This window comes from Paenibacillus sp. FSL H8-0261 (genome assembly GCF_045040645.1).
Taxonomy (GTDB): Bacteria; Bacillota; Bacilli; order Paenibacillales; family Paenibacillaceae; genus Paenibacillus_AQ.
In genome coordinates this window covers 1,787,813-1,845,483 of the sequence record NZ_CP150297.1, presented here as the reverse complement: position 1 = coordinate 1,845,483, position 57,671 = coordinate 1,787,813, and the positions used below count along the sequence as shown (strand labels likewise).

The window sequence follows — 57,671 nt, the reverse complement described above, 5'->3', positions numbered from 1 at the left end:
ATTGCCAAGCCAAGGTATACATTTCGGGATACTCTCGTTTCATAAGACCATCCAGCGTAGAAGTCTCCCGCACTGATTCTCCACGGCGCAGTCTTTCTAGAACAAATCGTAGATGAGTCACCAATCGCGAATAATCAAGTGAATCACGTGGAATTCGATATTCGAGATTATTCTCTACGATTCCGATCAAATCACCAATCAAAAGAGAATGCTGTCTGACCTCGGAAATTTGTCTATTACTCAGCGCGCTAACGATATGAAGTGCAACAAAACCCACCTCATCTACAGGCAATTCCACGCCCATGCCTTCATTAATCCGCTCAATCGCATACTCTGCCATCTTATACTCTTCAGGATAAATTTCCTTAGTCTCATACAGAAACGGATTGTGAATTGGGATATCTTGTTCATAACGCCGTATAGCAAATGAGATATGATCAGTGAGTGCAATATGAACATGCTCATTAAGTGGTTGACTACTGCTATGCATAATATATAACAAAATTTCATGTACAATCTCAATCAACTTTTCATCCACTTGGGGAAGAAGCTGTTTATATTGTTCCTGTTCTTCTTGGCTGCGGAGAATAAACATCTTCTCCACAGACGATAGGTTGATCCGATCATGCAATTTTCGATTAAACCCTATCCCTTTGCCAATTACTACAACCTCGGAATATTGGGGATGGTCCGCAATGATAACGTTGTTATTTAACACCTTTGCTACAGTTATGCTACTCATTTTTGCCACCTCTTTTATCTCTAAACACCTGACTTCCAAGCAGCAAACGCAACATGAAACGGTACGATTAAAAAACTCTCGTTACCATCATATCATCAACATTCCGATATTAGAAGAACACTCGCGTTCTATTTTACCCGGAAGGTTCGGCTGGAGAACTTGTATACCAACGTCACGGCAATAACCATATAAGCAATCGTTCCCGCAAGAACAACTAGCGTAAATAGTGACGATGCTTTTGGAAATCCGATACAAGCGACGCTTAGTCCCAATACAATGCTGTTGACGATAAAAAAGAACGGATTTTTCATATTTAGCTCCGTGCTGTACGGTTGAAAGATATAATACATGAACAAATGGTGCACTGAGAAGAACAAGGAAAGACAAAGAATCGTTACCCAAAAGATCACCGCATCCATCAAACCCCAATCTGCACCAGAGAGCAGAAACAGCAGAGTACAAGCTAAACATATGGCGACAGCAGGAATAAGATTAAGGCCACTCAATTTAATAAGACGAATCTTAAAATTGTCCAGAATCGCAGCTTGCTCACGATAGAATCCATAGCGCAACAAGCTTAAATCACAATTGTAAAACATCGCTTTGCATACGCGCTCACCTATAGAGGTATAGTTCATTATAAATACAAAAAAGGGAAGTCCACCGAGCAGATATGCTGTAAACTTGGACGAAGTCTCCGGCGAAATAAGCATCATTAGGACAGCCACTATAAAGAGCACACCAATGATCGTTAAACGCCTCTGGATGGGTTGAATCAACAAGCGTTTATGCCTGGAGAAAAAAATAGCATTCAGGTAGGCGTAACCTGTCTTTCCTTGAAAAGCTTTCCCCTTAAGTTCTTCCGACGAAAAGTCCTTCTCCTTGGTCTGAACATCTGCCACCCTTGCTTCTTTCATCATCCGGTTCATATCCAGCAATGGATCATCTATCTTGGTAACGACATCTACAGCACTGCGATAGTTAGGATATTTCCCAATATACACAGCTGCAATTCCTCCAAGTACAACAATCACAAAACTCACTGGGACACTAAATCCTGTCGCATCATTTACAAAAGCATATCCTAGATAAAGAGGCACATAGGCAAGTAGGCCACCTAGGCCAATCACCGACCACACCCAGCTCATCTTTTTAACTAACACAATTTCTTTTTTGTCAAAAAACCAAAGATTTAGCGCCTCGGTGACTATTCTCCAGGCCGTTAACAGTAGTGCTAGCCATACGCCATGCCATAGCGGTGCCCCAAAAATCCCCGCAAACACGGTTAATGCCGGAATAAAATATATAAAGAACGTTAGCCCTTTAAGCAAAAGCGTAGCATGCATATACTGTTTCGCCGGAATTCTCATCAGCTTCACACAGATATATTTATCCCGTTTGGGCTCTAATATAAATACATTCGAAACCCCAGCCACTATAAAGCTCAGAACTATAAAAATATGTAAGAACAATGCATACTGTTCGGCGAGCGGCAATTCTTTGTGTGTAAGGACGATTGGCAAATAGATCACAATTCCCAAATAGGCGAACTTGCCTAAAAACCCCCACACTACCTTCAATGCAAGTACTATCCCAGCGAAGACTTGTTTTAGTGCAATGTTAGAGTAAATATCCCCTTTTAAAAGTTTGCCAAGAACAGGCAGCTTTTTGAAATAGTAAATCAGCCGATTGGCTCCGGACGAACCTCTAATCCTCTGAATGCTGCGAAGTGTACTAATCATTGTTGCCATCCTGAAGTAAAGCTATGATTTGCTCCTCAAATTCTGGACTTTGCAGAGTCTCACGCGGAATTTCTTGAAGGGTTCCATGATTTAGAATAACCAACTCGTCACATAAATCGGCGGCTAATTGCAAAATATGCGTAGAAAAAATAATAATGTGATCCTGCTTCATCTCACGCAGCAATTTCTTGATCTCAAGAGCCACAACCACGTCAAAAGAAGTTAAAGGCTCATCTAATAAAATCAAAGGCGGACGAGTAATGATAAAGCAGAGCATTTGAATTTTATTCTTCATCCCGTGGGAATAACCCTTTATCAGTCGGTGCCGATCTTCTTCCTCAAACTTAATAATTGAAAAATAATCTTCAATGCTTTTATTCGGATCGATCTTCTCACGGTTGATGTCCATATAAAACTTTACGAACTCATAACCTGTCAGAAACTCAGGCAAAATGGGTAGGGAAAATACATATCCGATGTCCTCGTCACGAAGCGGACGGGCACTATCCTTCTCACCAATAAAGGCAGCTCCGCTATCCATTTGGATCTCACCACTCAAACAATTGAAAAGTGTGGTTTTACCTGCTCCATTCCGTCCAAGCAGCCCGTAGATCTTCCCTCTTTCAAAGGTGAAGTCTGCATCTTTAATCACCTGTTTACCATCGAAGCTTTTATGGATATGATCTAAAGTTAGTTGCACGCTCGCGCACCTCTCCTATTCTATAGCTAAGACCCAAAACATAGAGTAAGCCCGGTAGCAATCACCGAGCTTACCTTAAGTTAAATCATTCTATAGTAGTTATTGCTTTAACTAGTCTTCAAGTTGCTCAGCCACAGAAGTTGAAGCTTTGCTCGCTCCCCCCGATGCTGCAGGAGGTTGTATGGAGGTCACGGGTGTGACCGGAACAGCCTTGCTTCCAGTTGACCCTGAGGATCTAGTCGTCAGCCCTTTGATCAGGGCCTCTACGTCAATTCCAGAGACGCTCTTCAGCATCTCAGGAGCCGTAGACATCAACTGGGTTACATAGTTGCTGACACGTGCCGCACCTTCACCATTACCGGTATCTACAACCGTAAGCTTATCAATGGATGCCAGCGGCTTCGCGATTTGGCCAGCCAAATCAGGCAGCATTTTGACGATAATATCGAGCACGGCTGCTTCGCCGAATTTCTGGAAAGCTTCCGCCAGCTTTTCTTTGGCTTCTGCTTCCGCTAGACCGCGCAACCGGATAACCTCAGCATCCGCTGTACCTTTAGCCAGCTCTGCATCCGCCATCGCTTGACCTTCAAGACGCTTCTGCTCAGCTGTCGCTTTAGCTTGCGTTTCAATACTATATTGCAAGGCATCTGCCTCACGCATTCTCTTCGCCTTATCAGCTTCCGCCGCTTGCTCTACTGCGTAACGATCCGCTTCCGCTTTTTTCTTCACTTCTGCGTCGTACTGCTTCTCACGAACTTGAATTTCTTTGGCTTGCAAATCGATTTCACGTTCCTTACGTACCAGCTCAACCTTCATCTGTTCTTCAACAACGGTCTGCTTTGCACGTGCCTCTTGAATATGATAAGCCTGGTCGGCTTCCGCTTTCGCTGTATCCTGATCCCGTTTAAACGCAGCCACTTTAAGCTGGTTTTCCTTGGAGGCTTCGGCGATATTCGTATCCCGCAGCAGTTCTGCTTTTTGCCCTTGCTCTTCAGCGTTTGCCTTTTGAATTCTCGCATCCCGCACCGCTTCTGCTTCAGCGATCTCTGCATCCCGCTTCACTGCAGCTATCCGCGGTTTACCTAATGCGTCAAGATATCCATGTTTGTCTCGGACATCCTTGATAGTAAAGGAAACAATTTGCAGACCCATTTTCTTAAGATCACGTGCCGCCACGCCTTGAACCTCTTGCGCAAAACGGTCACGGTTACGATATACTTCCTCAACGGTCATCGAACCGAGAATGGCCCGTAGATGACCCTCAAGAACTTCTTGTGCTTCGCTCTTCAGCGCTTCAATCGGTTTGCCCATAAATTGCTCAGCGGCTGTCGCCACATCTTCAGTCGAGCTACCCACTTTAATAATCGCTACACCGTCAGCAATAACCGGAACCCCTTGTTCGGTGTATACTTCCGGGGTCGTCACATCGAGTTTATGAGAAAGAAGCGACATAAATTCAGCCTTCTGAAAGATAGGGAGGATAAATGCCCCACCCCCACGTACTATCTTTATTTTACGACCAGATCCATCGTCTGAAATATGATTTTTCCCCAAGAACGACCCCGTTACGATCATCCCTTCATCTGGTCCAACAGTTTTGTAACGTGCCCAGAATGCGATACCTAGCACAAACAAAACAGCAACGACAACAGCAGGGACTAACAAATACTCAGGAATACCGAACATTAAAGATCCACTCCTCTTCTCTTTTCGAATTCTGACACCAATGCAACGCCTTCTCTAACCTCCACTACAACAACTTTAATCCCTGCCGGAAGCAGCTCATGATCAAAGCTTGCTGCCGTATGCAGGCTATTGCCGGCGCCAAACTTTACCATAATCTCACCATAACCCGTGGCGGGAACAGGAATTGTGATTTCCCCGATCTTGCCAGGCAGATCATTCATAGAGAAACCATTGGACATTTCGCTTTTTTCCATGGGCTTAACCACCCCTAGATACATAAGTACTCCCAAAAAAGCGGCGGCTAACAAAGATAAAGCAATGATCGCCCCAGCTTCCAGAGCGCTGTACCGGGTTAGAAGAATGCCCGCTCCGCCGAACACGGTTATTCCTCCTGCCAGTACGGTGGGATTCAGAAAATCTACGGATACGAAATCAAAGACTCCATGCAAAGCATCTCCGATCACATCACCCACCAGGACGCTGACTATGGCAAATATGACGCCTAGCGCCAAGCAGCCTAAATACAGCGTTTGCATATTTACTTCCTCCTGTCTTCATTCAGGACTGTCATATTACTTTAAACGAATAAAGTAGGTCATTGGTTTCACAAACTTTGGATATTTACCCATAAAAGTTCCATTCTGAGGATAAACGCACGAAAAATGCGGTCAGCAGCAGCGGAGATCAGGGACGATGTTGAGGAGAAATCCACAGTAGAGCATAAACGCAAAGAAGCGATTCATCCATTATGGAAGAATCACTTCTTTGACGTTCTATAACATCTTCTAGACTAAAGACGAAGGGTCTCTTTCGTAGAAGAATTTACTTACAAAGCCATTTTATAAATTTCAACTACATCCTCACGGTCAAGCTTGCGGAAATTACCAAACGGTCCGAAACGAACCGCCTTATCAGCCATACTGCCGATCTCGCTGTCATCAATATCATAATCAGCGAGTGTCTTCGGTGCGCCAATGGAATCCCAGAAGTTACGCAGCGCTTCAATTCCTTCCAGCCCTATTTCCTTATCGTTCTTGCCCGCAGGATCAACTCCAAACACGTTTACAGCAAGCTTGCGGAAACGGGCAGGATCAGTATCGATATTATATTTCATCCATTGTGGGAACAGAATGGCCAGGCCTCCACCGTGTGGAATGTCGTATACAGCTGATACTGCGTGCTCGATGTTGTGAGTCGCCCAATCTCCTGCAAAACCCATGCTAACCATACCGTTAAGCGCCATTGTGCCGCAGTACATGATCGTCTCACGCAGTTCGTAATTATTCAAATCTTCAATAAGCTTCGGTGCGGTTTCGATCACCGTACGTAGCAAAGTCTCACAGAAGCCGTCTTGTACCGGTGTGTTGCCATCAGTATGGAAATAGTGCTCCAGAACATGAGACATGATATCTACCATGCCGTAGACCGTCTGATCACGTGGCAGAGTGAAGGTATTCTCTGGGTCAAGAATCGAAAATGCCGGGAATGCATGAATACTGCCCCAGCCCATTTTTTCCTTGGTCACTTCGTTGGTGATTACAGAGCCGCTATTCATTTCTGATCCTGTAGCTGCCATCGTCAGTACTGTACCGAGTGGGAGAGCGTCTTGAGCAGCTGCCTTACGTTCAACAAAGTCCCACATGTCACCCTCATATTTCGCCCCAACAGCAACTGCTTTAGCGCAGTCCAACACGCTACCACCACCTACAGCGAGGATGAGGTCGATATTATGCTCGTGACACAGCTCTACACCTTTATTTACGGTGGAAAGGCGTGGATTCGGCTCTACACCTGAGAGTTCAGTAACCACAGCATCTATTGCACTCAGCTCAGCCATTACCTTATCGTACAGACCGCTACGCTTGATACTACCGCCACCGTACATCAACAATACATTCTTGCCATACTTAGGAACCTCAGTCTTCAACGCTTCCAGCGTACCCTGTCCAAAAATCAACTTGGTAGGATTATAAAAATCAAATTTACGCATATGTGTAAACCTCCATTAGTTATTTCAGAATGTTTTGCTCACTCGTATTATAAACCTCTGAATACCCGCATTCAAATGGATTAGCTTCAAGCCACATAAATATCCCCACAAAGTGGTGCTTTGCTTCGATGCAAACTCAGGTACTTTGCGGGGACCCCAAATATATAACCTAAAAAAAAGATGTCCTTAAGCCTACAGGCTTAAGGACATCCCCTTTCCAAACTTTAGATCGCGCCGAAGCTCTTCACGAAACGACGGAAAGCAGCTTGCCCTTCCGGAGTCCGTTTATAGACACCCGCGTGTTCAAGAATATGTGTAAATTTGATGCCGACTTCGTTCTGCACAATCTTGACGGCTTCTTCATGCTGTAATGCCGTTCCGAAACGCTCTACAAGCTCCTTAACCCAAGCAGCGTGCTGCGCAAGTGGATGACTAGGATCATTCTTCACCGCTTCTAATAGTGCTTGATCTCCTGTAAGGATGCTCGCAATAGAATCAAGCTCTTCCTTCAGACGACCTGGCAGAATTGCGAGTCCCATGACCTCGATCAAGCCGATATTTTCTTTCTTGATATGGTGCATCTCCCGATGGGGATGGAAAATCCCTTCAGGATATTGCTCGTTAGTCCGGTTGTTACGCAGCACGAGATCCATCTCGAAGCTGCCATCTTCTGCCCGACGAACGATTGGAGTAACGGTATTATGAGGCTGCACTTCACCATCAACTTCGCTGAATGCCAACACTTCTGCTTCAGGATCACTATACGCCTTCCAAGCTTCATAAAGTGCATTGCCACACTCCAGCAATACCGCTGGATCGTCACCATTCAAACGTAATACGGACATAGGCCATTTTACGATATTAATGCTGACACCCGGATAAGATGCATGCGTGAACGTATCTTCCTTAGGCGCTTTCTGAATAGGGAAGGTGTGACGTCCACCTTGAAAGTGGTCATGCGTCAGAATCGATCCGCCAACAATCGGCAAGTCTGCATTCGAGCCAATAAAATAGTGCGGGAAAGATTCCACGAAGCTAAGTAGCCTCTTCAAGGTATCCTTGGTAAGCTTCATTGGCACATGATCATGATGGAATACAATACAGTGCTCGTTATAGTAAACATATGGCGAATACTGAAAGAGCCATTTCTCATTATTCAGCTGAAGTGGAATGACACGCAGGTTCTGGCGCGGCGGATGATTAACCCGACCAGCATACCCAACATTCTCGCGGCACAGCAGACATTTTGGATAGACCGGCGGCGGGAGCAAGCGGGCCATAGCAATTTCCTTCGGACTCTTCTCAGGCTTGGACAAATTGATTGTCATCTCGATGTCACCGTAAGGCGAATCTTGCAGCCAGTAGACATTCTTGGAAATCCGGTCCATCCGGATATAGTTGGAATCTATGCTTAATTTATAAAAGCGATCTGTAGCCGCGGAGATACCTTTTTCAGCAGCTAAACGGTTGAACTCCGCATTTACGTCTGATGGACGGGCCATTAGGAGTCCCATAATCTTGGCATCCAGCAAGTCACGGTAAGTGTCGCTATTCTCTGGAATCAATCCGATTTCAAAACCATAATCAATCAGTGCATCCAGTGGAACCTGTGGACCTGTAAGTGGACTTTGATCGATCTCGCCAACGAACGGCTCACTAAATCCGAACTGATCTAGCAGCACATTACGGCTATAGTCTTCATCTGATGGAGCAATGAGCTGCTCACGTAGTGCAAACAGAACTAGCTGCTCAATCGCATGTAAGGCTTTCTGGCCAGCAGGCGTAACCTTATTCTCGTTGTGCATTTTCAATTCTCCTTAAGTAGGGTCTCATGCTCTAGTTAAGCTATGCTAAAGCCCCTTATTCTCCGTACCCCTGCGGATTGGCAGAATGCCAGTTCCAGGCGCTTTGAATGATATTCTCTAAGTCAGCATGCTGAGGGTTCCATCCAAGGATAGAGCGCGCTTTATCGGAGGAAGCTACCAGTACTGCCGGATCTCCAGCACGGCGTTCTTGAATAACTACAGGGATTTCTAGTCCTGTAACTTTCTTCGCAGTTTCAATAACCTGTTTTACCGAGAAGCCAAGTCCATTTCCCAAGTTAAAAATATTACTGCTGCTTCCGCTACGCAGATAAGTTACTGCGCGAACATGGGCGTCAGCCAGATCGCTAACATGAATGTAGTCGCGCACACAAGTACCGTCTTCTGTAGGATAGTCGTCTCCGAATACGGCGATGCTCTCCCGTTGCTTCAAAGCGGTTTGCAATACCAGCGGAACCAAATGACTTTCCGGACGATGGTCTTCACCGATTTTGCCACTAGCATGTGCACCTGCAGCATTAAAATAACGAAGCGCTACATATTTGATACCCAGTACTTTATCAAACCAAGCCATCATGCGTTCCATAGTCAGCTTAGTTTCGCCATATACGTTTGCTGGCTCGGTACGGTCTGTTTCTTCAATCGGCACCTTTTCCGGTTCGCCGTAGGTTGCAGCTGTAGACGAGAATACGATTTTGTTCACGCCAGCTTTTTGCATAGCTTCCAAAAGGCATTGTGTGCCGTATACGTTGTTGTCATAATATTTCACTGGGTCCTTCATGCTTTCACCAACCAAAGAGCTTGCTGCAAAATGGATAACCGCATCAATCTCATTCTCGGCGAACAGCTTACCCAGCAGCTCCTTATCACGCAGATCGCCTTCGTACAGCTTGCCACCCAGTAGCGCCTCACGATGCCCTGTTAGCAGATTGTCGATGACGACCACTTCTTCGCCGCGATCCAACAGCTCTGCTACAGTATGAGATCCAATATACCCTGCTCCGCCTGTTACTAAAATTGCCATTTGATTACACTCCCTTCAATTCTTGGACACCATTACCGATGCCGCAAACGTAGAACTCACCAACCAAACCAGATCTTGTGGTATATGCCTCGCCTACTTCACGAATGAAACGTTCTACATCATCTTCATGTACCAAGGATACAGTACAGCCACCGAAACCTGCACCAGTCATACGAGAACCCAGTGTACCGGGAATACGCTGTGCTTCTTCAACCATAATATCTAGCTCTTCACAGCTAACTTCATACAAATCACGCAAGGAAGTATGTGAGTCATTCATGAACTGTCCAAACTGCTTCAGATCATTGTTCTTTAAGACCTCAACGGATTCTAGTACACGTTGATTCTCTTCCACAACATGGCGAGCTCGGCGTCTAACAATTTCATCGGTGATTTTATCTTGATGTGCTTCGAATTGTTCACGATTGAGCTGTGCCAGATAAGCTAGTGAAGGAACTTCTTTTTGCAAAATAGACAAGGCCTCATCACACTGCTGACGACGCTCATTGTACTTGGAATCTACAAGTCCTCTGCGTTTGTTCGTGTTGCCGATAACCAGTTTGTAAGCACCAGTGATGAAAGGTACCAGATTATATTCAAGCGTATCGCACATTAACAGGATTGCATGATCTCGTTTGCCATTAGCAACTGCGAACTGATCCATAATTCCGGAGTTTACACCTACGTACTGGTTCTCAGCACGCTGAGACAAGAGTGCAATCTCAACGGTATCCGTGTCGCCGCCTTCGAGAGTTAGGAAAGCATAAGCAGTCACGACTTCAAGCGAAGCCGATGAGGACAAGCCTGCGCCATTCGGAATATCACCATGGAACAGCAGATCGTAACCTTTAGATACTGGAGTGTTTTTCTTCTCCAATTCAACCATTACTCCAACCGGATAGTCGATCCATTCTCCAGTTTTGGCCTTGCCAATTTCACTATAATCAATAGATGCTTCATAAGGAAAATTAGTAGATGCAAAATTCACTTTGCTGTCACTGCGTGGACGGACAATCAATGTTGTTCCGAATTCCAAAGCTGCCGGCAGCACGTATCCACCGTTATAATCCAAGTGCTCTCCAATGAGATTAACACGGCCTGGTGCATAAAATACTTGAGCTTCTTGCTCGCTTACCCCGTACTTTTCGATGAATTTCTTTTTAAGTTCCTGTGTGCTCATTAATGCCACTCCATCCTTTCGCTGCTTCAGCCAGTGGGAATAAGTAAAGCGTTCTTTATGTATTCATTATAATAGAATCAGTCATCCTCTGATAATGCAATCATGTGTGTAATGTATGGATAAATGTGACTTCCCATAATATAATAATTACACAAATAATTGATACACCCTAAACTATAAGCCATAAAATGACAATAACACAAGAAAGGCTGTCTCAAATGGAGCATACTTATTCCGTAGGATCTAATCCCGTATATTACGATAAACAAAATCTCCATGTACTGTTTGCTGGTCAAAGTCAGACGATTCCTATGCATCAAGCTGGCCCTAAGATTTACGATTATTATTTACTTCACTTTATAGAGTCTGGCTCAGGTGTTTTCCGTACTGAACATCATCAATATGCACTGGGAAAAGGTGACTGCTTCCTTATTCATCCAGGACAGCTGGTCAGTTATGTTTCGGATAAAGATCAGCCCTGGTGCTATCGCTGGGCAGCTTTTACTGGGATTGAGGCTGATAGCCTCGTGCTGCAGACAGGCTTTACACCTCAAAAACCTGTGGTGACTACAACGGGTGATAGCGTCATGCCAGGTGCCCTTTCCAGTATCATGCAAGCCTTCAAAGCAAACAAAGAAAGTGCACACCTAACTTCTCTAGGGTATCTTTATCTCATTGTAGGTGAAGCCGCAGATTTACTCTCTTCCTTCTCCCGTCTTCCCGGAGCTGAATCGCAGGTTAAGCGTACTGTGAAGCAAATGATCCACTACATGGCCTCCCAATATGCTCATCCAGTATCCATTGAACAAATGTGTGATACTCTTGGCTATAACCGGGCCTATCTATCCCGTGTATTTAAGCAAGAGACCGGATTATCTCCGGTGACCTACTTGCTGAAGCTGCGCATTGAAAAGTCCAGACAGCTGCTGCGTGAACGGCCCGAGCTGTCCGTGGAACAGGTAGCAGCATCCGTGGGGCTCACCGATGCTTTATACTTCTCACGCCAATTCAAACGGTTTTGTGCTCAGTCACCCACCGCTTACCGTCTCACAACGACTAGACATGTAAAAAAGACAAATCAGTAAGGGAAGCCTTTGAAAAAGGGATTCACATATTAGGCAAGTCCAATATGTGAATCCCTTTATTAAGCTGATCTTTCAGTTAGCTTCGGTTATGTTGCATATAGACTCAGATATTCAGGGTAAGCACGAAGATGTATCTCTTTTGCCCTTTTCTGAGCCATTTCCTTCAGTTCTGGCACTTGCTCCGCTTCAACATAGTCAGCGAGAACATCAATCACATCATCAAGGAGCTTCGCTCTAAAATAAAACTCAATCCGTTCCAATATTGCAAGGCCTGCTAAATCAATAACTAGATCCCTACAGTAAGTCCAATCTTTTGATTTATAGAGCGGCCAAAGTAGTACGGAATAATCCATTGCAGCGTCTCCAAAAACCGTAAGGTCATCCCAATCAATAATCCAAAATTCATTATTATCATTGACTAAGATATTCTGCCAATTCACATCATTGTGTACGATGTCCGACGCCTTTCTCTGAAAAGAAGGGTGCTGACTAACCATAATTCTCAAAGCTTCCACTTCTGTATCGAACCAATCTAAAGTGTCCGCCGTTACGAAGTCCAGCAAATGCTTTTCCGCTCTAATAATTTGCAGATCTTCTTCAAATCGATTGATGTATTCGTCAGTAAATGCGGCGGCATAATTGTAGTCCTCATCCTCACTTACAACTGCCATCCTAATTCCTTTATCCGCATGTAATTGATGAAGGGACCTCAGAACCTTTTCAACCACTGGCAGTGGATCGGAAATGGAGCTTAATGGTTTACCTTCGATAAAATCAAACACTAAACCATAAGAATAACCAGATGTTATTTCTTGTGTAATCTCCCTAATCAACCGTGGTGCCTTGTAATTATAAGTCAAATGTTCACTGATCTTAACCCATTGTTTAAGTCCCACTGCTTTTTGTTCTTGCGAGAGTTTTAAATGACGAAAGGTTTGACCATCCGTTATGCGATAAGATTGGTTTACAAACCCTCCAGGATTCCAAATATACTTAGCCTCAATCTTCGACCTATTTAAGCCTATAGATTCCGAGTTGGCTTCGGCCCACTCTTTCACCTTGTTCTCATCTTGAAGCAACTCCATCGATGCAGCTCATCCCTTCACCTACGTCTTCATCCAGTTCCATTCTCCGTTTGAAGAATAGTCTCAATGCGATCCAATTCTGCCTGCGAGAACTCCAAATGCTGAAGTGCAGCTATATTCTCTTCAATCTGACTAACTCTGCTAGCCCCTATCAATGCAGAAGTAACCTTCCCATCACGTAGTGTCCAAGCTAGTGCAAGCTGCGCCAAACTCTGGCCTCTTGAAACAGCAAGCTGATTTAACGCGTGGATCTTGCGCTTCACATCCGGTGTAATTCGGCTTTCATTTAACGCAGCAGAGGGTTTGGCCGCTCTTGATCCTTCTGGGATTCCATTTAAATACTTATTGGTTAACAATCCTTGAGCCAGAGGTGTAAAAGCGATACTGCCAACTCCGCTCTGTTCCAACACACCCTGTAAACTCCCCTCAATCCAGCGATCGAGCATAGAATAACTCGGCTGATGAATTAAGAGCGGCGTGCCTAAGCTGTTCAAGATTCTAACCGCTTCGAGCGTCTGCTCCGCGGTATAGTTAGATAATCCTACATACAGAGCTTTGCCGGAACGCACAGCATGGTCTAATGCCTGCATGGTTTCTTCAAGAGGTGTTTCCGGGTCCGGCCGATGCGAATAATAGATATCAACATAATCTATGCCCAGCCGCTTCAGACTCTGATCCAGACTAGCCAGCATATATTTACGCGAACCCCATTCGCCATAAGGACCGGGCCACATGTTGTACCCTGCTTTTGTAGAAATCACCACTTCATCTCGATATGGAGCCATATCACTTGCAAGCACTTTCCCAAAGAGCTCTTCTGCTGAACCCGCTGGTGGTCCATAGTTGTTGGCTAGATCAAAATGAGTAATTCCAAGATCAAAAGCACGAGTGATCATTTCTCTGCCATTCTCGTAAGTATCAATTCCACCAAAATTCTGCCATAGTCCTAATGAGATTGCCGGAAGCTTAAGACCTGAGTTCCCGCAACGGTTATAACGCATCTCTTCATATCGTGCTTCATTTGCTACATATACCATTGCTTATCCCTGCCTCTCATTACGCGCTGTTTCTGTACTACCTTATCTTTAAACTACTAAGCGCAATAATAATCTGGCAACCGACAAGCCATGAGATTATCCCTTCTAACCAAGCAGATCCTTTACACTGCCGAGTACTTTCCCAATCCGATCTGTAATCAGAAGATCAGCTTGATCATCAAAAGGTGTCGGGTCGCCATTCAGCAGCACCGTACGTTTGCCCCGGAAATAAGTGACTAGACTAGCCGCAGGCTGGACAGTAAGAGAGGTTCCACCAATCATAAGCATATCTGCAGCTGCTATCGCTTCGACAGAACTCACCAGCACCGAGTGGTCCAATTCTTCTTCATATAGCACAACATCCGGCTTAATAATACCACCACATTCGGGGCAGCGAGGGACGATCTCAGTGGTACTTAGGAGCTGCTCCAGCCCGTAATAACGTGAGCAGTCCATGCAATAGTTACGATGAATGGAACCATGCAGCTCAAGTACTTTTTGGCTACCCGCCAGCTGATGTAGGCCATCAATATTTTGCGTAATAACTGCTTTAAGCTTACCCTGCCGTTCTAACTCTGCAAGCAGCAGATGTGCACCATTCGGACGAGCATCGGGATGAATCATTTTACTGCGGTAAAAATCAAAAAAAATGTCCGGTGAGGACATAAAAAAAGTTCGGCTCAGCATCACTTCAGGCGGATAAGGTGAATTGTGCTGAGTCTGGTATAATCCTGCTGCCGAGCGGAAATCCGGGATCCCACTCTCTGTTGATGTACCTGCCCCTCCGAAAAAAACGATGTTGTCACAGTCTTTAATCCAAGAAGCAAGTGTCTGCAATTGATCCATATGTTGTAGCACATCCTTTCCATTAGTATGCTGATCAGTAGGTGATCCTTAGCTCATTATAGCTAGAAATAATCACATCTGCGTCAATCAAGTGATTTCCATCACCCATGTTGGAGATTCCAACGGCGAGGCGTAAGCCTGCACCTTTACCCAATTGCATATCTGCATTACTGTCACCAATAATAATCGTCACTTCAGGAGACAGCCCCAGCTCCCGGCAGGCTAATTCGGCCATTTCAGGTGCGGGTTTTCCATTTAATACTCTGTCTCTTGTAACTACCGAATGGAAGTAATGAGCAATACCAAGCCAATCCAGATGCTCCTGAGTGGTCTTTGCGCCATCTGAGGTAACCACCCCTAGCTTGAGTGATGCAGCCGCGCACTGTTCCAGAAAAGGAAGAAGCCCTTCTAGAGGTTGTGCCGTGCGGCGTTTGCGTAATTCATACATAGCGTCCTTAGCTATACTCTTTACACGGGTCAACGCTTCATTCCAAGGAACACCAGCAGCATACAGCTGCCATGCAAGCACACCATAACTTTCTTCTTCTGTAGCCATGGTGAGCGGCCCTGCTGGATCATAACCAATCAACTTTCCTGAAGCATCATGCTGGGTACCTAGCACTTTACTCCGATCCACGATAAAATCAGTTCCCATAATCGCAAGCTGATTTTCCATTCCACATAGTACAAGCTCGGCCCAATTCCCCCAAGTGGCTAATAGATCCAATAACGTGCCATCTTTGTCGAACAATATTCCTGAACAGGGAATGCATTCATCGTTAATCTGTAATTCTGGCATAAATATCCTCCCTTTGTTGGAAAGACCGAAGACTACCTGATATTCCCAAGCCAATCCAACATGGCTCGCACAGTGTCATTTTGCTGTTCTTCTTCGGAAATGGTTGCTTTCCCGTCTCCTTTTTGTGGTCCATAGCTTCCAAACTGAGCGTGATTTCCACCGACGATTGAACTATAAACCGTATTATCCGGCAAATAGGAACGTCCTTTGTTGTAGCTGTCTCTGTCAATAACCTGATCCTCTGTACCCACTACCGACAATACTGACAAAGTAGTCTCACGCAGACTACCTTTTTCATCTGGATAAGAAGCCAGGAAAAACACACCTTCCAGCTGGTCCGCATGCTCAATCGCATAACGTGACGCCATGACACCCCCAAGCGAATGCCCACCTAGAACAAAAGATTGCTTTGGATGCACACGAATAATCTCTTCTGCAGCATCGCCCTTTGTTACTGCTAAATTAAGCGGCATTTTAGCGATGTAGAACGGATGCCCCGCAGCAGCAATGCCCTTCGCCAGTGGGGAGTAAGCTTCTGGTTTCACCAGAGCTCCAGGGTAAAATATGATCGAGGCCCCCTTAGTAATGGAGGGTTCGAACGAAATCCAGTTTTCATTCTGTTCAACTGTAACTCCACCGCTTGAAATCAGTGCAGTTTCGGCTTCTTCAGCCGGTGCATACGGAGTTAAATATTTCCAAATCAGCAATCCGGCTACAACAAGAATGATTAGTACAATTAAACCAATACGACGCTTAGTTATTCTTTTCTTCAACATGCTCCACTCCCGGATGTTACTGCATATAAGAAAATTATAGTAGAAACCCACTGTTCTAACAACCTTCAACACATCGCCATATTTGGCACTTATGATAACGCTTTCAATAGTGAGTTAATTCACAATTCAATTGAAGAAAATCTTGTATTTTAAAATTAAAGCATCAAGCATCTTTGGGGGGAAGTCATGGTAGGGGAAAACTCGCTAGACACGCCTGGAAAGACCTTTTTTCTAAATTTACGTTTTGTTCTCATTGTTACTGTAATCGTTGGAAACGCCATAGAACCATTGATAGGCTCAATGAGCAGCTTGTATAGCTTATATATGTGGATCTTCAGCTTTCATATGCCGCTCTTCGTGCTCGTTACAGGTTTTTTTGCCAATAAACACCTTACAGGTACACAAGGCCGTCGCATTATCATGCAAATCGGATTCCAGTACATTATTTTTCAAAGCCTCTACTCTGTGCTGGACGCCACCATATATCAGGTGCAGGGTATCCATCATTCCTTTTTCGCCCCCTATTTGCTCTTATGGTTCCTGGCAAGTCATGCCTTCTGGCGTATATTGATGATCGGGATGCGTAAATGGGCGCCTGCCACTCAATTCATTTTTGCTGTCGCCGCTGGAATTGCCGTTGGGTACCTACAGCTTGATGGCGTATGGTTCAGCATTAGCCGCACTTTTGTATACCTGCCATTCTTCGTATTAGGTTATCATTTTTCGTTCCAGTCCTTTTCTCGCTTTTTTCAAAAATGGATTAAAATTACCGCTGCCGCAGTCTCCATCCTTCTATTCCTTCTGTTTGCATCTTGGGGATCAGACTTGCCGATAGGCTGGCTTTATGGAAGTATGACCTACATGCAGCTTGGGCTTCAAGAATGGTACGCTGGAATTTATCGTCTGGGCGTTTACGGGCTACAAATCACTGCTGCACTAGCGTTTATGGGATGGATTCCTTACTCGCTTAGCCGGCTGACTGACTGGGGCTCCCGTACGTTATATGTTTTTCTACTTCACGGATTTATCGTTCGTTTTGCCGCTGTTTCTGGCCTATATTCTTATATCAACCATTCTTTAGGTGCCATGTTATTGGTGCTTTCTGCAATCTTACTGACCATTCTCTTAGCCCAACCAAGTGTAAAAAGGCTGATGCATCCTATTGTTGAGCCCCCCGTTGGCTGGATGATCACCCTGCAGCGTGTTGCCTTAAGGCGCTCATTATAAGTGGCCTATCCCCTTGCGGATAGGTTTTTTTATACTATTTAAGGCCGGTCTCCTCATGAGAAACTTCACATTGTCCGGTAGAAAAAACGTGCTCTTTGTGATAGACTCACTAATAACAATGACTTCTCCGTTCATTAAAGGCGGGAACCGTTTATACCAAAACAGCGGCATTTTTTATAGAATCGGCTTCGCCCTTCTTCTCTAGGAAGCTCGTCCCCGTTCATTCTATAAACCGTATATACGCAGGTCTTTGGAGTTCATTGCGTTAATGCGACACTATATTTCATTGCAATTTATTTAGGGGGGAAATGTCAATATGGCAGCTAAGAAAATGCGTTCAGACATGATTAAAAAAGGCTTTGACCGTGCTCCACACCGTAGTCTCCTGCGTGCAGCCGGAGTAAAAGAAGAAGATTTCGGAAAGCCGTTTATTGCGGTCTGCAATTCCTATATTGATATTGTTCCAGGTCATGTGCATCTTCAAGAGTTCGGTAAGATCGTTAAGGAAGCGATTCGTGAAGCTGGCGGCGTTCCTTTCGAATTCAATACGATCGGCGTTGATGACGGTATCGCAATGGGACATATCGGCATGCGTTATTCACTGCCAAGCCGTGAGATCATCGCTGACTCCTTGGAAACTGTAGTTTCGGCGCATTGGTTCGATGGCATGGTCTGCATCCCTAACTGCGATAAAATCACACCGGGTATGATGATGGGCGCACTGCGTGTTAATATCCCAACCATGTTCGTAAGCGGCGGTCCAATGAAAGCCGGCGTAGATAGTAAAGGTAAAAAGCTCTCCCTTACCTCGGTATTTGAGGGCGTAGGTGCTCACCAAGTAGGCAAAATCAACGATGCTGAATTGCTTGAATTAGAACAATTCGGTTGTCCTACCTGCGGATCTTGTTCGGGAATGTTCACGGCCAACTCCATGAACTGCCTGGCAGAGGCACTTGGACTGGCATTGCCAGGTAATGGTACCATCCTAGCTGTAGCTGATGAGCGCAGAGAATTTGTACGCAGATCTGCTACTCAACTGATGGAATTGATTAAGTTAGACCTTAAACCAAGAGATATCGTAACTAAAGAATCCCTCGATAACGCTTTTGCGCTGGATATGGCAATGGGCGGCTCCACTAACACGGTGCTGCACACCCTTGCACTGGCTCAAGAAGCTGGTATCGATTATCCGCTTGAACGCATTAACGAAGTGGCTAACCGTGTTCCTTACCTGGCTAAGCTGGCTCCGGCTTCCGATATTTTCATTGAAGATGTGGACCGCGCGGGCGGCGTTAGTGCCGTATTAAATGAACTACTTAAGAAACCGGGTGCTCTGTTCGGAGACTGCATGACGGTTACCGGCAAAACATTAGCCGAGAACGTAACCGGACATGAAATCCAAGATACTTCCGTAATTCATAAAATCGATAACCCTTACTCCGAAAGAGGCGGTCTCGCCGTACTTTACGGCAACCTGGCTCCTGAAGGTTCCATCATTAAAGTAGGTGCAGTAGATGCTTCTGTTGGTGGATATCACAAAGGTCCTGCGATCTGCTTTGATTCCCAAGAATCCGCACTCGAAGGTATCGCTAACGGTAAGGTTAAAGAAGGCCATGTAGTCGTTATCCGTTATGAGGGTCCAAAGGGTGGACCGGGAATGCCGGAAATGCTAGCTCCTACATCGCAAATCGTGGGGATGGGTCTTGGTGCTAAGGTTGGTCTGATTACAGACGGACGTTTCTCGGGGGCTTCCCGCGGAATTAGCATCGGGCACATTTCTCCGGAGGCTGCTGAAGGCGGCCCGATCGCTTTTGTTGAAGATGGCGACATCATTGAACTCGACCTCAACAATCGCAAGATTGAACTCCTGGTTGACGAAGAAGTATTAGCGGTTCGCCGTACGGGCTGGAAAGAGTTTGAGCCTAAAGTTAAGACTGGTTACCTGGCTCGCTATTCCAAAATGGTTACCAACGCAAGTAACGGTGCAGTACTGAAGATTTAATTAGCAAACCCGAGTTCTATTTGTTTCTGGCATACAAGAGCAGTCTACCTTAGATAATCTATGGTCGGACTGCTCTTTTTTATTGGGCACAAGAAAAAACGCCCCACAATCCATTTCTGGTTTGTGAGGCATCTATATTACGTTTCATTATATAAGACTAAATAATATCATGAATCAATTCGTTACTGTTGCTCCTGGCAATTCCACTTCTGTGAGTGAATCATTAAGTGACAACGCTTCTTCTTGCTGCGGTTTACGTTTTCTTACTGACCTTTCATCATGAGGCAGTTGCTTATTCATCTTCTTGAGTAATTCTGAGACAGGCATCAGGATTAGCTTCGGTACAAGGACCTCACTACGCTCCTTGAGCCTAGCACCACCATCTGGATGAATCACACTTAACAGGATCTTTAAGTAAAACTTGGTGGAGCGTGCGAATATGCCATCGGGCAAATCATGTACACTAAAGCCGAATTTCTCTGGCCCACGGTTAATCATACTAACCCCATAAAGTGCTTTGGCTTGCGCGAGGTTTACATCTTCGGCAATAACTTCTGCCAGCATTGGCAACCCTTTCTCCATTCTCCGGATCATTCGAATCGCAAGTTGAGCAGAAGAACGAGAATGAATACCTAACTCGAATAATTGCCTGTTATCAATATGCAGCTCAATGACTTTATCACCTTTACTCAGCAAGGTTCCATCACCAAGTTCAACAGGCTCTCCCTGATATTTACGCATTCGATAATGCATGAATGGATCGGCCGGGTTAATCGTCTTGATCTGGAACATTACTTGGAATACCTGCTCCCAAGCCAACCAGAGTCCGACCAGTACTCGTTTACCAAAGGATAAACGCCGAATCGGTGATTTCTCCGCCATCTTGATCATGTCATCCACTCGAATACTGCGCAGTCCTCTTCTTTGGGCCTCCTGCAGCGTCAGTTCAAGGGCTACAAGCATATTCTCAGGTGCGTCCGGATCGGCACCTAACGTTGTGCCACTATCATGCAGCAGCATCACTTCACCGGGATTCAATCGCGCCAGCATCTTCTCAGTGAGACGCTGCGCACCAAGCTTCTCACGCCAATCTCCAAACATTACCGACCATAGAACAATTTCAACTTGGCGACGTTTGGAAATATCGAACAAATTGACAATCCCCCAAGGTGGACGGTAATAAGTACTACGCTCGCCTATTATGTTGTAGATAATATCATTCGTGCGCTGAATCTGCCGACGAACGGTTGCGGGCCGCATGAGCCAGTTCGTCTTGTGAACATAATTATGAATTCCAATAAGATGTCCCTCTTCATGTATCCGCCTAATAAGATCCGGATAACGTTCAGCGTTAGATCCTACTACAAAAAAGGTTGCTTTTGCATCATACTTCTTCAATAAATCCAGAAGTAACGGTGTAAATCGAGGGTCAGGTCCATCATCAAAGGTCAACGCGAACTCATTTCGCCCAGTTCCTTTACGAAAGACACGGTAACCAAAAATGCGGCTAATCATACCCGGGATAAAAGCATAAAAAGATGAGATATAAAATAACCAGAGCAGCAAAGTCTGCATATGAATTCCTCGCTTTTCCAGAGTTGACTTTGGCTCGCCTTACGTCTGCAAGCAGAACCTGTGATACGGCCAAGTGAAGTTAGATAAAAAATACGTTACCCCCTATTTTAACACATGTATCAAAGAAATAGACGGTTTTTAGGTAAAATCATGTACAATGTATTCAAGCTGACCTATCAACTTATTAAAAAAGGGAGTTGTTTATATCTATGCTGCCGTTATACAAAAAATATTGGCGCACGTTCTTCGACATTGGATTAATTGTCCTCACGGTCTATCTGGTTATGTTCGCCTTCAGTAAATTGTATCAGTTAGCTGCACCTGTATTCCTATCTTTTTTTGTATTTTTGCTTATTGAACCGCTTGCCCGTTTCTTGAACCGACGGGGGCTTGCTAAACCATTCGCTTCAGCGATCTCAGTGCTTCTGTTCTTAATCGTTCTTCTGGGTACGTTATTTGGCGCTGGGCTATTGGTCACCATCCAAGCGCTTCACTTTCAAAATAATCTTCCTAAGTATACATATGTGGTGCAACAACATTTCGTGGAATCCACAACCTACCTTCAGCAAAAAATCGAAAGCTTGCCGCCGGATATTACCGATAAAGTGAATGGCTACTTTAAAGATGCCACGAATGTTCTTACTGGATGGCTTGTTACTTTTCTAAAATATATGGTCGGTGTGCTCGGATCCTTTTCCTCCTTCATGGCCAATTTTGGGATAGCCATTATTTTAGCATTTTTCCTTAGTATGGAGATTAAAGATTGGCGCAAGATTGCCCATGACAAAATGCCAAAAACATTTAAAACTGCTTACGCTTTTTTGCAAGGCAACGTCTTTAAAGCCATCGGCTCTTATTTAAAAGCCCAGCTTATTCTGATCAGCATTACCTTTGTTATCGTACTGGTTGGCTTATTCATACTAAGGACCGGTAACGAAATCACTATGGCGCTTATCTGTGCTGTATTTGATGTCTTGCCGCTCCTTGGTGTAACGACGATTTTAGTCCCTTGGATCATCTATCTGTTTATTGTTGGCAATACCTCATTAGCAATCGGTTTAATCGTACTCCTGGCGATTGTATTGATTGTAAGACAGCTGCTTGAACCGAAGATTACCGGGAATTCGATTGGCGTATCGTCTGCTTTTCTGATGCTGTCCTTCGTCATTCTGTCCACATCCGCTTTCGGTATGGCCGGTCTGATCCTGTCGCCGATTCTGCTTATTCTGATCAAAGAACTAATTCAACAAGGATATCTTCAGAGTTGGATCTATTTGCCTCAAGAAGAGTTTATCGTTTCTCCCTTTGCTGCAAATGGCCCTTCATCTAAGGGCAAGACCACTGCTACTCCTCCGGAGCCTCAAGCTTCTGTAGAAGACGATAATAAATCAAATATCTGACCGAACAGTTTAATGGCGAGATTCGGACTATCCGGAGCGACATTCTCTACTGCAACTGATATAGCATATTTTGGGTGATCCACCGGACCGTAGCCGATAAACCATTGATTGTTGCGTGCTACGCCCTTAACCAGCGTCTGTGCCGTCCCAGATTTACCTGCAACAGGCCAGTGTGTGCTTTGTAGACGGGTTCCCGTTCCTTCCGTTACAACTTTGCGCATCATGGACAGTAACTGGCGGGCTGTAGACTCAGAAATCCTCCCTGCTGAGGAAGGGGACAGATGTCCCGGCAGCTCCTCCAGCTTCTGCCCGTTCGCAAATGTGATTCGCTGCAGAATCCTTGGTGCCCTTACTTCACCTCCATGCAGTAGCGTTACAATAAGATTAGCTGCTTGTAAGGGTGTGACTTGTACATCCCGCTGTCCAATTGCAGTCTGTACCCTAGCTCCCTTGTCATCCGGCAGTAAGGTAGTAAAGATGGTTCCCTTTTGCTCTCCCGAAAGTGGTTTTAGAAGTGGAAACCCAAGCGTCTTCTCGGCTTGCCAGCTGATATCTCTACCGAGTCCTAGCGCCAGTGCAGTTGATTGAAGCTGGATACCGCTTAAGCGCTCTGCCAGAGCAGCAAATACAGTATTACAGGACACGGCGAATCCTTGCGCCAGCGTAAGGGGTCCGTGTCCTTTTCCTGTCAGACAAGACAATCCATATTTCTCAAATTGCCCGGAACAATAAAAAAGCTCATCAGCGGAGGTTACACCCGCTTCTAAGGCCGCGGAGGCTGTAACGATTTTGAAGATCGATCCAGGAACGGCAGCCTGGAGTGCCCGATTGTTCCACTCCCCGCCTTGCGGAGATATCTTCTCTGGATTATAGAAGGGTAAAGATACCATGGCTTCAATATCTCCCGTCCCGGTATCTAACACCACTATGGCTCCTTCCTTCATTCCGGATTTGAGCGCAAGCTCCTCAATTCCCTCCTGAAGCTTTTTATCAATCGTTGTATATAACGACAGAGGGAAATAAGGATTGCCCGGAGCTTTAACTTGAATGGGACTGCCTGGAAGGCGATTCCCACGCGCATCCACTTGAACATAAGCTTCCGTGTGTCCTACCCCTTGAAGCAAAGGCTCTAATGTCTTCTCTAAACCGTCCGTTCCCGTCATAGGAACTCTAAGACCCGTAGGAGAAGCTTTAGCTCCAGCATGCATAGTGGCTTCCGATAAATAGCCTAGCCATTGCCGACCTGAAGAAATCCCATCATATCTGCGTGCGAAAGGGAGCACGCCTACTCCGTCGATCCCCAGTGCACTCACTTCTTCTGCCTGTGCCTGTGACAACGCGAGTGGTCCTTTTCCCACTGAAGATGGCCATAGCAAAGGTTCTTTAAGTGACGACCGCTTATTCAGCAGTTGTTCATAGCTGACACCCAGAATCTCCGCCAGTCGGTGCATGGGTTTAGCTTCTTCGTAAACAACCTTCGTCACAGATTTCTTAGCCATCTCCTCTTGTGGAAAAAAAGCCGCCGTCCAAATGGTTTCCCCCGCAAGAGGCTCATTCTTGCGGTCATACAGACGTCCCCGACCGCTGTCCAGTACAGTCTCCCGTTCACTTTGAATTTCCGCCATCTTCGCAAGTGTATATTTTGTTCCAGGAACCGTCTGTTCCTTCATAATTAGCTGAACCCATGCCAGCCTAAGGATCAACACGGCTACAGCCGCAGATAAAATAAGAAGACCGCTGAATACACGCCGATGTTTGTTATTACGCAATGTCTTCCCTCCTGAGCAGACTCCACACCTATTATGTCCTACCTACATCCATTAGAATCGCCATAAAATGTTCATTGCAACATCACAATCCATAATTTATTTTCCAAACACAAACACTTACCATCCTTATAAGGACGGTAAGTGTTTGTGGGAGAAATATTCGGATTAAGTATGTGTGAAACGTTTCTCGGGAAATATAAGGATTGTTTATGGATTAGACTGTAGTTCCTTTGCTTTCTTAAAAGCTTCAGCTTCTAAAGAAGCGGGCAGCCTACTATCAGATACTAGCTCCTTGTTCTTTGCACTGTTTCGGAATGCCTCCATGGCCTGTCGGCTATAGCTGTCATAATTCGAAATCGAAACGTCCTGCCTAGCTGGAATCGAACCTTTAAGCGGATTAAAGGCATTCTGACCTTCGGCAGATCCCAGTACCCTTAACCAATCACGAACTGACTCTCGATCCTCAGCACCGCGTGACAATCCAAAAGCATCCAATTGGAATCTAAATATCCCTTTTGTACCTGGTGAAGCGTTCCAGCCAAACTGCACACCGTCCTTCAGCTCCAGATCATGTGTGAAAAAACCATTCACCCAATCGCCCATAATGTTCATTGCCGCTTTTCCCTCAGCAACGAGCTTAGCCGCTTCCTGCCAGTTTCGTTCAGCATGATCAGCATTCACATAGGTCAACATCTTGGCGAACCGCTCCATCCCTTCTTTTACATGAGGATCGTCAGTATTGATTTCTCCTTTACTTAGCTTTTTATAATCCTCGGCCCCCAGTGTTCCGAGCATGACATTCGTGTAAAGAGCGCTAACCATCCACGGTTCCTTGTTTCCAAAAGCCAGCGGTGTGATGCCTTTTCTTTGTAATTGATCAGCCACCTTAAAAAACTCATCGAATGTCGATGGAACTTGAAGGTTGTTATCAGCGAAGATGGATTTATTGTACCAGAGCACATTTTGACGGTGAATGTTAAGTGGGACATAATAAATGTCATCCCCAAGACTAAGCATATCGATGATCTCTGGAGGAAATACTGTATACCAGCCTTCTTCTTCGTACAGATCATTTAACGGCTCTACTCGCCCTTCAGCTGCCCAGAGCATATTCCTTCCCTGAAAGGTATCAGGCGGTTCACCATCCTTCATTCGCCGTTCAAGTACTTCCTTGGCATTTCCCCCTGCACCACCTTCAACGGCAGCATTAAAGACATAAATGCCGGGATACTTTTCTTTGAATACCTTGATTAAAGCTTTTAACCCTGCTTCTTCCCCGGCCCCTGTCCACCAGCTAAAGATTTCCAACTGCGGATGATCCGACTCCGCCTCGCTTCTCGTTATTGCCTCCTGAATGTTGTTAACCGGTTCACTAGATCGCATGGCCTCCTCATCTGGAAAAAATGCAGACAAATCTTTTTCTCTTAAGTTCATACATGAGGATAAAAGCAAGCTGACAATGAGCGTGTTGGATACCAGACTAATCAGCGACCTTTTCATTGAGATTCTTCCTTCCTATAGTTCCCGCTGTATTCATTTACTTTCTGCTTACAGTCTGCCAATGGATTGCCGAAATTCCGTCGGTGACATTCCTGTTGTCTTTTTGAATACTCTGCTGAAATAGTTAGGATCACGGTATCCAATTCTTATACTGATCTCTTTCAGCACTTGCGCAGGATCGGCTAACAGCTCTTTGGCTTTATTGATTCGCAGGCCAGTTAAATAATCAATAAAGGTTATGCCGCAGCGATCACTAAATATTTTGCTAAAATAGTTTGGGTTCAGCCCTACATGTTCAGCCGTCTCCTCAAGCGATAGCTCCCGCCTGTAATGGTCGGAAATAAACGTCTGAGCCCGACGAATCGCGCTAGCCGAATTGTTATCGTACCAATGCTTCAACATTCGGGCCTGAAGGAAAAGTCTTGAATGGGCTTGCTCTACCAGCAGCTCTACCTGTTCCACCTCTCCGAAGCTAAGCTGCGGCAAAGGCTCAAGCCCGCTCTCCCTAAGCGTCTCATCAGCCAAAGTAAATAATCGGTGTAGTCCGCTCTTTATATCCTGGATCTCGTCACTACAGAAGAGACGAAGTTCCGCTACCCAAAACTCGAAATCTTCCTCCATCTCTCGGAACTGTCCACTACCTAAAGAACGAAGCAATCTTCGTTCCGCCTCTCTCATACCAGAATTTGAGAGCCATTCCTCTTGTGCTTGTGAGCTTTCCCCCTCATTAAGAGCACTGGCTGATAACAGCGCTTCGTGATAAGAGCCTATCAACTGATCAGTAGAAGCTGCTAAACCTCCGATTCCAACAGACAGCTGCAATGAACGGAAACGCCGGGAAGCAAATTTAGCCAGATTGGACGCAAAATCCTTAGCATTATGAATATGCTGGATTGGCAAACGGGATTTCGCATCCGGAAACATGAAGACCGGGATACGAGCTCCTGTCATCGGGCCTACGAGAGAGAAGCAACTAATCTTACACTGATGCCTAAGCCAAGAATATATCTCCCTTCGTTCCTGAACACTCCATGCCTTCTCCTTCGTTGACATCACAAATACGATAGCGAATCCTGAAGATTCTGGTACACCAAGGGTATGGCTCCAATCTCTAACCTGCACTTCCTGTATACGATCCATCAAAATAGCACTAACCCATTCGGACTCTACTAGTGATAATGTCTCTTTAAATTTGGACTCCAGCTCATTAGTTCTTTGTTTATCCTCTTTTTCTCGTGCAATCTCATGGGACATCGTGCGGATGACCTCCACGATCTGATCCTTCCGATATGGCTTGAGCAAATACTCCCTCACACCATAACGCATGACTTTACGTGCATATTCAAACGTATCGAACGCAGACATCATAATAAAACGAATCGCTGGAAACCTATTATGGATCAAGGACACAGCTTCCGTACCATCAATTCCCGGCATTTTGATATCCATAGTGATGACATCAGGCCGTAGTTGTTCCGCGAGCTCTACAGCTACCCTACCATTTTCGGCTTCACCAACTACTCGAATCTCTGGTAGAAACCGCTCGATGATCATCCGGAGAGCACTACGTTCAATACGTTCATCATCCACAATCAGGAGCTTAAGCATGCAGGATCTCCTCCTTGCTATTATTCACACGCGTTAGCCTCAGTTTGATGGTCGTTCCCTTTCCCTGCTCGGACATAATCTCGATTACATCGTTCCTTTGATAGAAAAGCTGCAGCCGTCGTTGTACATTTCGAATTGCAATTCCATTGGAGTTCGAATCAGCGCTCCCCACAGGCTCCCTTTCTTTCTCTGAATCTATGGGCGTATGTTCGGAAAAAGGAATATCTCCGCTCAAGCGAGCAATCGTTTCCGGGTCTATTCCAACGCCATTATCCTGTACCTCTACGATGACATCATTACCACTCTCGTAAATGGCCAGATGCAGTTTCCCACCCTGTTCATAGGATTCCACACCATGAGTGAAAGCGTTCTCAATAAAGGGCTGCAAAGTCAGTGGTGGTAACAAGCAATCCAAGGCTCGCTCCTCAATGTCATCCGTAAACGCAACTCTATCATCAAAACGCATCCTTTGAATAAACAAATACTCTTTAACAATATTCACTTCATCACGCAGCTGAACAATATAATTCATCTTCTTCAGATTGTAACGCAGCAAGGTCGAAACGGAATCCACCAACTCGCTTGTTCTTTCTGCGCTCTCGACATAAGCCATTTTAGAAACCATGTTCAGTGTATTAAATAGGAAATGTGGATTGATCTGATTTTGCAGACTTTTCAGCTCCATTTTCTTAACCAATTGATCGAGTTCCGAGTTCTGTTTGATTTCAACCACGAGATCGCGGATGTTAGAGCGCATATTATTAAAGGTTGTTGCGAGAAAGCGCATTTCATCACGCGTATTCACCGTAACCTCCCCCTCGAAATTCCCGCGAGATATCCGATTCGCCGCAGCCGTCAATTGCTGTATGGGCTTCGTAATTCCATTGGAGAACCAATATGCAAAAATCATACACAAAATGGCTACCGAACTAAAAACAAAAACACCTAAATATCTAAAGTTCTCATTCTTTCGACTAATCAGCTCAAACACATTCCGGTAATCCGTCAGTTCGCTATTAATAATCGTCAATGTGGTCTCTTGAATATATCGGGTAATCTCACCCGATTGTTTTAAGTGTGCGTAGTAAGCATCCTGGTTGCCTAGATCAAAAGCTATAAGGCTTTGCCGACTCTCTGTCATGTAGCTGTCTATCATATTGCTATAGTTATCAACGAGCAGTTGATTATGATCATTTTGTAGAATATTTACTAGTAAATCCTGTTTGTTATTAAGCTTCATAATGGCAGTTTCATACTGCTTCAGGGTCTCATCGCCGCTTCGATTCCGGAGCACATACCGGTTCATAGCATCATTAACATCAGTGGCATCCTGGTATAGCTCATTAAGCAGAAAAAATCGGTGCAGAACTTGATCGTATGTCCTTGCCATATTGATATTATCTATGTAAAGAAAGACGAAAACACTACTAAGTAGTACTATAAAAGCACTAAAAAAGATCATCAGCTTGCTTTTAATACGAATCATGGCCCGAAGTCCCCCTTTCCGCGGGAAATTTCCTCTTTGCGGACCACATTGGCATCCGTATTAAAGATGGTAACAATCTTTTTCCCTGCTAGATAATCCACCATCAGTTCCACACTTTTTCGTCCCATCATGTAAGGTTGCTGCACTATAGAGGCATCTATGATGCCCTCTTCAATGAATTCAAGCGTTTCCGGTAAGTCATCAAAAGCAATGATCCGCGCCTGCTGATTTTTACCTTTCAGCATTTGGGCAATCCCCAATCCATCCAAAGAACTTGTACCCAAAAAAGTGTCTATCTCTGGATGCTGATTCATGATTTTAAAAGCTATGACTTCTGACTGAATCCGATTAATGTTTGATTCTTCAATTTGTACGACATGGATACCAGACTCTCCATCAATTGCATCCATAAAACCTTTAACCCGCTGCTGTTGATTCGTAGAGGTAAAGCTCCCGGTCACAATCCCAACTTGACCTACACCCTTCGATTGCTGAACAAGTGTCGTTCCAGCTAAATATCCAGCCGCGTAGTTATCAGTGCCAACATAGGCAATCCGCCCGCTAGATGGTGCATCCGAATCAATAGTAATGACAGGGATACCTTGTTTAACAGCTTCAGCAATGATGGGATTAAATTCCTTATCATTAAGTCCTTGTGTCAATATTCCGTCTACCTTCGATGCAATAGCTTTATCTATGATTCGAATTTGCTCTCTCTTATCTGCTTGGACGGGTCCGAGATATTCAAGCGCAATCCCTTCCTCTGCTGCTGCTCTCTGAGCACCTTTCTCAATTTCACGCCAATAGGGATTATCCAATTCTTCCGAAATTAAGACAAGATGTAGTAGTGGCTTTTGCGCGGGCTTTCGTTCGGCTAGTAAATGATCGTAATACAACACTTTTCCAGTAAACACGCCAGTAAAACATAGGGAAATGGACAGTAAGAGCAGCATGAAAATATAAAAAGGTCGGCGAAGTATATTTATGGTGTTCTTCCCCCTCTAGCATTGTTTATGCTAATAAGAATGCGCTTACATTAAAATAATAATAGATACTATAGTAAATATAGTCAATTCCCGATTCCAAAAAAAACTGCCCCAAGCTACTTATAGCTTGAGGCAGCTTTGTCATTCCTGCTTGCGAAGGGAAAAGACTATGGTGCAACAGTTAAAGCCTCTTGCGAGTAATCGGCAATGACCGGATGAACCAAAAGATTTAGCGGTTTGACTGGAATCAGTACACTGTTGGTGGTTTTCACTGTCATTGGCGATTCCAAATGGAAGTACGTATTCAGCTTCTCTCCTGCGGAAGAGGAACCGATTCGAACCGCATAAGTACCTGGATCAGCTACCCAAGCATGGCTGCTCTCATCGAAGGAAGCCAGATCCAGACTATTTAGTGTGAACGTTAGGGTCTGATGCTCTCCTGCATTCAATAACGCTGTCTTTTGGAAAGCCTTCAATTCCTGAACTGGTTTATTGGCACCCGGAGCGCTTAGATATAGCTGAACTACCTCTTTACCTGCAACTGTACCGTTGTTATATACATCCACGGTTACAGTCACACTTCCCGCTGCAGAATCAAAAGCATCTGAACTGATCTTAAGATCGCGGTAGCCAAAGGTTGTATAGGAGAGGCCATATCCGAATGGATAGGCAACCGCACTGCTTTTGCCAAACGTATCATAGTAACGGTAACCCACATAAATATCTTCCTCGTACTTCACTTCCGCACTATTTCCTGGAAAGTTATTAGCGGAAGGAACTACACCATAACTTGTAGGAAAAGTCATTGGCAGCTTGCCCGATGGATTCACAGCTCCGGATAATACGTCGGCAATCGCATGGCCTGCTTCCTGTCCTGGCTGCCAAGCCAAGAGAATAGCATCCACTTTATCTTTCCAGGAGATCATTTCAATCGGACCGCCGATATTCAGAATCACGGAGACCTTCTTACCTTGCTCATGGTAAGCAGTTGATACCTTATCAATCATATCCAGCTCTGTCGCTGTCAACAAAAAGTCACCCTCAGCATTTTTCCGGTCTGAACCTTCACCAGATATTCTGCTGATTACAATAATGCCTGTCTCGGAAGAAGCTTCTGCTGAATTAATCTCATCCGCTGATAATACCTTTTCCGGAAGTGGTGGATAGGCCAAGCCGCCAAAGCTGCTCACTGGACCGTATTCCGGCTTCTTTCTTAGCTCTGTAATATATTCTTGATAGCTGACATTTAAAGGTTCATATACGCTGTAGCCTGCGTCACTTAACCCTTCCACAATGGATACAGTATGCTCCACATTGACATCGCCGCTGCCTGTTCCGCCTTTGACGGTTTCAATCTGAGCATTTCCGAAGAGGGCAATATTCGTACCTGCTGCGATAGGCAACGCCTCAGCTTTATTCTCCAGCAGCACCATACCTTCTGTTGCGGCTTGACGAGAGGTCACTGCATTTGCAGCAAGATCAGGTTTGTTTCTGTGTCCGCTCCCCTTAAAGGATGGAGATTTCACTACGACTTTCAAAATTCTTTTTACGTTAACATCCAGTTGTTCTAAGCTCAGATCGCCATCGTTCACAGCTTTAGTAATCGCTGAAATGGCTGCCGCATTTCCTGGCATGATGAGGTCGTTGCCTGCAATCATATTTTGTGCCCGGTTCGAGCCCCCACCCCAGTCCGTCATTACAAAACCTTGGAACCCCCACTCATCGCGGAGAATTGTACTCAGTAGATCTTTATTTTCGGAGGCAAACGTTCCATTGATTTTGTTATAAGAGCTCATAACAGACCATGGCTGCGATTCTTCCACTGCGATTTCGAAACCTTTCAAGTAGATTTCGCGCAGTGCTCTCTCTGAAACGACCGTGTCAATGGACATCCGGTTCGTTTCCTGATTATTCGCGGCAAAATGCTTAATTGTCGTTCCGACCCCATTCGCCTGAACCCCATTCGTAATCGCAGCGGTCATTTTTCCTGAGATGAGCGGATCTTCGGAATAATACTCAAAGTTTCTGCCCCCCAATGGATTGCGGTGAATGTTCAGCGCGGGAGCCAGATATAAATCCACACCATACTCCAGTAGCTCATTCCCCATCGCATTACCTACTTGGTTAGCCAAGGCTTCATTCCAAGTCGCTGCAATGGAAGTGGCGATCGGGAAACCTGTAGCAAATGTGGTAGCTTCACCCTGTTTCGTGTTGATGCGGACTCCCGCTGGTCCATCTGCCATGATTAACTTGGGAATCCCAAGACGTGGCAACTCATAAGAACCACCAGCAGCTCCAGCTACCTTCGTGCCTGAACCAGCACCGACAACCAGCGAAGCTTTTTCCTTAAGCGTCATTTCACCAATAACGGCATCAATGGATGCTTCATCTGTCAGTACAACCAGACTTGCGTCGATAGTGTATTTTAATTCAGCTATAGGACTGGATGGGATACCAGCTTTAACTGCCAAGGCTTTAATTGTAGCCGTCTCTTTATCGGCACCTACAATTGTAATGGGCCCTTGATATACGGTACTGTTTTCAGTTGGTGTACTGCCGTCAAGTGTGTAATAAATTGTAGCGCCGGATGTTGAGGTGAGCGTAACCTTAGGGCCACTCTTATATACACCAGGCTCTGGAAAAGCAGTAGGCAATGCTGCTCCAATTACATAATTGAATTCAGCAACTTTACTTGTCTTGCCGTCTTTAACCGTTAATGCCTTTACTATTGAGGAGGCCGTAATACTGATTCCAGACCGTGAATTATACTGCTTGGTCGTATTCATTACTGATGCTGCAGGTGTAGATCCATCGGTAGTATAGAAGATGGTTGCGCCACTCGGAGCAGTCAACATTACCGTCTGAGCTCCATAATAAGTTCCTGACGGGATAGAAGCTGTTGGAGCAGCAACGAGTCCTTCTTCAGGTTCAGTTCCGGGATCAACAGCTTTTTTGTATTTCGCTGTCCGGGCATCGTTAATTACGCCGCTCCAGTTCATCCCGAAGGCAAAGTCATAAGCATTCCCTTCAGAATCTACATAGACTTTCATATCATGGGATACATCCTCATACTGCTCCTCTACCGTCTTCATGTCTTTAGGCATTTGCATAGGCAGAAGGGCCGATGGTTCATATGCACCTACCAGAATATCGAAGATCGCTTGATTCTGAATGCCAAAGTTCGCAATAATCGCATCCGCACGATCTTCGAATTCAGCAACAATCGTTGGATTAGACATCGTTAGGGAAACGACTACTGGTTTATCTCCCATTGCTTTTTTGGTATCAAGCACCAGATCCAAATCAGACTCATTGGATGCCGTAGTCTTCTTTCCTTTGTAAGAACGGTTCAATACATCTCTTGCATCACCAGCCAAACTCGTTTCACGTGCATACTCCGCTGTATATGGACGATACTGCAGGCTGATCGGGATATACCCATTACCTCCGGCATCTACGTCAGCTTTGCTGTAGCCGGCGCCAGTTTGCGGATTCTTGATAAAGACAATCGCGCTGTCAGCTTGAGCCGGATCATCCGTCACATTGAAGTATTTCTTCAGCTGATCAATGTTGACAGGATACGAATACGATTTGGTAGCTGCATCATAAGTTTTTGGAACATAAACTTTCTCATCTTTTTTAAGTGGAAGTACATGGTTATCTTTGTTTTTCAGCATAATGACTGACTTTAACTGGGCCATATAACCCTCTGTCATAAACTCCTTGTTACCCACAGTAGCTTTTGTTTCCTCTACATCAAGATATGGATTCTCAAATAGCCCTGCATTAAAAATATTAGTAAGTAGTCGTACTGCTGACTCTTCAAATCGTGTCCGTATCACCTTCTCGCCTTGTTTCTCAATTCCTATTTGATACGCTGCAATGATAGGTTTGGAATCGTTATTTCCACCGAATTGGTCGACACCGGCCATGATGATTCGATAGTGACGTTCCGCAACTGTGTAATTTTCTTCTACACCCCATGGGCGGTTACCAAATAACTCAACAGGTCCTTCATCGCCTGTGATTCCCCAGTCTGTTGTGATTACCCCGTCGTAATGATACGTGTTCCGTAAAAGATCGGTGATTACATAAGGACTATACGAGTTCCCTACATTCTCTCCATTCGCCTTATCCTGATTAAATGAGATTGTATAATACGGCATAACTGCAGCGGCTTTTCCAGTCGGTCCTTCCAGGTCAAATGCTCCTTTTGTAAAAGGAATCAGATGCTCATCGAAGTTATTTCCCGGATAAACAGCATACTTTCCATACCCATAGTGTGCATCTCGGCCACTCTCGCCGGAACCCCCACCTGGCCAATGTTTGACCATAGCATTCACACTCTCATTGCCCCATCCATCGCTGCTGCCCGGTGTAGTCTGAAAACCATCCACATAGGCTCTTGCCATATCAGCAGACAGTTTAGAGTCCTCACCAAATGTTCCGCTGAAACGAGTCCAGCGCGGTTCCGAAGACATATCCACCTGAGGGGATAAAGCTGTTGCGATGCCAAGCGCCCTGTACTCTTTAGAAGCAATTTCGCCGAACTGCTTCGTCAGATTGGCATCGAAGGAAGCAGCAAGACCTAGTGCCTGCGGCCACATCGAGATCGCTCCACCTGATCCTTCGTTATACTCTGCGTTAGCTACAGTGCTATGACGAGGGTCCGAGCTGTTATTAGCTGGAATACCAAGCCCAATCTTCTCCACTAAGGATTGGGCATTGTTGTTCCAACGGGCAGCCACCTCAGGGCTCTCAACCGTAGTAATCAATACATGCCGCAAGTTATCTTCTGTCAAGAATACTTTCTGTTGGTCTGTTAGATCGGATGCCAATGCACCGCTTTCCGCCAGCGGTTTTCCACCATAAGTTCCCCCACGGAATCCCGAAGCTGAGGCTGCTGGTATGGATTGATGACCACTGTACAGCATAAGTCCGGCAATTTGCTCCACAGACATTTGCGAAGCAAGATCCTTAGCTCTTACTTCTGTGCTAAGACGCCAATCCTCATATTTGTCGAGCTTGCCGTTTTTATTCAAATCTTTAAATGCTAACCCATCTACGGTTAACAGAGCTACCCCTGATTGTGTTGAGTATCCTAAGGTCTCTCCACCAGGATTGGTCACTGTACCAATCGTACCAACAACGCTTTGGCTCCATTTCGTGCTACTGCCTCCATTATTTGAGCCTGACCCGGACCCTCCGCCGCCAGTAGCAGGACTGCTGGTTGGCTTAGCCGCAGTATCTTTACCATCATTAGTAATTGTTCCTTGGCCAACCTCTTTACCATCAATGATCACACCTGAAGTTTGTACCACGATACTGGTCACATTTTTCCCACCAGTTATGGTTGTTCCCTCTGCTCCTGGTCGGATAGTGATCGTTCCCACCTTCGCCCCATCATTGATTACAATAACGGTAGGAACTAAAATTTCCATAGATTGGATTGTAGTGGACCCTTCGGCTACAACTCGAACCTTTCCGCCTTGCTTATTAATGGTTACACCCGACAAAGTGCTACTCTTCAAGTGAATACTGTCTATTCCTCCGCCGCTTACAAACGTGGTTCCAGATACGGTTACTTGATCAAGTGTAGCCTCTCCGTTACCGATACCTGCGGTTAAATATAAATCTCCACTCACTTTGCTACCAGATAGGATTGCTCCTGAAGCAGTAATTAGCGCAGAACCCGCGATCGCCGTGGCATCATAAGTACCTGCAGCATTGTAATATCCTTTTGCCATACCATCAATAATCTTAATGACCTCAGCACGTGTTATGGACCCCGTTGGTTTGAATGTACCATCCGTATACCCGTTGATAGCCCCTTTTTGAGTAAGGATGCCAACCGCTGAGGCAGCATAAGCACTTATAGAAGCAGCGTCCGTGAAGGATAGGGAAGCCGTCCCTGCCTGATTCAATTCGAACACACGAGCCAGCATGGTTGCAGCGTCCTGTCTCGTTAAGTAGTTATCTGGTTTCGCAAGATTACCTGCAAAACCTTCAAAGTAACCTGCTTGACGTGCGATCAGCACATCAGCTGCATACCATTTCCCGCTTGGTACATCGTTAAAGCTATTGCTTGTTTGCTGTGAAAAACCGAATAATCGGTTGAGCACTGCCACAAATTCTGCTCTAGTTACTTTTCCGTTTGGTAGGAAGCTTCCATCCGTATATCCATTTATAATTCCGCTTGACGCCCATTTTCCTATTGGTGATTGCGCCCAATGCCCGTTTATGTCCTTAAAACTCGCAACCGTTTGAACATTTGTAATTTCAGCGGCAAACGCCCCTGGATTCACAGATGAGAATAACAACGCAGCGACTGCTAAGCTACTGGCCAGCTTTCTAGCTATGGGCATTTTCTTAACTTTTAGGCTTGAACTGTTTTTATATTTTGTCAACATGCCATCCTCCTCAGTAAAATATGTAAACGCTAACAATACCGTCTAACAAAAAGATCTCTTCAGTTCACCCCCTATTTGATAGACATATTATAGCTTGAGGTTTGGGATGGCTTATCTAGACTATCTTCAGATGCATCTGGATTATTTTATACTCGCTACATGCCGCTCAAAACAAAGAACCGCTTCTCCAAAAGGAATAAGCGGTTCTTAAATTTAGTATTCTGTTACGGCTACCCTACACGCTGAACTTCGATAATTTCTCCTTTAACTGCAAGGATGCATCCTCCAGCTTCAAAGAAAGCTCTACCAAATGATCACTTACACTTTGTTGCTCTCCACTAAGTGAGGCAACTTCTTGAGAGGCAGCTGATGATTCCTCAGCTATTGAGCTTACGTTGCTCATCGAATCGGATAGAACCTTTTGCGATTGACTCAGGCTGTCCATCGACACAGTTACAGCATTCAGACGAGCGATAAAATGCTGCATCTGATCCTGCACAGATACGAAGATATCGCTAGTACTCTGCACGGAAGTCATTTGCTGATTAAAGAGAGGTGCAACTTCTGAAAGGACCACAACCGTCTCGTTCATATCTCTCATAACGGTATCTGTTATTTCTGCCACAACAGCAATAGACTCTTTCGATTGATCTGCAAGCTGGCGTATTTCATCGGCTACCACCATGAATCCTCGCCCGGCCTCGCCTGCTCTTGCTGCTTCAATGGTGGCATTCAGAGACAAGATATTCGTCTGCTGAGTAATATTTTGCATCACATTAAGAACCTTCATAACGGAAGATGCCGTTTCTGTCAGCTCGTTAACCTTCATCACAAGCTGATTCGTCTTCAGGCCTGTCCTATTCGTCTCATTAAGTAATTCTTTCAACCTGTTGAAGCCTTCCTCACTGAGTTCGCCGATGCTATGTGCGGTGTGATCCATCTCGTGAGTAGCTGAATTGACTAAATCCATCTGTACCGAAATTTGCCCCGTCAACTCATTGCCACGATCAGCTTCCAAGGCTAAACTGCCAGCACCACCCGCAATTTCTTCCGTGGCCGCGGCAATATCCATAGCTGCATCAGCTGTCTTGCGCGAAACACCGCTAAGCTCATCGGCGGTTTCCAGTACCTTCCGAGCGGTTTCATTCGTATGGATAACCAGCTCTGTTATTCGTTCCATCATCATGTTAAAAGAACTGGATAACTGACCGATCTCATCACGTGAGGTGATATTCGTACGCACCCCTAGATTCCCTTCGGCTCCCTCTGACATCAAATTCTTAAGTCTGGTCAGCGGTCGAGATACCATTCTGAACATCCAATACCCTATTAAAATGGCGATAACAGCAGCTACAGCAACAATAATATAAGTAGTCTTGAGAATACGCAGCGCGTCTTTCGTCAAGTTCTCAGCCGGTACAACACCAAGTAACCTCCATCCCGAGGTTTCTAGTGTTCCGTATACAGCTAATATAGATTTCCCCTTCTCATCCTTTGTTGGCAATGAGCCTGCTGTATTCTGCAGACCACCCAGAAGCGTCCCTCCCAGATTCAAATATGTATCCGTCCCCACTTGCTGGGAGGAGGCAATCAATTCATCCTTATTCGTTAGCAATTGCATGTAGGAGCTTGTTCCAAGATCCACTTTACGAAGCTGATTTTCTAATTCGCTAATTCTAATATCGTTAATGACTATGTATCCTGAGCTTTTAGAATCACCGGCAATCGATTTGGCCAAATGGAAAACACCTGACGTATTTCCTTCCTGGCCCTGTAATTCACGTGGAATCCATACACTCTGTGGCTTCTCCTCTAGCTGCTTAAACCATGAGGATTCTCTGAAACTCTCAATAAAAGCGCTATCTTTTGTACCCGCCAAAGAAATTGGAAAACCTTCATTCATCGGAATAAGGTATACGGCCTCCACACCGTTTGATGCCGTGAGCCAATCATTTAGCTGCGCACTAATCTGGTTAGATAGTACCTTACGTTCCTCATTACTTGTAGTGGGATTATTCCCTTGTTTGAGTGCATTTTGAATTTCATTGTCGTACAAGATTCTTCCTAGACCATCCTCATAACGTAACAATTCCACATCAAACTTCTCAGCAGTTTGAACGACTGTCTGTTGATTGGCTGACAGCGCATTCGTCTCGATCGTATGCTCAGCTACGGAATAGGAAGTGTAGCCGAGAGAGAGCACGAGCACCATCGTCGAAACAAAGAAGATGAGAAAAAGCCGCACCCCAATGGATTTGGATGGATGCAGCTGGAATCGTCTTTTTTCTTTTTTCACTTGTACTTTCATCTAATCATTCACCACCGTTGTCGTCTGTTATGCCTACTGGCTTATCGTTTACAAGGTCATGAACATTTGTAACACCCGATCGGAAAGATATGGCAAATACTCATGACCGTACTCATAATAAACCATAAGCTCTTTGGGCGCTAGTACTTTGTTGTATGCGGCAAACTGCGTTGAAGGTGGACAAATCACATCGGATAACCCTGTAACCCACAACATTTTGGCTTGAATTCGCTCCGCGAGATTCTGAATATCGATGTAACCCAGTCTATTAAAAATCTCGTCCTCACGTAAATGATGGGGATCAAAAAAGCGGAAATAATAGTTAATTTCCTCATAAGCTGACGTAGTGATATCAAGCTCCCAAGCCCGTCTATAATCTGAAAGAAACGGATACACAGGAACGGCCATACTCACACGCGGCTCTAATGCTGCACAAGCTACAGTAAGTGCTCCGCCTTGAGATAAACCAAAAGCACCTACTCGTGCTGGATCAACTTCTTCCATAGACATCAATATTCGAGCAGTCTGTGCTGTATCCAGAAACACATTACGATAGTAAAGGTTGTCCGGATTTGGATCGTCAATGCCGCGAATAATATGTCCACGAATGGTTGTGCCTTTTACTGTAAGATTATCCTCGGAAAGTCCGCCTTGTCCCCGGCAATCCATCGCAAGGACACTAATTCCATGGGCCGCATAAGTCACCTTCTCCATCAATCCCCGCTGTCACAGGAATATCCATGAAACATCACGACACCAGAACCTTTTTCTGAACCCCTTTTCTTCGGTCTTACATATTTACAATGGATTCTTGCTCCGCCAACGCCGGTAAAATACAGATGAAAACATTCCGCCAGCTCGCTGACGAACTCCGCAGGCTCTAGTTCATAATCTAGTGACTGGGCGTCCAGATCATGCAAAGCCCGCTCCCAAAATGCGTCAAAGTCGACTGGTTTTGGGCTGCTTCCGTTATATTTTTTTAATTGTGACAATGTCATGTCGTTTCCCATATTAAGGTCCTCCTTAAGGTTTTTTCACTAAAAACAATGGAAACGGAAAACCCGCTATGTGGGTTTTCCGTTAGTTTCTACTAATAACAAGAGCTCGCTATTTACACTAAACACCACCAAACTGGTTAGTTTAAGTGCACTTTGTGCAACTAGCGGCTTTAGCCTAGACATACTGGCGTCTCATGAATGAGCTCATAGTACTCACTCGTTGCTCTTTGACTGCAATTTGTGCAATAGAATCTCTCCATATGAGCGCCCGTCTTTGTTCTATTGCACTTTGTGCAATCAGTTCGAGCGAAACCGAGCATAAAAGTGATTTTTGCGGAAATCCATTGCAGAGAGTGCAATAGATTCTATTTTTCAGACGAAATCGAGAGTTTCTATTGCAGAGAATGCAATGAAAAGCTCAAGCCACATAACACATAATACAAAGCGCGCAACGTGCAGAACCCAGCACACAAAATACAGCACACTACACGCCGCACACTTTTTTCGAACGCTGCTCAGCCACCAAATATCTGCCCAACTTCACTCTACCTAAAGCTTGTTCCTCAAAGGTTGTTCACCCTATTAAATTTTACCTAAACCCGCATCATCGCCAACCTCTTCATGGGTGTCGATGACATAGTTGACGATTTCATCAACAGTTGTATATGCAACGCCTACATAAGTATCAGCAGCGCCATAATAGATGGCGATACGGCCCGTCTCTGCATCATGAAGAGTGGCACATGGGAACAAAACGTTATTCACAAAACCTCTTTCCTCATACCATTCTTCAGGAGTTAGCACAAAATTTTTCGAGCGATATTTTACTTTCGAAGGCTCGTTAATATCCAAAATAACTGCACCCATGCTATATACAAGACCGTTGCAGGTACCAGTAACGCCATGGTAGAACATCAACCAGCCTTCTGTAGTTTCAATCGGTGCAGGTCCGCCGCCAATCTTGACACTTTGCCACCAGCCTTGGCCACCTTTACTCATGACATGGCGGTGTTTACCCCAAAATACAAAGTCAGGGCTTTCACTAAGGAATACATCACCGAATGGTGTATGTCCGCTGTCACTTGGACGGGACAACATCACGAAGTTATTATTGATTTTTCTAGGGAACAATACACCGTTCCGGTTGAAGGGCAGGAATGGATTTTCCAAGTTGATAAATGTTTTGAAATCTTGCGTTTTAGCAACACCGATAGCTGCGCCGTAAAAATCTGTACACCAGATAATATAAAATGTATCTTCGACCTTAACCAGACGTGGATCGTATGCATAACGCGGCTGATAAGAGTTACCTTCTTCATCTATAAATCGGATCGGCTCATCATCGATTTTCCAATCTAGACCGTCAACACTATGTCCCATGCGCAAATGCGGACGCGTTGTGTTATCTTCTACACGAAATACTCCGATAAAACTACCTTCAAACGCAGTTACCGCACTATTAAAAATACGGGCTACTCCTTTTGCAGGATTTCTTTTGATAACCGGGTTATCATTATGTCTCCAAATCGGGTTCTCATAGCCAGCAGGCTTATCCTGCCAAGGCATGTTCGGGATGTTAATCGCACTTGCTCCAACCAATTTCACTTCACTCATTAGTATTCCCTCCAAATGTATGCAACTTTTCAGTTTGCTATTTTATCTAGTACTGCTATGAAATCTACTACTAAGCTTACTTAACGGAACCTTGTGAAAATCCATTGTAGATATACTTTTGCAACGCGGTAAACACAACCAATGTCGGAATAATCGCGATCATAATCGCCGCACATATTACTTCCCACTGCGATCCGTATGGACCTTTAAACTTAAAGAGTGCTGTGGAGATCGTTTGGAGATCTGTTTTCGGCATATATAGGAAAGGAGTGTAAAAATCGTTATAAATATTTACGCCCTTCACAATAATTACTGTTACAATTGCCGGTTTCAGCAGTGGCAAAATAATTCTCCAATAAATCGTCCAATACGAAGCCCCGTCCAGCATCGCGGATTCATCCAGTGACTCGGAAATCGAATCCAGGAACTGCATGAAAATATATACAGCGATAATATCCGTACCGAGGTACATCACGATGGGTGCCCATCTGGTATTAAACAAGCCCAAGTGATTGATGATCTGGAAGGTTGCCACTTGCGTTGTAACACCCGGAATCAAGGTAGCAATCAGAAACATACTGATAAGAACTTTACTGCCTTTAAATTTGAAGCGGGATAAAATATAAGCCATCATCGAACCCGTCAGCGTTGCACCCAGGATAGAGATCACAACGATAATGACAGTGTTTTTAAATCCTAGAAGCATTTTGCCATCAACAAAAGCCTTAGTGTAGTTGGAGAAATTCAGCCAATTCTCTGGCAGCGTTAACGGTCCGGTTGAAGCGTATTCCGGCCCTGTTTTTAATGAGGCAAAAAATACAACTACGATAGGTATCAATGCTGCAAGTGCTCCCAAAATCAAGGTGAGATATTTGAATATACTAGCAGTGGTATATTTTACAGAATGCATAGTTTATTTCTCCTCCTTGATCAGAACGCGCTGCAAAATAGTAACTACTATAACGATACCCAGCAAAACTACGGCCATCGCTGACGCTAATCCAACTTTGCTATATTTGAACGCTACATCGACCGTCTGAATAACAAATGTGCTACTTCCGTTAGATCCGCCTGTCATGACGTATGGAATTTCAAACACACCAATGGCGCCACTGACCGCAAGAATCAGGTTCAATTGCAGAATACGTTTAATACTTGGCAAAATAATATGCATAAACTGATGCCATCTGTTTGCACCATCAATCTCAGCAGCTTCATAAATATCCGAACCGATCGAGGAAATAGCCCCAAGGAAGATCAGGAAGTTCATCCCCATGTATCTCCACAGTGACGCACCTGCGAGCGAGAAGTTAATCAAATTCGGATTGAGCAGCCACTTCTGCTGTAAACCGCTGAGTCCGAGCAGGTTAAGAATCGTATCTAGCGTGCCATCTGGTTTGAAAAAGAACAGAAAGATAAAGCCGATCGCTACACCGTTTAGCAAGGTTGGGAAGAACAAAATCCCTTTGAATAAATTTTTCATGCGAACACTAAAGCTCAGTATGGTTGCAAAATACAAAGCAAGTGCCATCTGAATAAAGGTAGTGAAGAAATAATACAAGCTGACCTTAAATACGGAAAAATACTCCGGTTTCGTAAAAATGGTTTTGTAGTTTTCTAACCCAACGTACTCCATATTTTTACTTAGGCCATTCCAGCTGGTGAAGCTGTACCGAAACATACTGATTACTGGATAATAAGCAAATGTGAGTAGTAATACGATCGGCACTAAAGAGAACAAGCATATGATGGCAATCCGTTGATTTTTGTAACTCAAATTCGAAAACTTGAACACCCGATACACCTCCAGAAAAGCATCCTCATTTATTTATGACTCGTTTAAATGTGAAGGGGGAAATGCCCGTTAGCATATCCCCTCCCACATCCACTACCGCCTATAGCATTTAAGAAAGCTTATAGTTGTTACTGTGCTGTGACTTTAGCGCGAGCGGCTTTCCACTTGTCGTTGAGGTCCTTCATGATGTCATCATAGGATTCTTTTCTGTTGCCAATTGCGGCTTCAATAATCCGTTTCTTGAAGTCTGGTTGCCAAGCACCGATTTCGGCTTGTTTGTCGATTTCATCAGACCAGCCTTCTTCGCCGGCTTTAGCAGCTGCAAGTGTATCAAAGGTTACTTCAGTGCCTTCATATTGTTTCAGAATTTCTGGAAGCTCTGCACCGATAGCCGGGCTCATACCGCCACCTTCAGTCGTTGGGTAGCCAGATTCGTTGATGAACCAATCCACCCAAGCTCTAGCAGCTTCTTTGTTTTTACTATGAACGCTGACACCCAGATTGTAGTCACCAGCAAGTGGTACAAGGATTTTATCTGCATTCGTAGGGAATGGCATAAAGCCAACATCATCTGGATTCGTTGCTAAGCCTTTGATTTGACCGATTGCCCAAGATCCAAGAACCATCGTGCCGATTTTTCCGTTAGCCAGATCCGCTTTGGAAGATTCCCAGTCTGTAGTCGTCGGATCTTCTTCAATCAAACCTTTTTGTGCTGCATCGTACAGGATTTTGTACAGCTCATAGTGAGGTTGACCTGGAACATAGTTATCGTCGCTAGCCACTTGACCAATGTTCACATAATCACGGTTACCAGCTACTGTAGCCAGATCCGCTTCCCATTGGGTCAATGTCCAGCCAGCTGCGTAGTTTGTGTACAGAGGCACAGCTTTCGTTTTATCTTTAACAGATTGCAGAGCAGTTAAGAATTGTTCAGGCGTTCTTGGAACCTCTGTAATCCCGGCATCTTTAAAGACTTGTTTGTTGTAAATAATACCGTTAAAGTTGATGGTCATTGGAATTCCGTAAGCCATTCCATCTACTGCTCGTTCTTCCACACCTGTATATTGTTTTTGCATATCTTCGAGTGTACCCAGTGGTTCGAAGAAATCGGGAATATCTTTAATAGCTATGCTTGTAGGTAACAACAGAACGTCGCCATAGTCACTAGTGCTCATGCGAATTTTAATTTGATCTTCGTAAGTAGCAAGCGCTTCAAAGTTTACTTTTACATCAGGATATTTCTCATTGAACTTAGCCGCATACTCTTTGAATACGGTATCAACAATATCCGTTCTTTGCGTAATAACCGTGATATCCCCTTTAATATCCTTGGCTGCTGCATCATCAGCCGGAGCTGCCGTCGCCTCTGTTGAGGATCCATTGCTTCCTGTGTTTTTAGCGCCTTCATTGTTGGTGTTGTTGTTTGAGGAACAACCGCTAAACAATCCTACCATAAGTGTCAGTGCCATCAAGCCCATCATTGTTTTGCCTTTTTTCATGCTTTTACGACCCCTCTCTTCAATTCGACTCTAATTTGGTTTAATAACAAAAATAATAACTTTTATCATCACTATCAATTTAATAGAGTAATCACTATTATCAAACTCACTGAAATACTCTTAAAAAAAAGTGATGATATCGCTTACAAACTCATTATAGATCTATTTTTAACGCAAAACGATGGTTTGAATTGCTTTTTCTGGTCTTGTATTTGTTATTTTTGTTTTTATTATGGTGTTTTTATTATCTAATTTATTGAAAATAGCCAAAAAAAAGAGAGCTTATCGCTCTCCTAAATAATAGCTTCCTATATAGGACTAAAACTCACGTTCCATTTTCGGTAATTTACAGCCACTTTTGTAATCCTTAGGTGTCATACCACACATTTTCTTGAACAATTTATTAAAATAAACCGGATCACTATAGCCAACCTTATCGGCAATTTCATAATTTTTTAAGTCGGGATGCTCGATCAGCAATTCTTTCGCCTTAGTAATACGAATCCGAATTAGATAATCGGTGATGGTTTGCCCCGTCTTTATTTTAAACAACCGGCTGAGGTAGCTCGCATTCATACCGACGGTCTCCGCCAAACGCTCAAGTTCGAAGTTCTGATCATACTCCCTCTCCAGTATGCTTTTAGTCTGTTCAACTACGTAATGCTCTCCACCATCTGCCGCTTGAGAGAACATCTCCTCCTGCTCTGTGACGTTCTTTTTCTTTGTATCCTCTACTCTCTTGAGCAATTCATATAGCTGAGTCTTATCAATAGGTTTTAGTAAATAATCCATCACCCCATGGCGGATTGCTCGGCGGGCATATTCAAATTCACTAAAACCGCTAAGAACGGCAATAGGTATATCCTCCATATGTCCTCTAACCTGTTCAATCAACATAAAGCCATCCATTCTAGGCATTTTGATATCTGTAATAAGCAGATCAATGTCATCTCGGGATAACTTTTCAAAATGCTCCCAGGCTTCCACACCGTTACCGTAGGATCCAATTACATGTACATCAAGCTCCATCCTGGATGTGATTTTTTCGAGCCCCCTGCGAATGACCTCCTCGTCGTCCGCAATCATAACATTTATCATTTGAGAACTTCCCTCCAGTTGTATCTGCCAGTTATTATGATTGCTCCATCATCACGAATAGAATTCTTCCTATGTATTACGTCAATGTACGATTACACTCTTTTATAGTCTTGTATTTACTATAACGAAAGTTATTCTAATTTCCCAGCTGCAACTATAAATTGTCCTTGAAATCATCTTCGAAAAAGTATATAACTAAATTAAGTTGTTATTATAAACTAACAAATTAATAATAACTATATAACAAAATTAATTTACTAATTATTCTCTTTTCTATTTTCAATGTAAGGTGGGGATTCTCGATGGTATTTAACAACGAATACATTGCAGGTATAACCTGGGGCTTCTCGGGTACACGTGTTTCATGGAAAACGGAAGAAGCGGAACGTTCGATGGAACTCATGTCTTCAGTCACTGGAGCGAACTGGACGGCCATTGCCTTTAGTGCGCTTCAAGCTACCGCTCATTCTACGGAAATTCCCTACTGGGAGGCGCCAACCGTTACCGACGAAGAAGTGAAACAGTCCATCAGTAAAGCGAAGTCACTGCAGCTAAAGGTATGCCTGAAGCCGATCGTTAATTGCGCGGACGGAACTTGGCGTGCTCACATTAACTTTTTCGATAAGGATGTTCCTTGCGAGCCTAAATGGTCTGAGTGGTTCAGCTCTTATACTAAATTTATTCTGCATTATGCTGCTATTGCTGAAGAAACAGGCTGTGAGATGTTCTGTATCGGCTGCGAGCTTGTACAAACGGATAGACGAGAAACCGAATGGCGTTCGCTTATTTCCGAGGTTCGGAAGGTTTACTCAGGAATTCTTACTTATAATTGCGATAAGTATCAGGAGGATAACGTGACCTGGTGGGATGCGCTCGATGTAATTTCTTCAAGTGGATATTATCCAGCTAACGATTGGGAAGCTCAGCTCGACCGGATTGAGCATGTGGTGAGATCACAGAATAAGCCGTTCTTTTTCATGGAAGCGGGTTGCCCAAGCCGAAGCGGGAGTGCGGCGATTCCTAATGATTGGACCTTGAAGGGTGAACCAAGTCAAGCAGAACAAAGCAACTTCTATCAGGCAATGTTTCAAAGCTGTGAGCGCAGAGATTGGGTTCAGGGCTTTATGCTTTGGGATTGGCCTACTCATCTTTATCCAATTCATGAAGCAGAACACAATGATGATTATTGTATGTATGGCAAACAAGCCGCTGGGATCATCAACGAATACTTCACCTCGAAAATCAATAAGTAATGTGAGGAGTGACTACTTACCAATGATTATTTCACCAGAATTATGGTTGACCCAGCTTGAGGATGAGCTACAGGGTAATATTCTTAGTTTTTGGATGAAACAGACGAAGGACGAAATCAATGGCGGTTTTGTTGGTGAAATCGACAATCAGCTGAACATTGCACCTGACGCGGAGAAAAGCCTTGTGCTTAATGCCCGTATTCTTTGGTCCTTTGCCAGCGCTTACCGGATCTACGGCAAGACAGAATATCTGGTTATGGCAGAACGTGCCTATGCCTATTTGATGGATCATTTCATTGATAAGGAGTATGGCGGATTATACTGGATGGTGAATGCTGAAGGCAAACCTTCTCAGGAGAAAAAACAGATCTATGGCCAATCTTTTACTATCTACGCATTGGCTGAATTCTACCACGCGACTGGACGGCCTGAGGTGTTAGATGAGGCTATTCAAATATTCCAGCTTGTTGAGAAATATGGCTATGATTCAACTTATAAAGGTTATGTTGAAGCTTTATCTCGGGAATGGCAAATCACGGATAACCTCAGTCTTAGCAGCAAGGACTTGAATGAGAAAAAATCAATGAACACGCATCTACACGTGTTGGAAGCGTATACCGGACTTTATCGAGTATGGAAGTCAGAGGAGTTGGCGAGTACGCTGGCTGAGCTAATCGAAACGATGCTGGACCATATCATTGATAACGAAGGCAAGCATTTTCATCTTTTCTTAGATGAGGCATGGAATGTAAAGTCAGATATTATCTCCTATGGACATGATATCGAAGGCAGCTGGCTGCTTGTGGAAGCCGCAGAAATACTTGGCGAAGAAAAGCTGCTACAGCGTGTTCGAACCGTCGCTATCTCCATGGCAGAAGCTGTTCTTGCAGAAGGTATAGATACCGATGGCGGGATATGGAATGAAGCTGATCCGAGTGGATTGCTAAGCAAAGATAAAGATTGGTGGCCGCAAGCGGAGGCGGTTGTTGGATTCTATAATGCTTATCAGCTGACCGGTGACAGCAAATTTAACGAGGCTGCCCAAGCCTCCTGGACTTTTATCGATAAATATATGGTGGATCACAAACTAGGCGAATGGTACTGGGGCGTGGACGAGAAGCATCTGCCTCTCCCTCACGCAACCAAGGTTAGTGCCTGGAAATGCCCTTATCATAACAGCAGAGCCTGCTTCGAAATGATCGCACGACTGAATTCAACCCTAAAGGAGACTGTATAATGTCATCGTTATTTCATGAACGCAAACAACAATTAACAGAACGTTATGAAGCGCTGATCACCCGTAAAAATGAAAAGCTTCCTTATGGAAACGGTATTTATGACCGTTATGCTTATCCACTGCTTACCGCTGAGCACGCTCCTCTAATCTGGCGTTACGACTTCAATCCTGACACTAATCCTTACTTCGCCGAAAGAATCGGCGTCAACGGCGTTTTCAACCCTGGTGCCATAGAACTTAACGGTAAGTTCTATCTTGTTGCCCGCGTAGAAGGTAATGACCGTAAATCTTTTTTTGCTGTAGCTGAAAGTGACAATGGTGTGGATGGCTTCCGCTTCTGGGATCATCCAGTCGTGTTGCCTGAGACAGAAGTTCCGGACATCAACGTTTACGACATGCGCTTAGTAAGCCATGAAGATGGCTGGATCTATGGCCTCTTTTGTACAGAACGTAAAGATCCAGACGCTCCACACGGTGACCTTTCCAGCGCAGTAGCACAATGTGGTATTGTCCGTACAAAGGATCTGAAGATCTGGGAACGTCTGGCCGATCTTAAGACAGGTTCTGCTCAACAGCGCAATGTCGTGCTCCACCCTGAATTTGTGGATGGAAAATACGCCTTCTACACTCGCCCTCAGGATGGCTTTATTGATGCAGGCTCCGGTGGCGGTATTGGCTGGGGACTCTCGGATACGATTGAGGATGCCGTGATTACAAGTGAGACAATCATGGATGAGCGCCACTACCATACCATCAAGGAAGTTAAGAATGGCCAAGGTCCAGCTCCAATCAAAACACCAAAAGGCTGGTTGCATATCGCACACGGTGTGCGAAACACTGCCGCTGGGCTTAGATACGTCCTCTATGCCTTTTTATCTGATCTGGAGGAGCCAAACAAAGTCACACATTCACCAGGTGGTCATTTCATCGCACCAGACGGTGAAGAACGTGTCGGTGATGTCTCCAACGTTGTATTCTGTAACGGTGTAATTGCACGCGATAACGGTGAGATCTATATCTACTACGCTTCCTCCGACACCCGCATCCATGTAGCAACAACTACGGTTGATCAAATGTTAGATTACGTACTGAACACACCAGAAGATCCACTCCGCTCTTATGCTTGTGTAGAGCAACGTATCGCCCTCATCGATCGTAATTTAGCGCTGTAAATAAGAGTTCAGAGTCCTTAAAAATCAACAGAGCAGCGATTCTCCTTAATGGAGGGTCGCTGCTCTGCGTTTTTGATCATTCTGTGTCCCCTAGCACGTTACTATGGGTATTTGATAGTGTTTACTAATGCTCTTTCGACTTGTAAATCTGTTCATGGATACTCCCTTATTGTTGATAAATATCCATACTTTTTAGCCGTTTAATGATTAATTCCTATAGATTAAGCTCAAAATAGCTCAGTAATCCCCTAACTCCAAGGAGGCTGAGATATAAATGTTCAAACGTATGGATGAGATTATGATCGAGATTCCTGAAGTTGAGAAGCCAGATCCCAATGCTGCTGCCGCTGTACAAGAACTGCTTGGCGGAAAGTTTGGAGAAATGTCGACCCTTAACAATTATCTCTATCAATCCTTTAATTTCCGTTCAAAAGACAAACTGAAACCCTTTTATGATTTGGTGATGAGTATAACAGCGGAAGAGCTAGGCCATGTGGAGCTAGTTTCGCATGCCATCAACAAATGCCTTCGAGGGTCAACAAGTTATAAAGAGCCAGATTCCACCCCTCTAGGGTCCGTAAAAGATGCGCGTTTATCCTATCACTTTCTGGCGGGGGCTCAAGGTGCTATGCCTTTTGATTCAACGGGGAATCCATGGACCGGAGCAAATGTATTTAATAGCGGCAACCTAGTGGAAGATCTGCTACATAATTTCTTCCTCGAATGTGGAGCCAGAACACATAAAATGAAAGTTTACGAAATGACAGACCATCCAGCTGCACGTGCTGTAGTCGGATTCCTCTTAGTGCGCGGTGGTGTCCATGTGGTCGCTTATGCCAAAGCCATCGAAATCGCAACAGGTGTTAATGTAACGAAACTCGTGCCGGTTCCTTCGTTAAATAACAAATCGTTTAGTGAAGCGAAGAAATACGAGGAGAAAGGTGTGCATACAAAGCTGTACACCTGGAGTGACAGTGACTTCGGCGCCATCGATCAGATTTGGAAGGGAACCCACCCAGAGGATAACCTCCCGCTTGAAGTCATTAAGGGAGCACCTAAAGGCTTCCCGATCCCCGTAGCTCCTGCTGTCGAAGAGGAGTTCGCCCCAGGAATCTCCCCCGAAGACTTTAAAGAAATTGCCAAACGCCTCAAAATGGCTGGAAATATTACCGAATAATATTTAAAGTGAATCTGGTGAGGAATTTACGCAGCGTCTTCCTCACCATAGGTTCACTTTTTTTAATTGTACAAAGCCCGATATTCATCCTCCAGCATAGACATCAGAATCATGTTATGAAATTCTCCGTCTACATAAAGAGCATCCCGCTCCACACCATCGTGCTTGAAACCAAGCTTCTCATAGACATGGATGGCTCTTGGATTAAAAGGATATACACCCAGATGGATACGATGCAGCTTCAAGGCTTCAAAGCCATATCGCAGCATTTGAGTCATAGCCTCAGTACCGTAACCCTTCCCTCTATGTTCATGACTACGAATCCCAAATCGAATATTTGCGCTACGGTTGTCCGGATCTATTTCGTTCAGAACCACTTCTCCAATAAGCTCATCCGTTTCCTTGACGATAATCATAAGATCCACACGATCCTCAGCTGGAACACTAATCTTTCGAATCCAAGCCGAAGTTTGCTCGCGAGAGATTTCCCCTTGCGACCCTGTTAGACGACCCATCTCATCATCAAGTAAAAATTTGTAATAGGCCTCCAGATCGGACTCTCCTACACCACGCAGATGAATATTTTCGCCTTCGATCTTTGGTATTGCAACTGCTTCTGACATAACTGAGTCCCCCTAACCAAAATTCCATGGCTTTCAATTATTTTTAATCGGCTGATTTCTATTCTCTCGGTATATCCACAGAATCACGATGCACTATGTCTGCTGCAATCAGGATCTTCTCCAATGGTGCAGAGGGATGCCCAATCCGACTTAGCAATTTCTCCACTGCCGCCCGGCCCATCGCTTCTTTAGGGACATGTACAGTAGTAAGCGGCGGAACGCCTCTTGAGGCATCCTCAATATTATCAAAGCCCGTGACCGAGATATCCCCTGGAATATTAAGACCTTCTGCCTTCAGGATATCACTGACCGTAAGTGCTGTTTTGTCATTGGCGCAGACCAAAGCGGTTGGGAGTGTCTTAGCTTTTTTCCGCTTCATGACCCAATTTTTAAAATCCTCTTGGAATACATCTTCCTCCACCCCTTCTAAAAAGAGATTCGCATCATCTTCCAAAGGCAGTCTTATCCCACTCTCCTCCAGCGCACTCCGAAAGCCAATCCACCGATCTCGAAAACTGCGTGAAAATCCAATATTCCCGATAAAATGCATTTGTGTATGGCCTGTCCCCATCAAATGATTAGTAAGTCGAGCCATGGAATCCACATTGTTCGCGAATACAGTATCACTTGGAATTAATGGATCTTCATGGTCAATCAACACCATCGGCAGACCGATGCGATGTACCTCAAGTAGTAAAGAAGTGGAGATTTCGCCCACACCTACCAAACCAAGAATCCCGCTTGGGTTCAAGATATTCACGAAATTATCCGCACGATTCTCAGAGATGATCACCATTCCAAGTCCTTCTTGATCCAGCGCAAGGGCAATACCGTCCACAATTTTTCCCCAATACAAGGAATCCTGAGTTTGCGAGCGGATATTCGGCATTAATACAAGCACAGATTGCTTATTCCGATCACTCCCCCCTACCGGAGGAGTACGCTTGACACCTTGGACAAAAGCATTTTTTTGCGTAAAATAGCCTAACTGCGAAGCCGCTTGAATCACTCGTTCTCTGGTCGTCTCATTAACGCCAGCTTTACCAGAAAGTGACTTGGAGACAACAAATTTGGATACACCGAGATGATCAGCTATTTTTTGCATGGTGACCTTTTTAGCCATATTAAACCCTCCAGAGATTGTAATATAATTAATGTTAAACCAAAGTTAAGGCTGAGAAGTTACCTGTGTTGCTACCCGCGCTTCCGTCCATTTTGCATTTAATTCGTCAAAAGACTTTTGTAAATCAGGCGCAGCAAGTAACTCTTGAATATAATCTCCGGACCAAAAGGACAGCTTAGCTCCATTTGCCAGATCGATGAACGCATCACTTTGTACCGTGCCATAAACCAGCTTAGGTTCATAAGATAAAAATTCACGGTACTGCGGCAAAAAAGGGTTCAGACTACCATCAGCAGGAAGGAATCCCCAATCATCTGAATACGAAGTCTCTTTTACAAAAAAATTCAACCAAGCCATAGCAAGCTCTTTATTCTTACTGTATTTGCTAACACCCACGAACCAGTCCGGATTGATCGGTGCATAGTGAGTACTGCTATTATCATAAGGAAATGGGAAGAATCCGATATCATCTGGTGAAGCCCCCACATCAAGCACTTGACCAACCGCCCAATTTCCAAGTAAATACATGCCAGCTTGACCTTTAGCGAGTCTAGTCTTAGAGATCTCCCAATTGTTCGAGAAGAGTTCATTCTCTACATAACCTTTAGCAATTAAGGTTCGAGCAATGGAAATGGATTTCCCCCACTCATTATCAAGCTGCCATGGACTATCCTCATTTACCATATTATTTAGATACTCAGGGTTGCCTGTCATATAATTGACCAGACTATTTCCCCATTCACGCAGTGGCCAGACGGCTCCATAATTCATATACAGCGGGATAATTCCAGCCTCTTTTAATTTAGCGCAAGCTTCGTAGAATTGATCCAGTGTCTGTGGAACCGCGGTAATTCCTGCTTTTTCGAAGGACCTTTTATTATAGACAATCCCTACCGTGGTAGTTCCCGTAGATAGCCCATATCGCTTACCATCATAAGTAGCAAAAGAAGTGAAGCGCTCACTAGCCGAAGTTTCTTCATCCAACGGTTCGAAAAAATAATCCAGTTCCTTTGATGGAAGATTCACAGGAAGCAAAAGTACATCTCCGGCGTCCTTGGTGGACAGTCTTACCAGAATGTCCGTTGCGTAATTGGATAAACCTTCAAATTCAACATTCGCTTCGGGGTACTTTTGCTTAAATTGGTCTGCGTACCCTTGAAAGGTTCCGTTCTCAATCAGATCTATTCGATTGGTCATCATGACTATGGTGCCGGATAAGTCAGACTTCACCTCGTTTCCAACTGGAGGCACTGTAGATTCCGTCTGCTTGGTGTTGTTCTCACAGCCACTAATCGTTAACAAAAAGAGAAGCAGCAGTATGGTACGCGTAGTCCAGTGTAATCTCATCCCCATCAACGGACAGCCTCCTCTTATTTCAGTCAGATAATCTAATCATTTCCGGTTCCAGCAACGGTAGCGACAAAATAACATCCGTCCCTTGTCCAAGCTCACTATATACCTCAATTCCAAAAGCCGCTCCATAATGAAGGCGCACTCGCTGCTGTATATTTTTCATACCAATGCCCCCATTGATACTTTTCTTAGGAGGACTTTCTTTCTGCAGCCCATCGTTCAATCTCTCCAAAGTGATCTTATCCATTCCACAGCCATCGTCCTTAATATGAAAGAACAGCATTTGCTCAGTCATCTCACAACGGATACTTAAATGCATTTGTGGTTTATTATCATCCAAGCCATGATAAGCAGCATTCTCTATGATCGGCTGGAAGACCAGCTTGATAATAGAGTAATTATCTAGCTCCTTCGGTACGTCGATCTCGAGTACGAAACGATTAGGGTAGCGACAGTTCAGCAGCTCAACATAGTTGCGTACATATCCAAGCTCTTGCTTCATTGTCGTTTTGCCGCTCAAATCACTTGTACTATACCGTAGCAGTTTACCTAAAATTGAGATCATGTCCGCAGCTTCAATATCATCATTGAGCTCAGCGGTCATTCGGATCGACTCCAGCGTATTATAGATAAAATGAGGATTAATCTGACTCTGCAGAGCGTGAAGCTCCGCTTCCTTCTTCTGTTCTTCAATTCGGTAGATATCCTGAATCAACTGCCTGATCCGAGCCAGCATTCGATTAAACTGATGCCCGAGCAGACCAATCTCGTCACGCCGTCTAACCCTAAACATCACATCTAGATCGCCGCCCTGAACCTTTTTCATCAGTTGAATCATCTGCGATAGTGATTTAGTGAGTGCAAAGGAAAGGATAATGGAGATAATTAACGCAAGTACAATGATACTTAATGTAGCAGCGAGCGTTGTATTACGGGTTACCTTCACATCCCGCATTAGCACATCTACAGGAATCGAAATAATGGCCTTCCAATTGGTCTTGTTAGAGCTTGAGTAAATATTTAGAAAATCTTTTCCGTTGACTGTATCATAGAAACTCCCGGATTTCCCATCGACCCTTTTGAATAGCTCTGAATCAGATACATCCGTGGCAAGAAGTTTTTTGTCACTGTCGTACACGACCATCCCCATCTCATCAACGATCAAAGATTTGCCATGCGTTACTTTATCCAGCTCCGTAACCCGATTCTCCAAATTGCTAATATTCGCTTCAACCGCGATCAGCCCAATCGGATTTAACAAACCATCCACGATTTTGCGAACAACGGTAAAAGCATATCGAGTGCTCTGCAAATTACTCGTAAATGATTGGGTACCAAACAAAAGGGCCTCTCCGCTGGAATCCTTCGTCTGCTGACTCCAGTACTTATAGCTTTGATCGAGGTCGAGCCGTACTCCACCATCCTTGGCAGAATAATAACCATTCCCATGCGCGTCAAAAATATAAACCGTGTTCGCGCCTCGCTTAATATTGTTAATAAATGAAATGTTGCCTTCTATGCCCCGCTGAATGGACAACAGTAAATCAAAATCTCCGGGTAACAATGTAGCACTGCCTGATTCGCCACCCATGATCTCTTTCTGCTCATGATAGTGGTTCGAACGAATTAAATTTTGTTTAATATCGTTCACATAGGCTGGCATAGATGAAATACGCTTCATATCTTCGATATAATCATCTACTCCATCCATCATTTGATCGATTAACTTCTCAGAATAAGCAATGGTGTTGCCCTGAATAGATTCTGAATAACTCTTATAAGTAAACACACTAATGAAGGTAAGCGGAAGGGTAATAATTATTAAAAAGACGAGGAGCAGCTTGCGTTCCATACTCATGTCCCCGATAACGGACCACCAGCCAAAGATGCGTTTACCTTTCATACGGTCCTTCTCCTTAACCCTTTTTTACCTAACTTGTTATTATTATTTACCTAACAAAATTATTATACGGGGAAGTCCTTCTTTACACAATAACAAAACCGCTTCCTCATAACGAAGAAGCGGTTTTGTTATGTAAATCATAAAAATTTGTTAGGGACCCACTTATTTTATCGTGAATAATGACAGTTTGTCCTTTAACTGTCCTGAAGCACTTTCCAGCTTACCTGACAATGAAACGAGTTGATCACTTACACTTTGTTGTTCATTACTGAGTGAAGCCACTTCTTCGGAAGTCGCTGATGATTGCTCAGCTACAGCACTTACGTTACCCATGGCTTCCGACAACACAACCTGTGAATGATTCAAGCTACTGATCGCTGTTGTCACCGATTCCAGACTAGTAATGAACTCATCCATCTGTCCTTTTACGGATACAAAGATATCGCTCGTGCTCTTCACTGAGCTTATTTGCTCTTTAAAGAGAGGTGCCACTTCAGATAATACAGCTTCCGTTTCGTTCATTTCCGTTATGATCTTGTCGGTGATTCCGGCTACAAGAGCAATAGACTGCTTCGATTGGTCGGCAAGCTGTCTTACCTCACCTGCTACCACCATAAAGCCCTTGCCAGCTTCGCCTGCACGTGCGGCTTCTATCGTCGCATTCAATGATAAAATATTCGTCTGCTGTGTGATACTCTTCATCACATCCAGCACCTTAATCACTGAGAATACTGTTTCTTTCAAATTGTTAACACGTTCTACAAGCGCACCTGTCTTTTCCCCAGTACGGCTAGTTTGATCCAGTAAATCCGTTAATTGCTTGGCACCTTGAGCACTAGCTTCTCCAACCCCGCGTGCTGCCTCATCCATCTCACTATTGGCACTAATCACGGTCTGCATTTGCGTAGCTATCACATCTGTAAGCTCATTACCACGTTCAGCTTCAAGTGCCAGACTGCCTGCTCCTCCAGCAATTTCTTCCGTAGCGGCTGCTATTTCCTTCGCGGAAATAGCTGTCTTACGCGAAGCTTCTCCAAGCTCGCCAGCGGTCTCTAGCACATCTCGTGCAGTTTCTCTAGTTTGCGATACAAGCTCAGTAATACGCTCCATCATCAAGTTAAAGGAGGCTGATAGTTGTCCAATCTCATCCTTAGACACATATTCTGTACGTACACTTAAATCTCCGCTTGCACCTTGAACCATAAGATCCTTCAATCGTGCCAGAGGGCGAGCAATCATACGAACCATCCAAATCCCAATAAATATCGCAAGCAATGCCGCACCGGCAGCCGTAATGAACGTCGTCAACAGAATCGGACGGGCTTCCTTCACTAGTTCTTCTGTAGGAACTACACCTGCGAGCTTCCAATCTGCCCGCATCATCGGATTAAAGACCGCCAGAATTTCTTTTCCGTTTGGATCTTTAGCTTCTAGGCTATTATTATTTTTCTTACTCTCTTTGATAAAAGAAAACTCCGATGACTTTCCATCGTCTAGCGGATTAGAAGAAGCCACTACTGTACCTTGCGGAGACACAAGTTGAATACGGGAGCCGTCTCCCAGCTTCACACTTGCGAAAGATTCTTCCAGCAGTGTATTCTTCAACACAAGCATAATCATGTATCCTTTATCTGCTCCCAGACTTTTAAGAGATCTTACCAAAGCAATATCTTTTTCTTCCGCTCCTTGAAGAGAGGTTGAAAACCAAATATTTTTAGAGTCGTTATTGTTAGCGTCTGAATAATAAGAATTATATTCTTTAGAATCGGCCACAATTTTCTTGAACCATTCTTGTTCTCGTAATCCATCAAAATAAATGCCACCACTGCCAGATGTAACAATTTCCTGTTCAAGTGACTCGGGAATCAATGCGACACTGAGAATATTAGAATCTGTTGTAGTCTGATTGGACAATTTCTTACTTATTGAGCTTGTTGCTTCAAATTTCTCGTAAGCAGTTTGTGCAGTAGCCATTGATCTAAGATCCGTTTGCAACTGCACATCAAAAAAGAGCTGCAATACCGTATTCTCATATTGCTT

General features: G+C 44.5%; 39 protein-coding genes and 4 pseudogenes (2 of these 43 running past the window's edge). 8 read left to right on the top strand and 35 right to left on the bottom strand.

Annotation, left to right across the window (positions count from 1 at the left end; genetic code table 11):
- From glcT to MHI27_RS08035, 9 genes are all read right to left on the bottom strand, one after another.
- A protein-coding gene (gene glcT, locus MHI27_RS08075; RefSeq protein ID WP_405176002.1) for a glucose PTS transporter transcription antiterminator GlcT crosses the window boundary here: on the bottom strand, positions 1 to 742 show its 5' portion. The gene continues 134 nt to the left of window position 1, outside the view; only the first 742 of its 876 coding nucleotides appear in the window; its start codon is at positions 740 to 742; its stop codon lies beyond the left edge, outside the window.
- A 128-nt stretch (positions 743 to 870) separates the two neighbouring features.
- Positions 871 to 2,484 carry a hypothetical protein gene (locus tag MHI27_RS08070; protein WP_405176001.1) on the bottom strand — a complete coding sequence of 538 codons (1,614 nt, stop codon included), beginning with the start codon at positions 2,482 to 2,484 and terminating at the stop codon, positions 871 to 873.
- Entirely contained in the window at positions 2,477 to 3,184 is a 708-nt protein-coding gene (locus tag MHI27_RS08065; RefSeq protein ID WP_341049357.1) for an ABC transporter ATP-binding protein, read from the bottom strand. The genes MHI27_RS08070 and MHI27_RS08065 overlap by 8 nt, the downstream gene beginning before the upstream one ends.
- A 111-nt stretch (positions 3,185 to 3,295) precedes the next feature.
- A complete protein-coding gene (locus MHI27_RS08060) occupies positions 3,296 to 4,870 on the bottom strand; it encodes a flotillin family protein (protein WP_341127530.1) in 1,575 nt (524 codons plus the stop codon).
- Positions 4,870 to 5,406 (bottom strand): protease, encoded by a 537-nt coding sequence (locus MHI27_RS08055; protein ID WP_283910889.1) that lies wholly within the window; start codon positions 5,404 to 5,406, stop codon positions 4,870 to 4,872. The genes MHI27_RS08060 and MHI27_RS08055 overlap by 1 nt, the downstream gene beginning before the upstream one ends.
- A gap of 290 nt (positions 5,407 to 5,696) precedes the next feature.
- A complete protein-coding gene (locus tag MHI27_RS08050; protein WP_405176000.1) occupies positions 5,697 to 6,860 on the bottom strand; it encodes an iron-containing alcohol dehydrogenase in 1,164 nt (387 codons plus the stop codon).
- 224 nt (positions 6,861 to 7,084) lie between these two features.
- Positions 7,085 to 8,665 carry a UDP-glucose--hexose-1-phosphate uridylyltransferase gene (locus MHI27_RS08045; RefSeq protein WP_076300026.1) on the bottom strand — a complete coding sequence of 527 codons (1,581 nt, stop codon included), beginning with the start codon at positions 8,663 to 8,665 and terminating at the stop codon, positions 7,085 to 7,087.
- A 55-nt stretch (positions 8,666 to 8,720) separates the two neighbouring features.
- Positions 8,721 to 9,707, bottom strand: a complete 987-nt coding sequence (gene galE / locus MHI27_RS08040; RefSeq protein WP_042186143.1) for a UDP-glucose 4-epimerase GalE — start codon at positions 9,705 to 9,707, stop codon at positions 8,721 to 8,723.
- Between the two features lie 4 nt (positions 9,708 to 9,711).
- The gene (locus MHI27_RS08035) at positions 9,712 to 10,887 is read right to left on the bottom strand and encodes a galactokinase (RefSeq protein WP_060625251.1); all 1,176 of its coding nucleotides are present in this window, start codon (positions 10,885 to 10,887) and stop codon (positions 9,712 to 9,714) included.
- A gap of 218 nt (positions 10,888 to 11,105) precedes the next feature.
- Between MHI27_RS08035 and MHI27_RS08030 the strand changes: the two genes are divergently transcribed.
- Complete coding sequence (locus tag MHI27_RS08030) at positions 11,106 to 11,972, top strand: AraC family ligand binding domain-containing protein (RefSeq protein ID WP_405175999.1); 867 nt, start codon at positions 11,106 to 11,108, stop codon at positions 11,970 to 11,972.
- 86 nt (positions 11,973 to 12,058) lie between these two features.
- Here MHI27_RS08030 and MHI27_RS08025 read toward each other — a convergent pair whose 3' ends face one another.
- From MHI27_RS08025 to MHI27_RS08005, 5 genes are all read right to left on the bottom strand, one after another.
- Positions 12,059 to 13,057: an aminoglycoside phosphotransferase family protein gene (locus tag MHI27_RS08025; RefSeq protein WP_042186136.1), complete on the bottom strand. Its 999-nt coding sequence runs from the start codon at positions 13,055 to 13,057 to the stop codon at positions 12,059 to 12,061.
- A 29-nt stretch (positions 13,058 to 13,086) separates the two neighbouring features.
- A complete protein-coding gene (mgrA, locus tag MHI27_RS08020; protein ID WP_405175998.1) occupies positions 13,087 to 14,094 on the bottom strand; it encodes an L-glyceraldehyde 3-phosphate reductase in 1,008 nt (335 codons plus the stop codon).
- Positions 14,095 to 14,199: 105 nt separating this feature from the next.
- Entirely contained in the window at positions 14,200 to 14,940 is a 741-nt protein-coding gene (locus MHI27_RS08015) for an NAD-dependent protein deacylase (protein WP_076284245.1), read from the bottom strand.
- Positions 14,941 to 14,974: 34 nt separating this feature from the next.
- Positions 14,975 to 15,739 (bottom strand): HAD-IA family hydrolase, encoded by a 765-nt coding sequence (locus MHI27_RS08010; RefSeq protein WP_340968231.1) that lies wholly within the window; start codon positions 15,737 to 15,739, stop codon positions 14,975 to 14,977.
- Between the two features lie 32 nt (positions 15,740 to 15,771).
- Complete coding sequence (locus tag MHI27_RS08005; RefSeq protein WP_405175997.1) at positions 15,772 to 16,515, bottom strand: alpha/beta hydrolase; 744 nt, start codon at positions 16,513 to 16,515, stop codon at positions 15,772 to 15,774.
- A 186-nt stretch (positions 16,516 to 16,701) separates the two neighbouring features.
- Here MHI27_RS08005 and MHI27_RS08000 point away from each other — a divergent pair, with 186 nt between their 5' ends.
- Together MHI27_RS08000 and ilvD are read left to right on the top strand one after the other, a co-directional pair.
- Positions 16,702 to 17,742 (top strand): acyltransferase family protein, encoded by a 1,041-nt coding sequence (locus MHI27_RS08000; RefSeq protein WP_076300030.1) that lies wholly within the window; start codon positions 16,702 to 16,704, stop codon positions 17,740 to 17,742.
- 316 nt (positions 17,743 to 18,058) lie between these two features.
- Positions 18,059 to 19,744: a dihydroxy-acid dehydratase gene (gene ilvD, locus MHI27_RS07995; RefSeq protein ID WP_076284249.1), complete on the top strand. Its 1,686-nt coding sequence runs from the start codon at positions 18,059 to 18,061 to the stop codon at positions 19,742 to 19,744.
- A 174-nt stretch (positions 19,745 to 19,918) separates the two neighbouring features.
- Here the strand turns inward: ilvD and MHI27_RS07990 are convergent, their stop codons facing one another.
- Positions 19,919 to 21,319 (bottom strand): polysaccharide deacetylase family protein, encoded by a 1,401-nt coding sequence (locus tag MHI27_RS07990; RefSeq protein WP_076284250.1) that lies wholly within the window; start codon positions 21,317 to 21,319, stop codon positions 19,919 to 19,921.
- 209 nt (positions 21,320 to 21,528) lie between these two features.
- Here MHI27_RS07990 and MHI27_RS07985 point away from each other — a divergent pair, with 209 nt between their 5' ends.
- Entirely contained in the window at positions 21,529 to 22,719 is a 1,191-nt protein-coding gene (locus tag MHI27_RS07985) for an AI-2E family transporter (protein WP_405175996.1), read from the top strand.
- Here the strand turns inward: MHI27_RS07985 and MHI27_RS07980 are convergent.
- The 15 genes and pseudogenes from MHI27_RS07980 to MHI27_RS07910 form a co-directional block, all read right to left on the bottom strand.
- Positions 22,680 to 24,488 carry a peptidoglycan D,D-transpeptidase FtsI family protein gene (locus tag MHI27_RS07980; protein ID WP_405175995.1) on the bottom strand — a complete coding sequence of 603 codons (1,809 nt, stop codon included), beginning with the start codon at positions 24,486 to 24,488 and terminating at the stop codon, positions 22,680 to 22,682. The genes MHI27_RS07985 and MHI27_RS07980 overlap by 40 nt on opposite strands.
- Positions 24,489 to 24,695: 207 nt before the next feature.
- Positions 24,696 to 25,988, bottom strand: a complete 1,293-nt coding sequence (locus MHI27_RS07975; protein WP_405175994.1) for an ABC transporter substrate-binding protein — start codon at positions 25,986 to 25,988, stop codon at positions 24,696 to 24,698.
- A 48-nt stretch (positions 25,989 to 26,036) separates the two neighbouring features.
- Positions 26,037 to 27,596 carry a response regulator gene (locus MHI27_RS07970; protein WP_405175993.1) on the bottom strand — a complete coding sequence of 520 codons (1,560 nt, stop codon included), beginning with the start codon at positions 27,594 to 27,596 and terminating at the stop codon, positions 26,037 to 26,039.
- Positions 27,589 to 29,082: a sensor histidine kinase gene (locus MHI27_RS07965; RefSeq protein WP_405175992.1), complete on the bottom strand. Its 1,494-nt coding sequence runs from the start codon at positions 29,080 to 29,082 to the stop codon at positions 27,589 to 27,591. Before MHI27_RS07965 ends, MHI27_RS07970 begins: the two co-directional genes overlap by 8 nt.
- Positions 29,079 to 29,996: a sugar-binding protein gene (locus MHI27_RS07960; RefSeq protein ID WP_405175991.1), complete on the bottom strand. Its 918-nt coding sequence runs from the start codon at positions 29,994 to 29,996 to the stop codon at positions 29,079 to 29,081. Before MHI27_RS07960 ends, MHI27_RS07965 begins: the two co-directional genes overlap by 4 nt.
- Before the next feature lie 239 nt (positions 29,997 to 30,235).
- Positions 30,236 to 32,944: pseudogene (locus MHI27_RS07955) on the bottom strand (glycoside hydrolase family 3 C-terminal domain-containing protein); the annotation flags it as partial.
- 69 nt (positions 32,945 to 33,013) lie between these two features.
- Positions 33,014 to 35,206 (bottom strand): annotated as a pseudogene (locus tag MHI27_RS07950) (glycoside hydrolase family 3 N-terminal domain-containing protein); the annotation flags it as partial.
- A gap of 639 nt (positions 35,207 to 35,845) precedes the next feature.
- Positions 35,846 to 36,433: pseudogene (locus tag MHI27_RS07945) on the bottom strand (S-layer homology domain-containing protein); the annotation flags it as partial.
- 280 nt (positions 36,434 to 36,713) lie between these two features.
- Positions 36,714 to 38,786: a methyl-accepting chemotaxis protein gene (locus tag MHI27_RS07940; RefSeq protein WP_405175990.1), complete on the bottom strand. Its 2,073-nt coding sequence runs from the start codon at positions 38,784 to 38,786 to the stop codon at positions 36,714 to 36,716.
- A gap of 48 nt (positions 38,787 to 38,834) precedes the next feature.
- Positions 38,835 to 39,796 (bottom strand): annotated as a pseudogene (locus MHI27_RS07935) (acetylxylan esterase).
- Positions 39,797 to 40,366: 570 nt separating this feature from the next.
- Positions 40,367 to 41,398, bottom strand: a complete 1,032-nt coding sequence (locus tag MHI27_RS07930) for a glycoside hydrolase family 130 protein (RefSeq protein ID WP_042186112.1) — start codon at positions 41,396 to 41,398, stop codon at positions 40,367 to 40,369.
- Between the two features lie 76 nt (positions 41,399 to 41,474).
- A complete protein-coding gene (locus MHI27_RS07925; RefSeq protein ID WP_042186110.1) occupies positions 41,475 to 42,308 on the bottom strand; it encodes a carbohydrate ABC transporter permease in 834 nt (277 codons plus the stop codon).
- Positions 42,309 to 42,311: 3 nt separating this feature from the next.
- A complete protein-coding gene (locus MHI27_RS07920) occupies positions 42,312 to 43,193 on the bottom strand; it encodes a carbohydrate ABC transporter permease (RefSeq protein ID WP_042186108.1) in 882 nt (293 codons plus the stop codon).
- A 128-nt stretch (positions 43,194 to 43,321) separates the two neighbouring features.
- Positions 43,322 to 44,692: an ABC transporter substrate-binding protein gene (locus MHI27_RS07915; RefSeq protein ID WP_405175989.1), complete on the bottom strand. Its 1,371-nt coding sequence runs from the start codon at positions 44,690 to 44,692 to the stop codon at positions 43,322 to 43,324.
- A gap of 318 nt (positions 44,693 to 45,010) precedes the next feature.
- Complete coding sequence (locus MHI27_RS07910; RefSeq protein WP_042186104.1) at positions 45,011 to 45,790, bottom strand: response regulator; 780 nt, start codon at positions 45,788 to 45,790, stop codon at positions 45,011 to 45,013.
- A 302-nt stretch (positions 45,791 to 46,092) separates the two neighbouring features.
- Here MHI27_RS07910 and MHI27_RS07905 point away from each other — a divergent pair, with 302 nt between their 5' ends.
- From MHI27_RS07905 to MHI27_RS07890, 4 genes are all read left to right on the top strand, one after another.
- Complete coding sequence (locus MHI27_RS07905; RefSeq protein ID WP_405175988.1) at positions 46,093 to 47,043, top strand: glycoside hydrolase family 113; 951 nt, start codon at positions 46,093 to 46,095, stop codon at positions 47,041 to 47,043.
- A gap of 22 nt (positions 47,044 to 47,065) precedes the next feature.
- A complete protein-coding gene (locus MHI27_RS07900; protein ID WP_405175987.1) occupies positions 47,066 to 48,280 on the top strand; it encodes an AGE family epimerase/isomerase in 1,215 nt (404 codons plus the stop codon).
- On the top strand, positions 48,280 to 49,452 hold the full coding sequence (locus MHI27_RS07895) for a glycosidase (RefSeq protein WP_405175986.1): 1,173 nt from the start codon (positions 48,280 to 48,282) through the stop codon (positions 49,450 to 49,452). The genes MHI27_RS07900 and MHI27_RS07895 overlap by 1 nt, the downstream gene beginning before the upstream one ends.
- Positions 49,453 to 49,726: 274 nt before the next feature.
- On the top strand, positions 49,727 to 50,629 hold the full coding sequence (locus MHI27_RS07890; RefSeq protein ID WP_076284263.1) for a manganese catalase family protein: 903 nt from the start codon (positions 49,727 to 49,729) through the stop codon (positions 50,627 to 50,629).
- A gap of 62 nt (positions 50,630 to 50,691) precedes the next feature.
- Here MHI27_RS07890 and MHI27_RS07885 read toward each other — a convergent pair whose 3' ends face one another.
- The 5 genes from MHI27_RS07885 to MHI27_RS07865 all read right to left on the bottom strand — a co-directional run.
- On the bottom strand, positions 50,692 to 51,252 hold the full coding sequence (locus MHI27_RS07885; RefSeq protein WP_405175985.1) for a GNAT family N-acetyltransferase: 561 nt from the start codon (positions 51,250 to 51,252) through the stop codon (positions 50,692 to 50,694).
- Between the two features lie 58 nt (positions 51,253 to 51,310).
- Positions 51,311 to 52,375 carry a LacI family DNA-binding transcriptional regulator gene (locus MHI27_RS07880; RefSeq protein WP_339801843.1) on the bottom strand — a complete coding sequence of 355 codons (1,065 nt, stop codon included), beginning with the start codon at positions 52,373 to 52,375 and terminating at the stop codon, positions 51,311 to 51,313.
- Between the two features lie 45 nt (positions 52,376 to 52,420).
- Positions 52,421 to 53,728: an ABC transporter substrate-binding protein gene (locus tag MHI27_RS07875; RefSeq protein WP_405175984.1), complete on the bottom strand. Its 1,308-nt coding sequence runs from the start codon at positions 53,726 to 53,728 to the stop codon at positions 52,421 to 52,423.
- A 22-nt stretch (positions 53,729 to 53,750) separates the two neighbouring features.
- The gene (locus tag MHI27_RS07870; RefSeq protein ID WP_339269733.1) at positions 53,751 to 55,631 is read right to left on the bottom strand and encodes a sensor histidine kinase; all 1,881 of its coding nucleotides are present in this window, start codon (positions 55,629 to 55,631) and stop codon (positions 53,751 to 53,753) included.
- Positions 55,632 to 55,793: 162 nt separating this feature from the next.
- On the bottom strand, positions 55,794 to 57,671 hold the 3' portion of the coding sequence (locus MHI27_RS07865) for a methyl-accepting chemotaxis protein (RefSeq protein WP_076284267.1). 300 nt of this gene lie beyond the right edge of the window; 1,878 of the gene's 2,178 nt are visible here — the last part of the coding sequence; its start codon lies off the right edge, out of view; it ends in the stop codon at positions 55,794 to 55,796.

What these genes read in the sequence shown, in the direction of transcription:
- MHI27_RS07925 (WP_042186110.1), bottom strand. Translation starts at nt 42,308, where the DNA reads ATGCATTCTGTAAAATATACCACTGCTAGTATATTCAAATATCTCACC.
- MHI27_RS08045 (WP_076300026.1), bottom strand. Translation starts at nt 8,665, where the DNA reads ATGCACAACGAGAATAAGGTTACGCCTGCTGGCCAGAAAGCCTTACAT.
- MHI27_RS07970 (WP_405175993.1), bottom strand. Translation starts at nt 27,596, where the DNA reads ATGCTTAAGCTCCTGATTGTGGATGATGAACGTATTGAACGTAGTGCT.
- MHI27_RS08030 (WP_405175999.1), top strand. Translation starts at nt 11,106, where the DNA reads ATGGAGCATACTTATTCCGTAGGATCTAATCCCGTATATTACGATAAA.
- MHI27_RS08005 (WP_405175997.1), bottom strand. Translation starts at nt 16,515, where the DNA reads ATGTTGAAGAAAAGAATAACTAAGCGTCGTATTGGTTTAATTGTACTA.
- MHI27_RS07930 (WP_042186112.1), bottom strand. Translation starts at nt 41,398, where the DNA reads ATGAGTGAAGTGAAATTGGTTGGAGCAAGTGCGATTAACATCCCGAAC.
- MHI27_RS07915 (WP_405175989.1), bottom strand. Translation starts at nt 44,692, where the DNA reads ATGAAAAAAGGCAAAACAATGATGGGCTTGATGGCACTGACACTTATG.
- MHI27_RS07990 (WP_076284250.1), bottom strand. Translation starts at nt 21,319, where the DNA reads ATGCAGACTTTGCTGCTCTGGTTATTTTATATCTCATCTTTTTATGCT.
- MHI27_RS07985 (WP_405175996.1), top strand. Translation starts at nt 21,529, where the DNA reads ATGCTGCCGTTATACAAAAAATATTGGCGCACGTTCTTCGACATTGGA.
- MHI27_RS08035 (WP_060625251.1), bottom strand. Translation starts at nt 10,887, where the DNA reads ATGAGCACACAGGAACTTAAAAAGAAATTCATCGAAAAGTACGGGGTA.
- MHI27_RS07885 (WP_405175985.1), bottom strand. Translation starts at nt 51,252, where the DNA reads ATGTCAGAAGCAGTTGCAATACCAAAGATCGAAGGCGAAAATATTCAT.
- galE (WP_042186143.1), bottom strand. Translation starts at nt 9,707, where the DNA reads ATGGCAATTTTAGTAACAGGCGGAGCAGGGTATATTGGATCTCATACT.
- MHI27_RS07910 (WP_042186104.1), bottom strand. Translation starts at nt 45,790, where the DNA reads ATGATAAATGTTATGATTGCGGACGACGAGGAGGTCATTCGCAGGGGG.
- MHI27_RS07890 (WP_076284263.1), top strand. Translation starts at nt 49,727, where the DNA reads ATGTTCAAACGTATGGATGAGATTATGATCGAGATTCCTGAAGTTGAG.
- MHI27_RS08025 (WP_042186136.1), bottom strand. Translation starts at nt 13,057, where the DNA reads ATGGAGTTGCTTCAAGATGAGAACAAGGTGAAAGAGTGGGCCGAAGCC.
- MHI27_RS07880 (WP_339801843.1), bottom strand. Translation starts at nt 52,375, where the DNA reads ATGGCTAAAAAGGTCACCATGCAAAAAATAGCTGATCATCTCGGTGTA.
- MHI27_RS07940 (WP_405175990.1), bottom strand. Translation starts at nt 38,786, where the DNA reads ATGAAAGTACAAGTGAAAAAAGAAAAAAGACGATTCCAGCTGCATCCA.
- MHI27_RS08050 (WP_405176000.1), bottom strand. Translation starts at nt 6,860, where the DNA reads ATGCGTAAATTTGATTTTTATAATCCTACCAAGTTGATTTTTGGACAG.
- MHI27_RS08060 (WP_341127530.1), bottom strand. Translation starts at nt 4,870, where the DNA reads ATGTTCGGTATTCCTGAGTATTTGTTAGTCCCTGCTGTTGTCGTTGCT.
- MHI27_RS07875 (WP_405175984.1), bottom strand. Translation starts at nt 53,728, where the DNA reads ATGGGGATGAGATTACACTGGACTACGCGTACCATACTGCTGCTTCTC.
- ilvD (WP_076284249.1), top strand. Translation starts at nt 18,059, where the DNA reads ATGGCAGCTAAGAAAATGCGTTCAGACATGATTAAAAAAGGCTTTGAC.
- MHI27_RS07870 (WP_339269733.1), bottom strand. Translation starts at nt 55,631, where the DNA reads ATGAAAGGTAAACGCATCTTTGGCTGGTGGTCCGTTATCGGGGACATG.
- mgrA (WP_405175998.1), bottom strand. Translation starts at nt 14,094, where the DNA reads ATGGTATATGTAGCAAATGAAGCACGATATGAAGAGATGCGTTATAAC.
- MHI27_RS07900 (WP_405175987.1), top strand. Translation starts at nt 47,066, where the DNA reads ATGATTATTTCACCAGAATTATGGTTGACCCAGCTTGAGGATGAGCTA.
- MHI27_RS08055 (WP_283910889.1), bottom strand. Translation starts at nt 5,406, where the DNA reads ATGCAAACGCTGTATTTAGGCTGCTTGGCGCTAGGCGTCATATTTGCC.
- MHI27_RS08015 (WP_076284245.1), bottom strand. Translation starts at nt 14,940, where the DNA reads ATGGATCAATTGCAGACACTTGCTTCTTGGATTAAAGACTGTGACAAC.
- MHI27_RS07965 (WP_405175992.1), bottom strand. Translation starts at nt 29,082, where the DNA reads ATGATTCGTATTAAAAGCAAGCTGATGATCTTTTTTAGTGCTTTTATA.
- MHI27_RS08000 (WP_076300030.1), top strand. Translation starts at nt 16,702, where the DNA reads ATGGTAGGGGAAAACTCGCTAGACACGCCTGGAAAGACCTTTTTTCTA.
- MHI27_RS07975 (WP_405175994.1), bottom strand. Translation starts at nt 25,988, where the DNA reads ATGAAAAGGTCGCTGATTAGTCTGGTATCCAACACGCTCATTGTCAGC.
- MHI27_RS07895 (WP_405175986.1), top strand. Translation starts at nt 48,280, where the DNA reads ATGTCATCGTTATTTCATGAACGCAAACAACAATTAACAGAACGTTAT.
- MHI27_RS07905 (WP_405175988.1), top strand. Translation starts at nt 46,093, where the DNA reads ATGGTATTTAACAACGAATACATTGCAGGTATAACCTGGGGCTTCTCG.
- MHI27_RS08010 (WP_340968231.1), bottom strand. Translation starts at nt 15,739, where the DNA reads ATGCCAGAATTACAGATTAACGATGAATGCATTCCCTGTTCAGGAATA.
- MHI27_RS08070 (WP_405176001.1), bottom strand. Translation starts at nt 2,484, where the DNA reads ATGATTAGTACACTTCGCAGCATTCAGAGGATTAGAGGTTCGTCCGGA.